A 45,474-nucleotide genomic window follows, 5' to 3' on the forward strand; every position below is an offset into this window, starting at 1 on the left:
CTCGGCCAGGCGCCGGACTCCAGCCGGCGGTAGGTCCCGGGGGTGCGGTGCAGCAGCTGGTCGACCTGATGCTGGGAAAGGCCGGGTGCGCTGCGGCCCTGGTGAGGGCCGGTGACGGCTCCTACTGGGGGGCCATCTTGTCCGCGATGCCCGGGTTCTTCTCCAGCCAGGCCTTCACGGCGTCCTCTTCGTGCCCTGTACCGCGCTTCTGGATCTGGTTCTCCAGGCCGGCGAGCTGCTCCTCGCTCAGCTTGAAGTCCTTGAACCACTTCGTCAGCTGCGGGTAGTTCTCCGGGAACTCCTTGGAGGCGATGGTGTGCAGCCGGTCGCCCTCGCCGAACGCCTTCTTCGGGTCCTGGAGCTTGGTCATCTTGTACTCGCTGTACGCCCAGTGCGGGGTCCACAGCAGCACGGCGATGGGCTCCTTCTTGGCGTACGCGCGCTTCAGCTCGGCGAGCATGCCGGGCGTCGAGGAGTCGACGACCTTGTACTCGTCGTCCAGGCCGTAGGCCGGGAGCACGTTCTTCTTCAGGTTCTCCATCGTGGCGGTGCCGGGCTCGATGCCCACGATGCGGCCCTTGAACTCCGAGCTCTTGCCCTTGAGGTCGGCCAGGGACTTCACGTCCTTGACGTAGTCGGGCACCGCGACCTCGATGGAGGTGGGGCCGTACCAGGAGCCGATGTCCGTCAGCTTGGAGCCGTACTTGTCCCAGTAGTTCTTCTGGGTGAAGGGGAGCCAGCCGTCGAACTGCACGTCGATCTGGCCCCGCGACATCGCGGTGTACATCGGACCGACCTCGAACTGCTTGAGGTTGATCTTGTAGCCGCGCTCCTCCAGGACGGCCTTCCACAGGTACGTGGCGGCGATGTCCTCCTCCCAGGGGAACCAGGCCATCTCGACCGGGCGGTCGCGCTCGTCCTTGCCGTTCGCACCCTTGGCCGGGGCGGACTTCTCGACCGGGGTCCACTTGTCGGCGACGTCCGGGTTGGCCTTCAGCCAGGTGCGGACGGCCTCCTGCTCCTTGCCGGAGCCGCTCTTCTGGATCTGGGCCTCAAGGCTGGTGAGCTGGTCCTCGCTCATCTTGAAGTCCTTGAGCCACTTGCCGACCTCGGGGTTGTCCCCGGTGAAGCCCTTGCGGGTCAGCGTGTGGATGCCGTCGCCCTTGCCCCAGAGGTTCTTGGGGTCCTTGAGCTTGGTCAGTTCGAACTGGTTGTACGCCCAGTGCGGCGACCACAGCGGGACGACGATCGGTTCCTTCTTGGCGTACGCGCGCTTCAGCTCGGCCAGCATGGACGGCGTGGAGCCGTCGACGACCTTGTACTCCTTGTCCAGGCCGTAGCCCGGCAGGATCTTGTCCTTGAGCAGGCCCATCTCACCGGCGCTGGGCTCGATGCCGACGATCCGGCCCTTGAAGTCGGACGCCTTGCCCTTGAGGTCGGTCAGGGACTTCACGTCCTTGACGTACGTGGGAACGGCCAGCTCCAGCGAGGTGGGGCCGTACCAGGAGCCCATGTCCTCCAGGCGGTCCTTGTACTTCTTCCAGTACGAGGCGTGGGTGACCGGCAGCCAGGAGTCGGTCTCGAAGTCGATCTGGCCGCTCGCCATGCCGGTGTACAGCGCGCCGGCCTCGTACTGCTTGACGTCGACCTCGAAGCCGCGCCGCTCCAGCAGCTCCTTCCACAGGAAGGTGGAGGCGATGCCCTCGTCCCACGGGATGTAGCCCATGCTGATCTTCTTGCCGGCGCCGATGTCCTTCGTGCCGGAGGCCGCGACGGCCTCGTCGTCGGAGGAGCCGAAGATCCCCATGCCGCCGGCGACGAGCGCCAGGGCGACGACGCCCGCGACGGCGACGACCGGCTGCGGGCGGTGGTGCCAGATCTTCAGGCCGCCGGCCATCGACTGGGCCTTGGCGAGCGCGCGGCGGGCGAGCGGGGAGACCTCGCGGCCCAGGGCGCTGGTCATCCGGTCCAGGTACATGGCCAGGATGACGATCGAGACACCGGCCTCGAAGCCCAGGCCGACGTCGACGTTGCCGATGGCCCGGTAGACGGAGCCGCCGAGGCCGCCGCCGCCGACCATGCCGGCGATGACCACCATGGACAGGCCCAGCATGATGACCTGGTTGATGCCCGCCATGATCGTGGGCAGCGCCAGCGGCAGCTGGACGCGCAGCAGGGTGTTGCGGGAGGTCGTGCCGAACGCCTCGGCCGCCTCGACCAGCTCGCCGTCGACCTGACGGATGCCGAGTTCGGTCATCCGGACGCCCGGGGGCAGCGCGAAGATGATGGTGGCGATGATGCCGGGAACGACACCGACGCCGAAGAAGATCACGCCGGGGATCAGGTAGACCATGGCGGGCATGGTCTGCATGAAGTCCAGGACCGGCCGGGTCACCGCGCTCACCGTCTTGGAGCGGGAGGCCCAGATGCCGAGCGGCACGGCCAGCACCAGCGTCACGATCGTCGCGACGAGCACCAGCGTGAGCGTGTCCATCGCCTCGTCCCACAGCTCGACCGAGTCGATGAGGGCGAAGCCGACGAACGCGAGCACGCCGGCCAGCAGGCCGCGCAGCCACCAGGCGATGACGGCGACGATGCCGGCGAAGAGCAGCGGGGCCGGGGCGGAGAGCACGGCGGCGATGCCGTCGAACATGCCGCTCACGACGGAGCTGATGAAGTCGAAGAGCCAGGAGAGGTGGTTCTGGAGCCAGTCGACCGCGGAGTCGACCCAGTCGCCGAGATGGAGCCTAAACACCGGCCACCTTCTTCAGCGAGGTCGTGGCGTCCTGGGGAGCCCGGGCGGGGGTCATCGGCTCGCCGAGCACGGCGAGCAGCCGCTCACGGGGCACGACGCCGAGGAGCTTGCCCTTGCCGTCGGTCACGGCGACCGCGACTCGGCTCTGCGAGCAGGGCGTGAACAGCTCGATGATCGGCGTGGACTCCGTGACGGTGGCCGGGGTGGCCCGGAGCACGTCCTCCGTGTTCCGGATCTCCTTGCCCTGGTCGCAGACGGTGCCGATGACCGTGTCGGTCTCGGCCATGATCGCGCCGGCGGTCAGCACCCGGGCACGGTCCACGTCCTGGGTGAAGGAGGCGACGTAGTCGTTGGCCGGGGTGACGAGGATGTCCTCGGCGGTGCCGAGCTGGACTATCTCGCCGTCGCGCATCACGGCGATGCGGTCGCCGAGGCGCATGGCCTCGTTGAGGTCGTGGGTGATGAAGACGATGGTCTTCTTCAGCCGCTTCTGGAGCTCCAGGAGCTGGTCCTGCATGTCCCGGCGGATCAGCGGGTCGAGCGCGCTGAAGGACTCGTCCATGAGGAGCAGGTCGGCGTCGGTGGCGAGCGCGCGGGCGAGGCCCACGCGCTGCTGCATGCCGCCGGACAGCTCGTCGGGCCAGGACTTCTCCCAGCCGGCCAGACCGGTCAGCTCCAGGGCCTCGGTGGCGCGGCGGTTGCGTTCGGCGCGCGGGACGCCCTGCACCTCCAGGCCGTACGCGGCGTTCTCCAGGACGCTCCGGTGGGGGAAGAGCGCGAAGTGCTGGAACACCATGCTGATCTTGGTGGAGCGGACGCGGCGGAGCTCGGCGGGGCTCAGGGCGGTCAGGTCCTGGCCGTCGAAGAGCACCTGGCCGGAGGTGGGCTCCAGCAGGCCGTTGAGCATCCGCAGCAGCGTGGACTTGCCCGAGCCGGACAGCCCCATCACGACGAAGATCTGGCCCGGTTCGACGGTGAACGAGGCGTCGATCACCGCTGCGGTGGTTCCGTCGGCGCGCAGCGCGTCGCGGCCTGTGCCGCTCCGCAGCTTCTGCACGGCTTGATCGGGTCGTCTGCCGAACACTTTGTACAAGTGCTCGGCTTGCAGCCTGGACACATACACCTCACGCGTTGAACCGAGAACGGTCTGCCTCCCCCGCCGGCAGACCGTGGAGCGGCGCGGATTCTGTCCGCATGGCACATGCACTAGTTGAAAATGCGACGTGGGCCGCTCCGATGGCGCGCCTGCCCCCGCTTACCCGGAGCAAACGCAAGAGTGACCTGGATCACATAAAACACCCTGGTTTTCCGGGAACCGCGTCCGCGGCGGCCCCTGTCGGTGCCGTGCGGCATCATCGGCGTGTGACGCGACGCCTGATGCTCCTCGACACCGCTTCCCTCTACTTCCGCGCCTACTTCGGCGTGCCCGACTCGGTGCGCGCGCCGGACGGCACCCCGGTCAACGCCGTGCGCGGCCTGCTGGACTTCATCGGCCGCCTCGTGCAGGACCACCGGCCGGACGACCTCGTCGCCTGCTGGGACGCGGACTGGCGGCCGCAGTGGCGGGTCGACCTCATCCCGACGTACAAGGCGCACCGGGTGGCCGTCGAGACCGGGGCGGGCGTGCCCGACGAGGAGGAGACGCCGGACACGCTGGCCCCGCAGGTCCCGGTCATCGCGGCCGTGCTGGACGCGCTGGGCATCGCCCGGGTCGGCGCCGAGGGGTACGAGGCGGACGACGTGATCGGCACACTGACCGGGCGGGCCGCCGGACCGGTCGACATCGTCACCGGCGACCGGGACCTGTACCAGCTGGTGGACGACGCCCGCGGGGTGCGGGTGCTCTACCCGCTGAAGGGGGTCGGCACCCTCCAGGTGACGGACGAGGCGTGGCTGCGCGAGAAGTACGGGGTGGACGGCCCCGGGTACGTGGACCTGGCGCTGCTGCGCGGCGACCCGAGCGACGGGCTGCCGGGCGTGCCCGGGATCGGCGAGAAGACCGCGGCGAAGCTGCTGGACGCCTTCGGCGATCTGGCCGGGATCATGGCCGCGGTCGACGATCCGTCGGCGAAGCTGACGCCCTCGCAGCGCAAGCGGCTCGACGAGGCCCGCGCCTACGTGGCCGTCGCGCCGAAGGTGGTGCGGGTCGCCGACGACGTACCGCTGCCCGGCTTCGACCCGGCGCTGCCCGCCGCGCCGCGCGATCCGGCGGCCCTCGACGCGCTCGCGACGCGGTGGGGGCTGGGCGGGGCCCTCCAGCGCCTCCACTCCGCTCTGCGATCCTGAGGTGTTAAGTTAGGTGACCCTAAGGCCGATGTCCGCATCGGGGGCATCGGTTGGCGGTTTTCCGATTCCGGCAGCAGGGAGCAGACCTCGTGGCAGATCGACCGGAGCGGCGGGCACCGAAGGCCCAGGGGGCGCAGGTCCTGCGCACCGAGCAGATCACCCCGCACATGATCCGGGTGGTGCTCGGCGGCGACGGTCTCGCCGGGTTCGCGCTCGCGGGCTTCACCGACCACTACGTCAAGCTGTGCTTCGCGCCGGAGGGCGCGGACTACACCCACCCCTTCGACATGGCCCGCATCCGCGAGGAGTACCCCCGCGAGCTGTGGCCCACCACCCGTACCTACACGGTGCGTTCCTGGGACCCGGCCGCCCGGGAGCTGGCGATCGACTTCGTGGTGCACGGCGACGAGGGCCTCGCCGGGCCCTGGGCGGCGCGCGCGAAGGCCGGTGACCAGGTGACCTTCCTGGGCCCGGGCGGAGGTTACGCCCCCGACGCCTCGGCGTACTGGCACCTGCTGGCGGGCGACGAGAGCGCGCTGCCCGCCGTCGCAGCCGCGCTGGAGCAGATGCCGGCGGGCGCGGTGGTGCACGCGTACGTGGAGGTGGCGGACGCGGCGGAGGAGCAGAAGATCGCCACGCCGGACGGCGTCGAGGTCACCTGGCTGCACCGGGGCGGCCGGCCGGTCGGCGAGGCGCTCACCGAGGCGGTGACGGGGCTGGAGTTCCCGTCCGGCCGGGTCCAGGCGTTCGTGCACGGCGAGGCGGGCTTCGTCAAGGAGATCCGCCGCCACCTGCGGCTCGAGCGCGAGATCCCCGCCTCGCAGCTGTCGATCTCCGGCTACTGGCGGCTCGGCCACGACGACGAGGCGTGGCGCTCCGTCAAGCGCGCCTGGAACGAACAGGTGGAGCGCGAGCAGGAGAACGCGGCCTGACCTTCGTACGCGGTGCTGTGCCCCGGTCCGGTGGACCGGGGCACAGCCGTTTCGTCAGACCGACTTCTGGTACGAGCGGAACGTGCGGGTCGACAAGGCCACGGCGGCCACGGCGAGCAGCAGCAGCCCGCCGCACCGGGTGACGACCAGCTGCCAGTCGGGATCGGCGCCCAGCGCGGAACGTCCGGCCACCATGGCCCAGTTGACCGGGTTGAAGGCCGCGATCTCCCGCATCCAGCCGGGCATCTGACTCGGGGCCATGAACGACGAGGACAGGAAGGTGAGCGGCATCATCAGGAAGGTGTTGATGCCGATGATCGACTCCCGCTGCCGCACGATCATGCCCACCGCGTTCGAGAGCGCCCCGAAGACGGTGCCGAGCAGCACCGAGGCGGCGACCAGGATCAGCAGCCCGGCGGCCCCGCCCGGATAGCCGGCCCCGGCCGCCCGGCCGAGCAGCAGGATGACGACGGACTGGGCGGTGTTGGCGATGCCGTTCTGTACGACATTGGCGTTCATCAGGGCGTTCCGGCTGACCGGCGTGGTCAGGAAGCGGTTGAGCGTGCCGCGCTCGATCTCCTCCAGGGTGCCCATCCCGGCCCACATGCTCGACCCGAGGGCGCTCATCACGACGATGCCGGGGACGAGGTAGTCCAGGTAGGAGGTGGTGCCGAAGCCGCCGAGCTCGACCACCTTCCGGAACAGGTTGCCGAAGAGGAAGAGCCAGATCACCGGCTGGATCAGGGCCATCGCGAGGAACACGGGCTGCCGGAGGATCGCCGCGAGCTGACGCTGCGTCATGTACCAGGTGTGGACGAGGACCTGACCGCTCATCGGGCACCTCCCGCGAGGGCGGGCTCGGGGGCGGTCGCCGCGACCTCGGACTCCGCGTCCTGGAAGCGGCGGCCGGCGTACCGCAGATAGACGTCGTCCAGCGAGGGGCGGGCGACGGTGGCCGCCGCGACGGTGGCCCCGGCCTGTTCGAGCGCGGCCAGCAGCACGGGCACGGCCGCTGCGCCGTCCTCGGCCCGGACGCTGACCCGGCGCCCCTCGGCCACCGCCTCGTGGACCCCGGGCAGCCCGGTGAGCGCGGTGACGGCCTCGGGACCGGCGGCCGCGCGCAGTTCCACATGGACGGCATCGCCGCGCAGCTCGCCCTTGAGCTCGTCGGGGGTGCCCTCGACCACGACCCGGCCGCGGTCGACTATCGCGATGCGTTCCGCGAGGCGGTCCGCCTCCTCCAGGTAGTGCGTGGTCAGGACGATGGTCAGGCCCTCGTCGCCGGCCAGCCGGGATATCTCGTCCCACATCGCCGTACGGGCCTCCGGGTCGAGCCCGGTCGTCGGCTCGTCCAGGAAAAGCACCTCGGGGCGGTGCATCAGCCCGAGTGCCACGTCCAGGCGGCGCAGCATGCCACCCGAGTACCCCTTGACCAGGCGCTTCCCCGCGTCCGCGAGGGTGAACCGCTCCAGCAGCTCATCGGCGCGGCGCTGCACGGCTGCGCCCCGCATCCCGTAGAGCCGACCCTGGAGGAGCAGGTTCTCGCGGCCGGTGGCGACCGGGTCGGCGCCGGACTTCTGGGCGACAACACCGATCGCGCGGCGCACCCGGTCCGGGTGGGCGAGGACGTCGTGCCCGGCGACGGCGGCGGTCCCGGAGTCGGGGCGTGCGAGGGTGGTGAGGATCTTGACGGTGGTGGACTTCCCGGCACCGTTGGGCCCGAGGAGCCCGAAGACGGTGCCGGCGGTGACGGTGAGGTCCATGCCGCGCAGAGCGGTGACCCCTCCCGGATAGGTCTTGACGATGTGTCGCGCCTCGACAGCGGGCGCACGGGTGCTCATGACGGAGCTCTCCTGTGGTCGGCCGGGCGTCCGGTTCTCCGGACGCCGTCGAGCCGGTCCGTGCAGGAGTGCCGGGCTATCCTGGGTGTGCCGCACCTCGATCGCCCGGGCCGCCTCCACGGTCGTCCGGCTTTGGGGTTCGAGACCCCGGCGCGGACCGCTGCAACGGCCCCGCCGGGGTCTTTTTCTGCTTACTCGCGGTCTTCGAGGTCCTGCCATTCCTGCGGGACCTCACCGGTCTCGTGGAACGACCTCCACTCCTCGATGCCGCTGATGGTGGCCTCGCCGATCTCCTTGCGGAAGGTACGGATCCACTCCAGCTGCGCCTCCAGCATGTGGAGCTGGTACTCCGTCTCCACGACGAAGACGCGGGGCACCGAGTCCCCGAGCTGGGCGAGCACCCCGCGCAGCGCCGCGGCCCGCACGATCTGCGCCTGCTCGCGGTCCACGAGGAGCTCGTCCACCTCCTCCGGGGGCAGCGCGGGAAGCAGGGCCAGGGCCGTGTCGAAGACCGGATACTCCTCGGCCGGCACCGCGATCAGGTCGGACAGCCAGTGCAGCATCTCGGCGCGCCCGGCCTCGGTGAGGCCGTACAGCGTGCGCTCCGGGCGGTTGCCCTGGCGTTGTACGCCCGCCACCTCGACGTATCCGTGCTTCTCCAGGTTCTGGACGACGGTGTAGAGCGAGCCGAAGTTGATCTTCACGCTGTGCTGCTTGCCGCGCCTGCGGAGGGTCTGGGCGATCTCGTACGGATGCATGCACCGCTCGGCGAGCAGCACCATCACCGTGAGCGCCAGCGGATTGCTGAGCTTGCGCCGCTTGGCCACCGCAGCCCCACCTCCGAACTTTCCCTCGCCCCCGAATACTCGTGGCCGAACATAGCTCGATTTCCGAAGACGCGTCAACCACGATGTATCGCGTTTCTTGGCCGGTCCTCCGCGGGGTCGTGGAAGGATCCCCGGATTCCGGCCAATCCGCCGGGGCACCGGCTCCGAATCACCCTGGAGAGCGATGACCACCGAAGGGAACCCCGCGTGAAAGAAGCCGTGTACATCAGCGGAACGGCCTCGGCGGGGCCGGACCTCCAGGAGCTGATGGGACGGGTCGCCCGGGGCGACCAGGACGCCTTCGCCCAGGTCTACGACGTGGTGAGCGGCCCCGTGCTCGGGCTCGTCCGCAGCGTGCTGCGCGACCCCGCCCAGTCGGAGGAGGTCGCCCAGGAGGTCCTGGTGGAGGTCTGGCGCACCGCGTCGCGCTTCCAGGCGGCCCGGGGCAGCGCCATGAACTGGGTGCTGACCCTCGCCCACCGCCGCGCCGTCGACCGGGTCCGCTCGGCGCAGGCGTCGGCAGCCCGGGAGCACAAGGCCGCCCTCCTCGACCGCACTCCCGCCTTCGACGAGGTCACCGAACAGGTCGAGACCCGGCTCGAACGCGAACAGGTGCGCCGCTGCATGCGGACGCTGTCCGAGCTGCAGCGGGAATCCGTCACCCTGGCGTACTACCGGGGGCTCACCTACCGCGAGGTGGCCGAACTGCTCGCGGTGCCGCTCGGCACGATCAAGACTCGACTGCGCGACGGGCTGATCCGGATGCGCGACTGCCTCGGGGTGGCCTCATGACCGACGCCGGACTCCACACGCTGACGGGCGCCTACGCCCTGCACGCCCTGCCGGACAACGAAAGCCGGGACTTCGAGCGCCACCTGGGCGACTGCGAAGCCTGCTCCACCGAGGTGCGCGAACTCTCCGAGACCGCGACCCGCCTCGGCCTCGCCGTCGCCGCCCCGGCCTCCCGCGAGCTGCGGGAGCGGGTGCTCCGGGAGATCACGACCGTACGCCAGGAGCCGCCCGCCCTCCCCCGCCGCGAGCGCTCCCCGGACCGACGGCGCGGCGCGGCGCGGTGGTCCCGCTTCGCCCTGGCCGCCTGCCTCGCGGCGGCGGCGGGCTTCGGCGGGATCGCCGTGTGGCAGCACCAGGAGGCGCGGGACGCCCAGCGGCAGGCGGACGCGGCCCGGCTCCGGGCCGAGCAGGTGGCCCGGGTCCTCGCCGCGCCCGACGCGAAGACCGCGTCCGGCACGCTGGACGACGGGGCGCAGGGCACGGTGGTGGTCTCCCGGAGCGAGGACCGGGCGGTGTTCCTCGCCTCCGGGCTGCCCGAGGCACCCAGCGGGAAGGTCTACCAGCTGTGGTTCGCCGACGGGGGCACGATGCGCCCGGCGGGCCTGATGCACGCCTCGGGCCCGTCCTCGACCACGTACACGGCGCTGCTCGAAGGCCCGGTCGACGGGGCCACGGGCATGGGCGTCACCGTGGAACCGGCGGGCGGTTCGGCGCGGCCGACCTCGGACCCGGTGGCGCTGATGGAGCTGCCCGCGTGAGCGGCGGCCGGTCCGGGGCTCACCGGACCGGCCCCCTTCGGCTCCGGCGCGGCGGGCGCGGAAAGAAGCCGCTGGTGCGCGCGGCGTACGCGGCGAAGCCGGGGCGGTCGGCCATGTGCCGTTCCAGGAGGGCCTTGCCGCTGCCGCCGATGAGCAGATACGTCATCAGGGCGGGCGCGACCAGTGTGGCGGCCGCGGCGGCCGGGGCCTGGCAGACGATCAGGAACAGGCCCCACCAGACGCAGAAGTCCCCGAAGTAGTTGGGATGGCGGGTCCAGGACCAGAGCCCTTGGTCCATGATCCTGCCCCGGTTGTCCGGGCCGGCCTTGAAACGGGCCAGCTGGTGGTCGCCCACGGCCTCGAAGAACATCCCGGCCGCCCAGAGCACCGCTCCGGCCCACGCCAGGGCGTTCACCGGGGCGGTGAGGTAGCCGGCCGCCTGCACCGGCAGCGAGACCAGCCAGACCAGCGCGCCCTGGAGGAGGTACACCTTGCGCAGGGCGTAGAGGTCCGGGTCGCCGGGCGCCTTCGCAAGCATCTTCGCGTAGCGCGGGTCCTCCCCGTGACCACGTCCGCGCCGGGCGATGTGCCACGCCAGGCGCAGCCCCCAGACCACGGTGAGCGCCGTGACGAGGAGCCTGCGCCCGGCGTCCCCCTCCCCCGCCGACAGACCGTACGAGACGAGGGCGACGGCGGCGAAGCCCAGCCCCCAGGCGACGTCCACGCCCCGGTGCAGGCCTTTGCGGACCCCGGCGGCGAACGCGACGAGCAGGACGATCAGCGCGGCGCCCGCGCAGGGCGCGAAACCCCGCGCGAACGCCTCCCAGGCGAAGCCGCTCACCCCGCGTCCCCGGCCCTTCGCAGCACCTCGCGGCCGGCCGGCATCCCGGACTCCCCGTCACCACCGGGCCGGACGGCGAGGATCTGGTCCACGCCCCTACGGTCGTCTTCCCGACGGGTCAGCAGCAGCTGCCGCACATCGAGGTAGCCGGAGCGGAAGCCCGCTTCGGAGTAGGCGAGGTAGAGGGTCCACATGCGGCGGAAGGTCGCGTCGAAGCCGAGGGCGTCGACGGCTTCCGCCTGTTCTGTGAAGCGTTCGCGCCACAGCCTGAGCGTTTCGGCGTAGTGCGTGCCGAAGCCGTCGGACCGTTCGACGCGCAGCCCGGTGTGGTCGGCGGTGGCCCGGTCGATGGCCTCGGTGGACGGGAGCTGACCACCCGGGAAGATGTACTTCTGGATCCAGGTGAAGGTGTCCCGCCCTGCCCGCATCCGGTCGTCGGGCATGGTGATGGCCTGCAGGGCGATCCGGCCGCCGGGGCCGAGCAGCCGGTCCAGGGTCCTGAAGTAGACGGGCCAGAACTCGGCGCCGACCGCCTCGATCATCTCGACGCTGACGATCGCGTCGTAGCTCTCCCCGATGTCCCGGTAGTCGCACAGCCGGACGTCGACCCGGTCCGCGTGGCCCGCCGCCGCGATCCGCCGGAGGGCCAGGTCGCGCTGTTCCCGGGAGAGGGTGACGGAGACGACCCGGGCGCCTCGGGCGGCGGCCCGGATCGCGAGTTCGCCCCAGCCGGTGCCGATCTCCAGGAGCCGGGTGCCGGGGCCGACGGCGGCGAGGTCGAGCAGCCGGTCGATCTTGCGGTGCTGGGCGGCGGGGAGCAGGGCCGGTTCGGCGGGGAAGCCGCGGAACACCGCGGAGGAATAGCTGAGCGTCTCGTCCAGGAAGAGCGCGAACAGCTCGTTGGACAGGTCGTAGTGATGGCTGATGTTCGTCCGGGCCCCCTCGCGGGTGCCGGTCTGGGCCTCGGGGTGGCGGCGCGCCCACAGTCCGCGCAGCCGTTGCAGGGGCCGCGGGACCAGGGTGGCGACCTCTCCCGCCAGGACCGTCAGCACGGCGACCGGATCGGGCGCCTCCCACTCGCGGGCCATGTAGGACTCGCCGAAGCCGATGAGCCCGCTCGCGCCGATCCTGCGGAAGAAGGCGTCGGGGTCGAGGACGTCCAGCAGCGGCCCGCCGAGCCCGATGTCCGCGCGCCCGCGGAGGCGCACGCGCAGCGGCAGCCGGGCCAGGGCGTGGCGGACGATCCGCTCGGCGGCGGCCGTCCGCAGCCGGGAGGCTCGGGGCAGGTTCACGACGTCCGGCCAGCGTGCCGGGTCGATGCCCGGGGCACGGGCGGGGGCGGGCACGGACGGGGTGCGGAACGTGGAGGCGGTCATCGCATGCCTTCCTGGGTGCGGTGGTGGGGGCGGGGGCGGACGGGCAGCCCGCGCAGGTAGAGGCGTATGCCGTGCAGCCGGATGGCGGCGGAGACGACGGCCGTGGACCAGGGGTGGCGCAGGGCGAGGGCGAGCAGGACGCGGGAGGTCGCCGGGCGCCGCTCACCCCGGACGGTCGCGGTGAACGGGCGGCTGCCCGAGCGCTCCAGGTGGACCGTCAGGCACAGTTCCGGCCCGGGTTCCGGCAGCCGCATCCAGTACTCGCCGTCGGTGCCGAAGAACGGCGATACGTAGAACTCCTTGCTGGTGACCGCCCGCCCCCGGTCGTCCGGGCGCAGCAGGTAGCAGTGGCGTTCGCCGTACGTGTTGTGGACCTCGGCGACCGTGCACAGCGGGGTGCCGTCGGCGCGCCGGCACCAGTAGACGGTCAGCGGGTTGAAGACGTAGCCGAATACGCGGGCCTGGCTCAGCATGAGGACGGTGCCGTCGGCGAGGTCGACGCCGCGCGCGGCCAGGAAGCGGGCGAGCCCGGCCCGGATGGTCGGGGAGGTCCCGCCGAAGTGGTCGCGGGCGTCGAAGCGTGCGAGGAAGCCCAGGGCGCGGGGCAGCGGCGGCGGCCCGTCGGGGTCGGTCAGCCACAGGTAGGTGCGGTGGCGGAAGCCGTAGCGGGTCGGCGCGGTCCGCAGGTGGGTGACCGTGCACGGGTAGAGGGCGTTCACCAGTCCACTCCCAGGGCCGCCGCGGCCTCGGCGCCCGAGCGGCAGCCGTCCTCGTGGAAGCCCCAGCCGTGGTAGGCCCCCGCGTAGGCGGTGACCGGCCCGGACAGGGCGGGGAGGCGGGCCTGGGCGGCCACGGACTCCGGGGTGTAGACGGGGTGTTCGTAGACCATGCGGGCGCGGACGAGGCCGGGGGCGACGCGGTCGGCGCCGTTGAGGGTGACGACGAAGGTCTCCGGGGCGTCGAGGCGCTGGAGCCGGTTCATGTCGTAGCTGACGGTGACGTGGGAGGCGTCGGCGGCGCAGTCCGGCATCAGGTAGTTCCAGGAGGCGCGGGCGCCGGGCGCCCCGGGCAGCAGCCGGGTGTCGGTGTGCAGCAGGGTCGCGTTGCGGGAGTAGCGGAAGGCGCCCAGGGTGCGGGTCTCGTCGTCGGTGGGGTCGGCGAGGAGGCGGAGCGCCTGGTCGGGGTGGGTGGCGAGGACGACGTGGTCGAAGGGCTCGGTGGTGCCGTCCTCGGTGGTGATCCCCACGCCGTCCGCGTGCCTCCGCACGGCGCGGACCGGGGTGGCGGTGCGGACGGCGGTGAGCTGCTTGGTCACGCGCTCCACATAGGCGCGGGAGCCGCCGGTGACGGTGCGCCAGGCCGGGGAGCCGCCGATCGTGAGCATGCCGTGGTGGTCGAGGAAGCGGAACAAGTAGCGCGCCGGGTAGCGCATCGCGGTCACCGGGTCGCAGGACCAGACCGCCGCCACCACGGGCGTCAGGAAGTGTGCGGTGAAGTACGGCGAGAAGCGGCCGCGTGCCGCGAACTCGCCCAGCGTCAGCGTGTCCGCGTCCGGTCCGCCGTCCCGCAGCAGCCGCCGGGCCAGCCGGTGGAAGCGGGGCACGGCGGCGAGCATCCGCGGATAGGCGGGATCGCGGAGGGAGGCCGGACGGGCGAGGAGACCGGCCGGGCCGCGGGCGCCCGCGTACTCCAGGCCGCATCCCTCGCACCGGACGGACATGCTCATCTCCGACTCCTGCGTGGGCACGCCGAGTTCCGCGAAGAGCCGCAGCAGGTGCGGGTAGGTGCGCCGGTTGTGCACGATGAAGCCGGAGTCCACGTGGTGCACGCGGCCGTCCGCCCCGGGCAGCTCGTGGGTGTGGGCGTGTCCGCCCACCCGGTCGTCCGCCTCGAACAGCGTCACGTCGTGCGTCCTGCGCAGGATGTGAGCGGCGGTCAGTCCCGCCACCCCGCTGCCCACCACGGCCGTGCGTCGCCGCCTGTCGCTCATCTCGCTCCCTCCGGCACCGGTCCCGGCGCGATGCCTCTCTGGAAGTGGTTCGTTGCGGGCGGCTCGGCGGATTGGCGTAATCCGGCGTTCACTCGATCAGGTGACAGACCAATCCGGCGGGCGCCCGGCACCGAATTCCCGGCGTGAGTGAAGAGCTGAACGATCCGGAGACCGGGGCCGCCGCGCCCCGGCGGTCCCGCGCGCTGCGGGCGGCCTGTGCCGCGCTCAGCGGCGTGATCGCCGGGTTCAGTGCGCTGGCCGTCGCCGAACTGGCGGCGGCGCCGGTGCGGCCCGAGGCGGGTCCGGTGACGGCGGTGGGCGGTGCGGTGATCGACCGCACTCCCCCGGCGCTGAAGGACTTCGCCGTACGGAACTTCGGGACCGACGACAAGCTGGTCCTGGAGCTCGGCATCCTGGCCGTCCTGGCGCTGTTCGCCGTGGCGGTCGGCCTGCTGGCGCTCCGTCACCGGCTCGCCGGGTCGGCGGCCGTGCTGGTCTTCGGCGCGGTCGGGGCGACGGCGGCGGTCGGGCGGCCGGAGGGCCGGGTCCCGGACGCGCTGCCGTCGGTGGTGGGCGCGCTGGCGGGTGCCGGGGTGCTGTATCTGCTGTCCGGGCGGCTGGCCCCGGCCCGCCCGGCCGGGGAGCGGGCCGCCGGGGGCTTCGACCGGCGCGGGTTCGTCGTCGCGGCGGGTGTCGCGACGGTGGCCTCCGCGGGGGCGGGGCTGCTGGGGCGGCGGCGCACCTCGGCCGTGCGGGCCGACGCCGAGGCGTCCCGCCGCAAGCTGAGGCTCCCCGCGCCCGACTCGCCCGCCCCCGCCCTGCCGTCCGGCGCGGAGCTGGGCGTCCGGGGGCTGAGCCCGTTCGTCACGCCCAACAAGGACTTCTACCGCGTCGACACGGCCCTGGTCGTGCCGAGGGTGGACGCCGGGGCGTGGCGGCTGCGGATCCACGGGAAGGGCGTGCCCCGGCCGGTGACGCTCACCTTCGACGACCTGCTGCGCCGGAAGGCCGTGGAGCGCGACATCACGCTCACCTGCGTCTCGAACGAGGTGGGCGGGCCGTACGTGGGCAACGCCCGGTGGCTCGGTGTGCGCCTGGCCGACCTGCTGCGGGAGGCGGGGGTGCGGGCCCCGTCCGAGGGCGGGCCGGCCGACCAGCTCGTGGCGCGTTCGGTGGACGGCATGACGCTCGGCACCCCGGTCGAGGACGTCATGGACGGTCGCGACGCCCTGCTCGCCTTCGGCATGAACGGGGAGCCGCTGCCCTTCGAGCACGGCTTCCCGGTCCGGATGGTCGTCCCCGGGCTGTACGGATACGTGTCGGCCTGCAAGTGGCTCAAGGACATCGAGCTGACCACCTTCGACGCGTACGACGCGTACTGGGTGAAGCGGTCCTGGTCCCGGCGGGCGCCCGTCAAGACCCAGGCCCGCATCGACACCCCGCGCCCCTTCGCCTCACCCGGGGCGGGCACGGTGCCGGTCGCCGGGGTGGCCTGGGCCCAGCACCGCGGGATCAGCCGGGTCGAGGTCCGGGTGGACGGCGGCCCGTGGCACCCGGCCCGGCTGGCGGCGCCGGGTGGCCGGGACATCTGGCGCCAGTGGGTGTGGGAGTGGCCGGCCACCCCGGGCAGCCACACCCTGGAGGTCCGCGCGACCGACGGGACCGGCGCCACCCAGACCGCCCGGCGCGCCGGCACCGTGCCGGACGGCGCCACCGGATGGCACTCGGTGGTGGTCGACGTGTCCTGAGCACGCGGTCCCGCCGCCCCCGACATGTGCGCCGCCGCCCGGGCCGCGCACACCCCATGCCAATTACCGTACGCAATCAATCGATTACCCCAACAGGAGAACACCATGAAGGTCATCCACGCCCGCCGCGCCGCGGTCGCGCTGTCCGCCGCGCTCGTCCTGCCGCTGGCCCTGACGGCCTGCTCCGACGACTCCAAGGACAGCGCCTCCGGGCCGAGCGCCGGCTCCGCGAAGGCGCCCGCCTCGCCGTCCGCCGAGAAGTCCATGGACACGGACAAGCCCTTCGGCCCCGCCTGCGCCTCGGTCCCGAAGAGCGGCGCCGGGTCGTTCACCGGCATGGCGAAGGACCCCGTGGCGACGGCGGCCTCGAACAACCCGGCGCTGTCCACCCTGGTCACCGCGGTCAAGAAGGCCGGACTGGTGGACACGCTCAACAACGCGCAGAACATCACCGTGTTCGCCCCGACCAACGACGCCTTCGCCAAGGTCCCGAAGGCCGACCTGGACAAGCTGCTGGCCGACAAGGACGCGCTCACCAAGGTCCTCACGTACCACGTGGTGGGCCAGAAGCTGACGCCGAAGCAGCTGGAGAAGGGCTCCTTCGAGACCCTGGAGAAGGGCGCGCTGACAACCTCGGGTTCGGACATGACATACACCGTGAACGACTCGTCAAAGGTCGTCTGCGGCAACGTCCCCACGGCCAACGCCACGGTCTACATCGTGGACACGGTCCTGATGCCGCCCGCGGCCTGATCAGTTCCTCGCGGTGGGCCGGGCGGCCCACCGCGAGGGCCGGTGCGGATCCCGCGGAATCCGGTCGCCCCGAACCCGCACATAAGCGTCGGATAAGAGCAGACTGGACAGTGCGGGCCACTTCCCGCGCGTGACGGTGACCGGGTCCGCATGATCCGAAGGGGACGAAACTCATGTCAAACGTCTCGCACGTCGGCCACGACATGGCCGGACACCCCGATGTATCGGAAATGAGTGACCGCTACGCCCGCGTGATGGGCGGCCGCGACGTGGCACTCGTGGACGCGCCGGTCTTCCTGGTCGGTCTGTACTGCGCCGTCTCTCCGTGGGTGCTGCACTTCACCACCTCGCAGTCCGCCCTGGTGACGCACAACCTGGTCATGGGCATCGCGATCGCCCTGCTCGGCCTCGGGTTCACCGCGATGCCGCAGCGGATGTACGGCCTGAGCTGGGCCATCTGCGCCATGGGTGCGTGGATGATCATCTCGCCCTGGGTGGTGGGCAGCAGCCCGGACACCGGCGTCATCCTCAACAACGTCATCATCGGCGGACTGACCGCCCTGCTCGGACTGGTCTGCGCGGGCGCGTCGATGAAAATGAGCCGAGGCGGCAGGTCCTAGAAAGGGAGCCGCACAGAAGCCGACCGGACCGCGCGCCCGGCCGGCTTCCGCGTGTCTCAGCCCAGCGAGCTGTACGCGACCACGCCCCGCAGCACCTCGTCGACCGCCTTCCGGGCGCTCCGCGCCACCGTGCTGTTCTCGCGCGGCGCGGCGGCGGCCACCTGGCCCAGCACGTCGATGACCTGCTTGCACCAGCGCACGAAGTCGCCCGCCGGCATGTCCGCCTCGCGCAGCACCTCGTCCAGCGAGCGGCCCGACGCCCACATGTACACCGCCCAGGCGAATCCGAGATCGGGCTCGCGCTGGCCGACCCCCTCCGCCTGGTTGATCTTGAAGTCCTCCTCCAGGGAGTCGAGCCGCCCCCAGATGCGGACCATCTCGCCGAGCGCGGTCCGCGCGGGCCCCGAGGGCAGCTTCGGCGCCACCGCGTCGTCGGCCTGCCGCGCCTCGTACACCAGGGCGGAGACGCACGCCGCGAGCTCCGCCGCGTTCAGCCCCTCCCAGACACCGGCGCGCAGGCACTCGCTCGCCAGCAGGTCGAGCTCGCCGTAGAGCCGGGCCAGCCGCTTCCCGTGCTCGGTGACCTCACTGCCGCGCAGGTAGTCCAGCTCGGTGAGCAGGGCGACGATCCGGTCGAAGGTGCGCGCGATGGTGTTGGTGCGCCCCTCGATGCGGCGCTCCAGCTGCCGGGTGTCGCGCTGGAGCCGGTAGTAGCGCTCGGCCCAGCGGGCGTGGTCCTCGCGCTCGTCGCAGCCGTGGCAGGGGTGGGCGCGCAGCTCGGCCCGCAACCGCGCGATCTCGCGGTCGTCGGCGGCGGGGGCGCGCCCGCGGCGGTGCCGGTCCGGGACGATGTGCCCGGCCTTGGTCCGCAGCGCGGAGGCCAGGTCCCGGCGCGACTGCGGCGAGCGCGCGTTGAACGACTTCGGCACCCGCATCCGCTCCACGGCCTCCACGGGCACCGGGAAGTCGATCGCGGCGAGCCGCTTCACCTGCCGCTCGGCGGTGAGCACGAGGGGGCGGGGCCCGTCGTGGTACTCCATGCCGCGGTGCCCGTGCCCGTTGGTGCGGCCGGCCGGAAGCCCCGGGTCGAGGACGAGCGCGAGTCCGGCGAACTTGCCGGTCGGCACGTGGATGACATCGCCGGGCTTCAGCTTCTCCAGGGAGGCCGCGGCGGCGGCCCGCCGCTGCGTCGCGCCCTGCTTGGCCAGCTCCGTCTCCCGATCCTTGAGGTCGCGGCGCAGCCGCGCGTACTCCTCGAAGTCGCCGAGATGGCAGGTCATGCCCTCGCGGTAGCCCTCCAGGCCCTCCTCGTTGCGCTGGACCTGGCGGGAGATCCCGACGACCGACCGGTCCGCCTGGAACTGCGCGAAGGAGGTCTCCAGGAGCTCGCGCGAGCGGTGCCGCCCGAACTGCTGGACCAGGTTCACGGCCATGTTGTACGAGGGGCGGAAGCTGGAGCGCAGCGGATACGTGCGGGTGCCGGCGAGTCCGGCGAGGGCGCCCGGGTCCATGCCGCGCTGCCAGAGCACCACGGCGTGGCCCTCGACGTCGATCCCGCGCCGTCCGGCCCGGCCGGTGAGCTGGGTGTACTCGCCGGGGGTGATGTCGGCATGCTGCTCGCCGTTCCACTTGACGAGCTTCTCCAGGACCACCGAGCGGGCGGGCATGTTGATGCCGAGCGCCAGGGTCTCCGTCGCGAAGACGGCCTTGACGAGGCCGCGGACGAACAGCTCCTCGACGATCTCCTTGAACCTCGGGAGCATCCCCGCGTGGTGCGCGGCGATGCCCCGCTCAAGGCCCTCCAGCCACTCGTAGTAGCCCAGGACGTGCAGGTCCTCGGACGGGATGGACGCCGTCCGCTCCTCCACGATCTCCCGGACGAGCCGGCGGTTGTCGTCGTCGTTGAGCCGGAGCCCGGCGTGCAGGCACTGCTGGACGGCCGCCTCGCAGGCGGCCCGGCTGAAGATGAACGTGATCGCGGGGAGCAGCCCCTCGGCGTCCAGCCGGTCGATGACCTCGGGACGGGAGGGCGTCCAGATCCGGCTGCGCTGGCGCCGCTCGCGCTCGCGGTCCGCCTCGCGGACCATCTTGCCGCGGCGGCGCTCGCGGGGGTTGTACCCGCGCTGGTTCTCCATGCGGGCGAGGCGGACGAGGTCGGGGTTGACCTCCCGGCGGCCGGTGCCGCGGCCGCCGTGGTCGGACTCCTCCTCGAAGAGGTCGTACATCCGTCGCCCGGCCAGCACGTGCTGCCAGAGCGGGACGGGCCGCTGCTCGGAGACGATCACCTCGGTGTCGCCGCGCACGGTGTCCAGCCAGTCGCCGAACTCCTCCGCGTTGGACACGGTCGCCGACAGGGAGACCAGGGTGACCGACTCGGGGAGGTGGATGATCACCTCTTCCCAGACGGCGCCCCGGAAGCGGTCGGAGAGGTAGTGCACCTCGTCCATGACCACGTGTCCGAGGCCGTTCAGCGCCTGGGAGCCCGCGTACAGCATGTTCCGCAGGACCTCGGTGGTCATGACGACGACCGGGGCGTCCGCGTTGACGCTGTTGTCACCGGTGAGCAGGCCGACCTTGTCGGAGCCGTAGCGCCGCACCAGGTCGGCGAACTTCTGGTTCGACAGGGCCTTGATCGGCGTGGTGTAGAAACACTTGCGGCCCTGCTCCAGGGCGAGGTGCACGGCGAATTCGCCGACGATCGTCTTGCCCGAGCCGGTGGGCGCGGCGACGAGCACGCCCTTCCCGGCCTCCAGCGCCTTGCACGCCTCGATCTGGTACGGGTCGAGATCGAAGTCGTACATCTCGCGGAACGGCCCGAGAGCGGTCGCCTGCTCGGCCGCCCGGAGCCGGGAAGCCTGGTAGCGCTCAGCTGGTGAGAGGTCCTCTGTCATCTTGTTGTCGAGCCTACCCGCCACCTCTGACAGTGACGCGATCTTTAATCGCCCATGGTCCGGGCTCCGAGAACCCGTACCGCCTTCGGCACGCAGGTGGCGGTCAGCGGGAGCGCGCCGAGCGGTTCGCCGTCCGCGTACGCGGTGACGCCGACGGCTTCGAGGGTGACCGAGGAGGCCCGGTGCACGGTGACGACGGGGTGGCTGAGGTGCGTCCCCCTGTACACCCGGGGGAAGACCTTGAGCAGGGTCGTGCGGCTGCACTCGCCGACCACCGTGATGTCGAAGAGCCCGTCGCCCATGTCCGCGTCCGCGCAGATGCGCATGCCGCCGCCGTACGAGGTGCCGTTGCCGACCGCGACGAGCGTGGCCCGTATCTCGCGTGCCGGTCCTCCGTCGAGCGTCATGCGGTACGTGACCGGCTTGAAGGCGGCCAGCTCGGCGAGGATCGCCAGGTCGTACTTGAAGCGGCCGCCCACCCAGCGCATCCGGTTGCCCCGGTCGTTCACCCGGGAGTCGAAGCCGGAGGCGAGCACGGAGCCGAACCAGCGCTCCCCGGCCCGCCCCAGGTCGGTCTCGCGCACCGGCGCCCGCCCCTTGAGCGCGTCGGCGGCGAGCCGGCCCGCCGCCTCCGGGTCGCGTATCGGCAGGCCCAGGGCACGGGCGAAGTCGTTGCCGGTCCCCACCGCCACCACGCCGAGCGGGGTGAGCGTCCCGGCGACCGCCTGGAGGGCCAGCGAGACGAGCCCGTCGCCGCCGACGGCCATGAGCGCGCCCGTTCCCCCGGCGACCGCCTCGCGCGCCCGGCGCAGCGCGTCACCGGCGTCCTCGCCGAGGATCGTGCGCACGGAGAAGCCGGCCTCCCGCAACGCGGAAGCGGCCGGCTGCGCGGCTCGCGCGCCCCGGCCGCGTCCCGCGGTGGGATTGACGAAGAGGGTGATCTCGCTGGTCACCCGGGGACCCTACAAGGTCAGGTGATGTCGTCGTAACCGTCGCGCAGCGAGGACCGGCCGCCGTCGGACTGGCCGGGCAGCGTGGGCGACGCCGACACGTGCTCCATCTCGCCGATGTCCTCGGGGGTGAGGTCGAGCTGCGACGCCTCGTCGTCGTCCAGATCGGCGTCGGGGTTGTTCCGCTTCCGGCGCCGGTCGTTGGCCAGGCAGATGCCGAGCGCGATGAAGTACAGCAGCACGATGGGCGCGGCCAGCGTGATCATCGTGAGCGGGTCGCCGGTGGGGGTCGCCACCGCGGCGAAGACCGTGATGCCCATGACCATGGCGCGCCACCAGGAGGCGAGCCGCTTGGCCGTGAGCACTCCGGTGAAGTTCAGCAGGATGAGCAGCAGGGGCAGCTCGAAGGCGAGACCGAACACGACCACCATGCGCGTCATGATGTTGAGGTAGTCGTCGACGGGCAGCAGGTTGGTCGTGTTGTCCGGGGTGAAGTCGAGCAGGACCTCGGCGGTCTTCGGCATCAGGACGTACGCGAGGGCGGCGCCCGCGAGGAACAGCGGCACGCCGCAGCCGACGAAGCCGAGCGCGTAGCGCTTCTCGTGCTTGTGCAGGCCGGGGGCGAGGAACGCCCAGAGCTGGTAGAGCCAGACCGGAGTGGAGAACACCACCCCTGCCATGAGGGAGACCTTGAGGGCGATGGAGAACGGGGCGACGAGGCCGTTCACCGTCATCTCGGCGCACGGGTGGCCGTTGGCTTGCGTCTTCTCGCCGTTGGCGCAGCCGACCGATTCCAGGATCGGCTTGATCAGGAAGTCGATCAGGTCCTTGTAGAAGAAGGCCGTGATCGACGTGATCACGATGATCGCCAGGACCGCGATCAACAGTCGGTTACGCAACTCTCGCAGGTGATCAGCGAGAGGCATCCGCCCCTCGCTGTCCTTCTCCTGCTTGCGGGCAGACTTGAGCAACCCACTTCCCTCGTCTCGTGCGGCGGCTGACGGAAGGGTCCGTCAGCGCGGTCAGCTCTGGGTGGTGGGCTTCGCTTCGCTCACCGGGCGGGAGCTCGTGACGTCACCGGGCGCGGCCTGGATCGTACGCGCCGCCTGCTGGGTGCCCTGGTCGGCGGGGGCGTCCGTGGTGGCGGTGGCCGTCGGCTCGTCGTCCTTCTTCATGGCCTTGGCCTCGCTCTTGAGGATGCGGGCCGACTTGCCCAGCGAACGGGCCATGTCGGGAAGCTTCTTGGCGCCGAACAACAGCAGGATGACAGCGATGATCAGTACGATCTCGAGAGGCTTCAGATTGCCCATGGTGTGCTTCCTTCTAGCTGAGGCGGCTGGAGGCGGGCTCGCTGCCCTTGAGTGGCGGATACACATCCGACCCTTCGCCGGCAGCGATCGTAACCCGCGGGAGTAAACGCGAGGCAATGCCCGTGCATACTTTCGAAGCGGCCCGCACCTCCCTGCCTGGGCCGTCCTGCAGCAGCGTACCTCCCGTGCCCCTGAAACAGGAGGCCGCGTCTACGGGCCCTCTAGGGCCTCAGGGCAGGGTGCTGCCCGTCGCGGCGAGCCGTTCGGCCGCTCGCTCCAGGTCGTCGGCTGCCCGGTTGATGCGCTCCGTGGTGCGGGTCACCTGGTGGCCGAGGCGCTGGGCCTCGATGAACACCCTGATGGCCAGCACGCCGAGTACGGCGATCCCGAGGAATCCCAGGGCGATGGCGAGCATGGGCCAGAACATGCGGGAAGTGCCTTTCAGGAGCCGGTGTGCAGACGCAGCGTGCGGACGCCGCCGCCGGTCAGGAGCTCCACTATCCGCTCCCCCGCCGGCTTGCGTACGCACGCGGCGCAGTCGGGGCAGGTGAAGGAGTAGAACGTGGTGCGGCTGGTCGCGCCGATCACCAGCCGGAACTCCGCCGCCGCCAGCTCGAACCGCGCGCGGCAGTCCGGGCACGCGGCCTTGAAGCGCGCCGACTCCGGCACCGCCACGGTGGGTACGGAGGCGCGGCCCGGCAGCGCGGACAGGTGGCCCATGGGTGCAGCCGTCCCTTCAGACCGTGCCGTCGTACGCGGCGAGCGCCGCCCGCGCCGCACTCCGCGCGCTTCCGGCCAGCTCCGGGGGCGAGACGATGCGCCCCTCCCGGCCGAGCCGCAGCGCGAGCCGGCGCAGCGAGGCCGGGTCCGGGGTGCGCAGGGTGATCCGCAGACCGCCATCGGGCCGTTCCTCCGCCCGGTCGTGCGGGTAGTACTCGGCGACCCAGCGGCCGCCCGGGCCGACCTCGATCACGACTTCCGGGTCCTCGGCGGCCGGCTGGACCAGGCCCTCGGACAGGTCCCGCAGCTCCAGCTCGGGCGGGGCGGCGGGCTCGTCCAGCAGCCGGATCTCGGCGACCCGGTCGAGCCGGAAGGTGCGCCGGTCCTCGGAGGAGCGGCACCACGCCTCCATATAGGTGTGCCCGACGGCGAACAGCCGGATCGGGTCCACCTCGCGTTCGGTGAGTTCGTCGCGGGCGGGCGAGTAGTAGCGCAGCCAGAGCCGTCGTCGCTCCGAGATCGCCCGGTCCACCTCGGCGAAGACGCCGCCCTCGGATTCGAAGGTGACCGAGAGCCGCGAGCTGGCCGCGCCCACCTCTCCGGCGGCGGTCTCCAGCTTGGCGGTGGCCCGCAGCAGCGCCTGCCGGTCGCTCTCGCGCAGTCCGGGCAGGGTCGCCACGGCGCGGGCGGCGACCAGCAGGGCCGTGGCCTCGTCGGCCGCGAGCCGCAGCGGTTCGGCGACGTCGTCCGCGTTGTGCCACCAGATGCGGTCGCCGTCGGTGTCGATGTCGAGCAGGTCGCCGCCCCGGAAGCTGGTGCCGCACATGGGCAGCACGTCCAGGTCGGAGATCAGCTCGTCCTCGGTGATCCCGAAGGCCCGGGCGACGTCCTGGACGTGGGCGCCGGGGCGCTCGCGCAGGTACGTCACCAGGGAGAGCATCCGGCGCGTCTGGTCGATGGCGTTCGTGGCCATGGAATACGGTCCCCTCAGTCCTTGGCCACGGCGCGCAGCCGGTCCACCACGTCGGCCCGCAGGTCCTCGGGTCCGGTGACGACGACGTCGGGCCCGAACTCCACGAGCCAGGCGTCCAGGCCGTGTCCGTACGGGATCTCCAACTCGTCCCACCCGTTCCCGAGTTCCCGGACCGACAGGGCGCGGGCGCGCAGCGGGTAGCCGGAGTCGGTGCGGAGCCTGATCAGGGCGGTCCGGGTGGCCGTCTCCCCGGCCCAGCTCTCCACGGTCTCGCGGACGGTGACCACGTCGGGGACCTCGGCGGTGAAGGCGCCGGCCCGGGAGCGCACCTTGCCGGTGATCCGGGAGAGCCGGAAGACGCGCTCGGCGCCGCGCTCCCGGTCCCAGCCGGCGAGATACCAGTGGCCGCGCCAGCACTCCAGGGTCCACGGCTCGACCTGGCGCTGCTCGGGCTGGGCGGCGTTGGCCTTGCGGTAGTCGAAGGTCACCGGGCGGCGGTCGCGGCAGGCCAGCATCAGGGGTTCGAAGGCGGCCTCGTGGACGGGGATGCGCGGTTCGAGGGCGCTGTGCACCTCATAGGCGTCCTCGGTCTCGGGCATCCCGGCGGCCCGCAGCTTCTGCAGGGCCCCGCTGGCCGCCCCGGCGAGGCGGGCCTGCTGCCAGACCTTGGCGGCCAGGCCGAGCGCGGCGGCCTCCTCGGCGTCCAGCGTGATCGGGGGCAGCCGGTTGCTGTCCCGGCGGGCGAGGTAGCCGGTGTCGCCGTCCAGGTTCTCCACGGTCTCGATGACCAGGCCGAGCTCGCGCAGATCGTCCTTGTCGCGCTCGAACATCCGGTTGAAGGCGTCGTCGGAAGCCGCTTCGAGGTAGGCCTCGATGGAGCCGCGGAGCTCGCGCTTGCTGAGCGGGCGCCGGGTCCCCAGCAGACACAGCGCCAGGTTCATCAGCCGCTCGGCCTTGGCAATCGCCATCGACGCCCTTTCCCTCGTGCTCTACGACGCTCGACCGTACCGCCCCGGGGTGTCCGGACAAAAGCGAGGGCCCGCACCTCGGGGTGCGGGCCCTGCTCGTACCTGCGCGGGATCAGACGGCGACCAGGTCGCAGACGAAGATCAGCGTCTCGCCCGGGGCGATCGCGTCGCCCGCGCCGCGGTCACCGTAGCCGAGGTGCGCGGGGATGGTCAGCTGGCGGCGGCCGCCGACCTTCATGCCCTGCACGCCCTTGTCCCAGCCCTTGATGACCTGGCCGGCACCGAGTTGGAACTGCAGCGGCTTGCCGCGGTTCCACGAGGCGTCGAACTCCTCGCCGGTGGAGAAGGCGACACCCACGTAGTGGACGGAGACGTACTGGCCGGGCTTGGCCTCCTCGCCCTCGCCCTCCCAGATGTCCTTGATCTCCAGATCGGCCGGCGGCTCGCCACCCGGGAAGTCGACCTCGGGCTTGTCGATGCTCACTGACTTTCTCCTCTTACAGATGAACTGGGCAACCGGGACAGTCTTACATCTTCGCCAGGAGGTCCACGGCGAAGACCAGAGTGGAGTTGGCCGGCACGCCCGACTGCTCCTTGTCACCGAGGCCCTGGTCCGGCGGCACGACCAGCAGCACCCGGCTGCCGATCTTCTTGCCGACCAGGCCGTCCTTCAGGCCCTTGAGGGTGACCTGCGCCAGCGGGAAGGTCTGCGTCTTGCCCGTGGTGTACGTGTTGTCGAACTCCTTGCCGTCCTTCCAGAGCTTGGCCACGTAGTTCACGACGACCGAGTCGGTCTCCTTGACCACGTCGCCCTTGGACTCCAGCACGTAGTTGGAGACCAGCTTCTTCGGCGGGTCGACCTTGCTCGGGATGGTCAGGCTCGGCGCCTTGCCGTCGGTGTTGGTGCCCACCTTCGGCAGGTCCTTGTTGTCCTGGGCGACGGCGGTGCCCTTGGCCGAGGCCGGGATCTGCTTCGCCTTCAGGATGTCCACGACGAAGACCAGGGTCGCGTTCGGCTTGATGTCGCCCTGGCCCTGGGCCCCGTAACCGAGGTCCGGCGGGATGACGAGCTGGACCCTGCTGCCGACCTTCTGGCCGACCAGGCCCTTGTCCCAGCCCTGGATGACCATGCCCGCGCCGAGCGTCAGATCGAACGGCTGCTTGCGGTCGAAGCTGTTGTCGAACGGCTTGGTGGAGTCGTAGGACTGGCCGAGGTAGTTGACCTGGGTCACGTCGCCGTTCTTCAGCTTCGCGCCGTCACCCTCGCTGATGACCTTGGTCTTCAGCTCCTTGGGCGGCGTACCCGTGCCCTTGGCCAGGGTGGGCTTCTCGCCGAACTTCGCACCCGCGGTGATGGCGGGGAAGCCGCCCTTGGAAGGGGCGGACGCGGAGGCGGAAGCGGAGTCGGAGCCCTTGTCGTCGCTGCCGCAGGCGGCTGACGACAACAGCAGCAGGGGGACGACGAGAAGGCCGGCAAGTCGGCGCACTGGTTCCTCAGATCTCAGACGGCATATGTGGGGGACACGCCCCGGGGGGTTCCGGGACCCCGCCACTCTAGGCCGTGCGAAGGGCCCCGTACGAGGAACGTACGGGGCCCGAGTCGCACCGGCGCCGGAGCGTGTCCTGCGCCTCACATACCCGCGATCAGCTTCTCCACCCTGTCGTCCACCGACCGGAACGGGTCCTTGCACAGCACCGTGCGCTGCGCCTGGTCGTTGAGCTTGAGGTGGACCCAGTCGACGGTGAAGTCCCGCCGCTGCTCCTGGGCCCGGCGGATGAAGTCCCCGCGCAGCCGCGCCCTGGTCGTCTGCGGGGGCACCGACTTGCCCTCGAAGATCTTCAGGTCGTTGCAGATGCGGGCGGCCTGCCCCTTGCGCTCCAGCAGGTAGTAGAGCCCCCGCCGGCGGTGGATGTCGTGGTAGGCGAGGTCTATCTGCGCGACCCGCGGATTCGACATGGTCATGTTGTGCTTGGCGCGGTACCGCTCGATGAGCTTGTACTTCATGACCCAGTCGATCTCGGTGTCGATCCGGTCGAGGTCCTCGGCCTCGATCGCGTCGAGCGTGCGGCCCCACAGTTCGAGGACGCGCTCGACGTTGCCCGTGCGGATGCCGCGGCGGTCCACGAAGTCCACGGCCTTCTCGTAGTACTCGCGCTGCACCTCTATGGCCGACGCCTCCCGGCCACTGGCGAGGCGGACCTTGCGCTGGCCGGTGGTGTCGTGGCTGACCTCGCGGATGGCCCGGATCGGGTTCTCCAGGGTCAGGTCGCGCATCACCGTGCCCGCCTCGATCATGCGGAGCACCAGGTCGGTCGCGCCGACCTTGAGCAGCATGGTCGTCTCGGACATGTTGGAGTCCCCGACGATGACGTGGAGGCGGCGGTAGCGCTCCGCGTCCGCGTGCGGCTCGTCACGGGTGTTGATGATCGGGCGGGAGCGCGTCGTCGCGGAGCTGACGCCCTCCCAGATGTGCTCGGCACGCTGGCTGACGCAGTAGACCGCGCCCCGGGGGGTCTGGAGCACCTTGCCGGCGCCGCAGATCAACTGCCTGGTGACGAGGAAGGGAATGAGGATGTCCGCGAGGCGGGAGAATTCCCCGTGCCGGGCCACCAGGTAGTTCTCGTGGCAGCCGTAGGAGTTTCCCGCGGAGTCGGTGTTGTTCTTGAAGAGATAGACGTCGCCGGCGATTCCCTCCTCGTGCAGGCGGCGTTCGGCGTCGACGAGCAGGCCCTCGAGAATGCGCTCGCCGGACTTGTCGTGGGTGACCAGCTCGGTCAGGTTGTCGCATTCGGGGGTTGCATATTCCGGATGCGATCCCACGTCGAGGTAGAGGCGGGCGCCGTTCCGCAGAAAGACATTGCTGCTGCGGCCCCATGACACAACACGGCGGAAGAGGTAGCGCGCCACTTCATCAGGAGACAGTCGGCGCTGTCCCCTGAACGTGCACGTGACGCCGTACTCGTTCTCCAGCCCGAAAATGCGGCGGTCCATGACTGAACATTACGCCTGATGGCCCGAGCTGAAACCGGGTTCGACAGCACCGTTTCGATCATTTTCCGATCCCCGCGCCGCTACGGCGGTACGGGCGGGAACCGTGAGCACCGGTCCGGTGGCCAGCAGAACGAGCAGCGCCGCCACTCCACCGGCCCCCGCGACCCCGAAGCTCCACGCCGTCCCGCCCAGCTCGACGGCCGGGCCGGCCACCGCGGTGCCCACGGCCGCGCCCACCCCGAAGGTCGTCACGAGCCACGAGAACGCCTCCGTCACCGTCCCGCGCGGCGCGTGCCGGTCGACCACGATGAACGAGCACGCGACGGCCGGCGCGAGGAACACCCCGGAGACGGCCGCCAGCACGGTCATCGCGACCGGTCCCGGCGTCAGCACCAGCGGCAGATAGCCGAGCGCGAGCAGTCCCACGATGACCCGCAGCCGCCGCTCCGGCGCCCCCGCCCACTGCCGCGCCCCGTACACCGCCCCGCCGATCAGCGCGCCGAGCCCGAGCGCCGCCATCAGCCAGCCGTACACCGACTCCCGCCCCTGGTCGTCGGCGTACGCCATCGCGGCCACGGTGATCGAGCCCAGCGCCAGGCCCACGAAGAAGAACGAGCCGAGCAGCGCCAGCAGCCCGGGCGAGCGCAGCGCGCCCAGCCAGTGCGCCTCGCGCGGGGCGGAGCGCCAGGCCCGCGAGGGCTCCGAGAGCACCACGGACAGCGCGCCGAGCACGCCGATCGCGTTGATGACCAGCAGCGCCGTGGCGGGCGACCAGAGGGCGACCAGGAGCGTCACGAGCAGCGGTCCCGCGGTGAACATGACCTCCTGCGCGACGGCGTCCATGGCGTAGGCCCGGTGCACCCGGTCCTCACCGCCCAGCACGCTCGGCCACAGCGCCCGCAGGCCGCCCTCCAGCGGGGGCGTGAAGAGACCGGCCACGGCGACCGCCGCGTAGGCGAGCGCCGGCGAGCCGGTCCCGGCCACGGCGAGGAGGGCCATGCCGAGTGCGGAGACGACGGCGGCGGGCAGTTGGACGCGCGGCTGTCCGTACAGGTCCACCGCCCGGCCGAGCAGCGGCTGCCCGACCGCCGTGGCCAGCCCGTACACCGCCGCGAGTGCGCCCGCGACGCTGTAGCTGCCGCCCTCGGCCCGGACGAACAGCACGATCGCGATGCTCGCCGTGCCGTTCGGCAGCCGCCCCACCAGAGTGCCCGTCAGCAGCCTGGCGGCGTGCCGCGCCCGGAGGATGTCCAGATATCCCGCGGCCATGTCCCGCCCCTCTCCCTCGGGTGCCTGTGCGGGCCTGCGAGGTTTTACGTATAACTTCCGGGTTCATACGTACCATGAGCCCGTCCGCAGGTCCACCTCACGGGCCTGAACCGACCGGCCCGGAGGCCCGCGTGACCAGCCCCGCACCACCCGGCCCGCCCCGGCCCACCAGCCGTGACGTGGCCCGCGCCGCCGGCGTCTCGCAGGCCACGGTCTCGTTGGTGCTCGGCGACAAATGGCGGGGCCGGGTCTCCGAGTCCACGGCGGGCCGGGTCCGCGACGCCGCCCGCGGTCTGGGCTACCGGCCGAATCTCGCCGCCCGCAATCTGCGCCTGGGCCACACCCGGACGGCGCTCCTGGTCGTCCCCGCCCTGACCAACGAGTTCTTCGCCCGGGTCTACACCGGGGCCGCCGCGGTCGCCGCCGAGCACGGCTTCGGGGTCGTCCTCTACCCCTCCCCCGACGGCGCCGGACCGGCCCGCGACCCTTTTCCGTCGGCCCGGGCCGCGCTGGACGGGGTCATCGCCTCCTCCATGGCCGCCGACGCGCTCGACGCCCTGCACGGCGCGGACGTCCCCCTCGTGATGCTGGACAGCGACCCCTCGGCGCCCGGGCCCGCCGCCCGGGTCAATCTGGACATCGCCGACGGGATGCGCCAGGTGGCCCGCCATCTGCTGGCCCTCGGCCACCGACGCTTCCTCCACCTCGCCTCGGCCGTCGACACCTGGACCTTCGCCTGCCGGGCGAACGCCCTGCAGGCGGAGCTGCGCCGGACCCCCGGCACCGAGGTCCGCACGGCGACCGCCGCGCTGGACGTGCGCGCGGGGCGGGACGCGGCCGAACGCGCGCTCGGGCTGCCCGGGTCCCGGCCCACCGCGATCGTCTGCGACGACGACATCCTGGCGGCGGGCGCGTGCAAGGCGGCCCGGCGGTTCGGGCTGCGGGTGCCGGACGACGTCTCGGTCACCGGCTTCGACGACCTGGCCCTGGCCACCGCGGTGGAGCCGGAGCTGACCACGGTCCGGCTGCCCGCCGTGCAGGTCGGCGAGCGCGGGATGGCCGCCCTGCTGGCGGTCCTGGACGGGCGGGCCGCCGAGCCGGGCAGCCTGCCGGTGCGGCTGGTGGTCCGGGGCTCCACCGCCCCGCCGCCCGCATGACGGAGCCCCGGTCCGCCTGGGGCGGGCCGGGGCTCGGCGGGCCGGAAGCCTTTACTCCACGTCGCCGCCGGAATCCGTCGTGCCGGTGTTCTTCGGGTCCGTCGTGGCCGTCGGGCCGTCCGTGGAGTCGCCGTCCTCCGCGTCGGACGGGGCGTCGGTCGGGGTCGACGCGGCGGCCTCCGCTTCGAGGAGCCGGGCCAGCTGGCGGCCGACGATCCGCTTGAACTTGCGCTGCTGCGGCCGCGTGCGGTCCAGGACCGCGACCTCCAGCCGGTCGGCGGGGATCTCCCGCTCGCTGCCGTTGGGGTCGCGGGACAGCGCCTGCACCGCCAGCTTCAGCGCCTCGGCGAGGGACATCCCGTCGCGGTGGCGCTGGTCCAGGAAGGTGCTGATCTGCTCCGCGTTGCCGCCGACCGCGACCGAGCCGTGCTCGTCCACGATCGAGCCGTCGTGCGGCAGCCGGTAGATCTGGTCGCCCTCGGGCTCGGCGCCCACCTCGGCGACCACGAGCTCCACCTCGTACGGCTTCTCGGCCGCGCTGGAGAAAATGGTGCCGAGCGTCTGCGCGTAGACGTTCGCCAGCCCACGGGCCGTCACATCGTCGCGGTCATAGGTGTAACCGCGCAGATCGGCATAACGGACTCCGCCGATGCGGAGGTTCTCGTACTCGTTGTACTTGCCGGCGGCGGCGAAACCGATCCGGTCATAGATCTCGCTGAACTTGTGCAGCGCACGGGACGGGTTCTCGCCGACGAACACAATTCCGTCGGCGTACTGCAGCACAACCAGGCTGCGACCGCGGGCGATGCCCTTCCGGGCGTATTCCGCCCGGTCGGCCATGGCCTGCTGAGGTGAGACATAGAACGGCGTCGACACCGGCTATCCGTCCCTTTCTGTCAGTGGCGGGAGCATCGAAGAAGGCTGGATACGAACGCGTGCTCAGAGCAGCGCGGCGCGCGGGCCGTCGGGCTGTTCCAGGCGGCGTTCCAGAATCGAGCGGGCGATCCCGGCGGATTCCGCGTCGGTCAGCTTCCGGAAGCCCTCGTCCGTGATGACGGTGACGATCGGATAGATGCGGCGGCCCACGTCCGGGCCACCCGTCGCCGAGTCGTCGTCCGCCGCGTCGTACAGCGCCTGCACGACCAGCGTGAGCGTCTCCTCCTCCGTGAGGTCCTCGCGGTAGAGCTTCTTCATCGAGCCCCGGGCGAAGATCGAGCCGGAGCCGGTGGACGCGTAGCCGACGTGCTCCTCGGAGCGTCCGCCGGTGACGTCGTAGCTGAAGATGCGACCGCGCTCGCGGTCGATGTCGTAGCCGGCGAAGAGCGGGACGACGGCGAGGCCCTGCATGGCCATCGCCAGATTGCTCCGGATCATCGTGGAGAGCCGGTTGGCCTTGCCCTCCAGGGAGAGCTGGGCCCCCTCCACCTTCTCGAAGTGCTCCAGCTCAAGCTGGAAGAGCTTGACCATCTCCACGGCGAGACCCGCCGTACCGGCGATGCCCACCGCCGAGTACTCGTCGGCCGGAAAGACCTTCTCGATGTCGCGCTGCGCGATCATGTTGCCCATGGTCGCCCGCCGGTCACCGGCGAGGACGACGCCGCCGGGGAAGGTCGCGGCCACGATCGTCGTGCCGTGCGGCGCCTCGACGGCGCCCTTCAGGGGCGGCGTCTGACGGTTGCCCGGCAGCATCTCCGGAGCCTGTTCGGACAGGAAGTCCATGAAGGACGACGATCCCGGCGTCAGGAAGGCAGCTGGTAGACGCCCGGTGCTACGAGTGTTGGCTTCCACGCGTTTCCCTCCAGGTATGCGATGGCCCTGCGCCGTATTGCAGTTGAAGCATTACGCCCCGGACCCTACCCGCCCGGTGGCGATGATCCACATAGAAGGTGCGGGCAATCGGACGGGGAGCGCGGTCCGTGCCCGCGGTGTGCGGCACGGGCGGTCCGCCCGTGCCGCACAGCCGCCGCCGGCCTCCGGCGCGGGGCCGGTTACTCGCCGCCCTTTTGTACGAATGACCTGACGAAGTCCTCGGCATTCGACTCGAGGACGTCGTCGATCTCGTCGAGGACGTCGTCCACGTCGTCGCTCAGCTTCTCCTGGCGTTCCTTGAGGTCCTCGGAGGCCTGCGCGTCCTGCGCCTGCTCCTCGACCTCCTCCGTGGAACGCGTCGCCTTCTGCTGTCCGCCGCCGGTGTCCTTGGTCGCCATCTAGCTCACCCCGCTCGGTTCGAAGCACTTGATCAGACCCTACCCATGGGGTCCGACATTGGCCCGGTACTTGTCTCAACGTCCGGAGGTCATCGGAATGATTCCCAGCCGGGAGCCCTTTCAGGCGCTTTCAGCCGCCCGAGAGGACCTGGACCAGCTCCTGCGCCGTGCGGCACCGGTCCAGGAGGGATTTCACGTGCTCCCGGGTGCCCCGCAGCGGCTCCATCGTGGGCACCCGCTGAAGGGAGTCCTGGCCCGGCAGGTCGAAGATCACCGAGTCCCAGGAGGCCGCGGCCACGTCCTCCGCGTACTGTTCGAGGCAGCGGCCGCGGAAGTACGCCCTGGTGTCCTCGGGCGGCGCCGTACGCGCGCGCTCGACGTCCCGCTCGTCCAGGAGGCGCTTCATCCGGCCGCGGGCCACCAGGCGGTTGTACAGCCCCTTGTCCTGGCGTACGTCCGCGTACTGGAGGTCCACCAGATGCAGCCGGGCGGCGTCCCAGTCCAGGCCGTCGCGGCGCCGGTAGCCCTCCATGAGCTGCCGCTTCGCGACCCAGTCCAGCTCCCCGGCCAGACTCATCGGGTCGTTCTCCAGCCGGTTGAGGGTGTCCTCCCACCGGCTCAGGACGTCCTTGGTCTGCTCGTCGGCGTCCGCCCCGTACCGTTCCTCGACGTATTTGCGGCCCAGCTCGTAGTACTCCATCTGGAGCTGCACCGCGGTGAGTGTCCGGCCGCTGCGCAGCGTGATCAGCTGCCGGAGTCCGGGGTCGTGGGAGACCTGGTGCAGGGTGCGCACCGGCTGGTCGACGGCCAGGTCCACGTTGATGAAGCCGTCCTCGATCATGGACAGGACGAGCGAGGTGGTCCCCAGCTTCAGATAGGTCGAGATCTCGGAGAGGTTCGCGTCGCCGATGATCACATGGAGCCTGCGGTACTTCTCGGCGTCCGAGTGCGGTTCGTCGCGGGTGTTGATGATGGGCCGCTTGAGCGTGGTCTCCAGGCCGACCTCGACCTCGAAGTAGTCGGCGCGCTGGCTGATCTGGAAGCCGTGCTCGCCGCCGTCCTGGCCGATCCCGACCCGTCCGGCGCCGGTGACCACCTGCCGCGAGACGAAGAACGGGGTCAGGTGGCGCACGATGTCCGAGAACGGGGTCTCCCGCTTCATCAGGTAGTTCTCGTGCGTCCCGTAGGAGGCGCCCTTGTTGTCGGTGTTGTTCTTGTAGAGGTGGATCGGCTGGGCGCCCGGGAGCTGCGCCGCGCGCTCGGCCGCCTCGGCCATGATCCGCTCGCCGGCCTTGTCCCACAGGACGGCGTCCCGGGGATTGGTGATCTCCGGGGAGCTGTACTCGGGGTGCGCGTGGTCGACGTAGAGCCGGGCCCCGTTGGTGAGGATGACATTGGCCAGGCCGATGTCCTCGTCCGTGAGCTGGCTGGAGTCGGCGGTCTCGCGGGCGAGGTCGAAGCCTCGCGCGTCCCGCAGCGGATTCTCCTCCTCGAAGTCCCAGCGGGCGCGGCGCGCCCGGTGCATCGCCGCCGCGTAGGCGTTGACGATCTGGGACGAGGTGAGCATGGCATTGGCGTTGGGGTGTCCGGGGACGGAGATCCCGTACTCCGTCTCGATGCCCATTACTCGCCGTACGGTCATGCGGCCCTCCTTGCCCGGCGGCGCTCCCTTCCGGGGGCGGCGCTCAAGTACCGCTGCTGGTCGGTGCGTGCGCGGTCGGCCCGTCCCGCGCTGCGTGACGGGCGGTACGCCCGAGCCTAGAACGCCCGCGTGCCGGTGGGGAGATCAATTACGTCGTCATTGCCGCGGTGTCGCCGCGACTGGCCGGAAAGCAACCGGCTGCGGATGCCCGGCGGGGCATCCGCAGCCGGTACGGCCTTTTACAGGTACTGACCGGTGTTGGCCACCGTGTCGATGGAGCGGCCGGTGTCCGCGCCCTGCTTTCCGGTGACGAGCGTGCGGATGAAGACGATCCGCTCGCCCTTCTTGCCGGAGATACGGGCCCAGTCGTCCGGGTTGGTGGTGTTCGGCAGGTCCTCGTTCTCCTTGAACTCGTCCACGCATGCCTGGAGGAGGTGGGAGACGCGAAGGCCCTTCTGGCCGTGGTCGAGGAAGGCCTTGATGGCCATCTTCTTGGCCCGGTCCACGATGTTCTGGATCATCGCGCCGGAGTTGAAGTCCTTGAAGTACAGGACTTCCTTGTCGCCGTTGGCGTACGTCACCTCGAGGAAGCGGTTCTCCTCGGACTCGGTGTACATCCGCTCGACGACCGACTGGATCATGGCGTGCGCCGCGGCTTCCTTGGAGCCGGTGTGCTCGGCCAGGTCGTCCGCGTGCAGCGGCAGCGAAGGCGTGAGGTACTTCGCGAAGATGTCCTTCGCGGCCTCCGCGTCGGGGCGCTCGATCTTGATCTTGACGTCGAGCCGGCCCGGGCGCAGGATCGCCGGGTCGATCATGTCCTCGCGGTTGGAGGCGCCGATGACGATGACGTTCTCCAGGCCCTCCACGCCGTCGATCTCGGCGAGCAGCTGCGGGACGATGGTGTTCTCCACGTCCGAGCTGACGCCCGATCCACGGGTGCGGAAGAGCGACTCCATCTCGTCGAAGAAGACGATGACGGGGGTGCCCTCGCTCGCCTTCTCGCGGGCACGCTGGAAGACGAGGCGGATGTGGCGCTCGGTCTCACCGACGTACTTGTTGAGGAGTTCGGGGCCCTTGATGTTGAGGAAGTAGCTCTTGCCGGCGGGCTGTCCGGTGACTTCGGCGACCTTCTTCGCCAGCGAGTTGGCGACGGCCTTGGCGATGAGCGTCTTGCCGCAGCCGGGCGGGCCGTAGAGCAGGATGCCCTTCGGCGGGCGGAGCTCGTGCTCCTTGAAGAGGTCGGGGTGGAGATAGGGGAGCTCGACCGCGTCGCGGATCAGCTCGATCTGGTCGCCCAGACCGCCGATCTTGTCGTAGTCGATGTCCGGCACTTCTTCGAGGACGAGTTCTTCGACCTCGCTCTTGGGCACGACCTCGTAGACGTACCCGGACCGGGGTTCGAGCAGCAGGGCGTCGCCGGGGCGGATGGTGATGTCCAGCAGCGGCTCGGCGAGCCTCACCACCCTTTCCTCGTCGGTGTGCCCGATGACCAGGGCGCGCTCGCCGTCCTCAAGGATCTCCTTGAGGGTGACGATGTCCCCGGCACGCTCGAATTCCATGGCGTCGACCACGTTGAGCGCTTCGTTGAGCATGACCTCCTGGCCGCGCCTGAGGTCTTCGAGTTCGACGCTGGGGCTGACGTTCACCCGGAGCTTGCGGCCCCCGGTGAAGATGTCGCACGTGCCGTCCTCGTTCGCCTGCAGGAACACCCCGAAGCCGGCCGGCGGCTGCGCGAGCCGGTCGACCTCCTCCTTGAGGGCCACGATCTGGTCGCGGGCCTCGCGGAGTGTGCTGGCGAGCCGCTCGTTCTGGGCGGACACGCCTGCGAGGTTGGTCTGCAATTCGACGATCCGCTCTTCGAGAATCCTCGTATGACGCGGAGAGTCGGCGAGCTTACGTCGCAGGACGGCGATTTCCTGCTCGAGATAGGCGACCTGGCCGGCTGGGTCTTCGGACCCCCGCCCGGGCCGGATGCCGCGGTTGATGTCGTCGTCGTGGGCTGCCACGGTCCTCACCTCCTCCAAGGGGAGCTGGACGCTTCCTGACCCTACCTGCGTGGGTGGTGATTGAAACCCCTAGATCACAAAGACTGTGAGGTGTGTCCGATCTTCACCCTTGCGCTCTCCCCGTCCCAGGGGGATACCCGCCGTTCACCATCCGAAAGCGGCCGGTTGTATCGTCAAAGCGTTCAACACCCGTCAGGGCTGGCTCTTTCCCGGTCCGGCTACGCAGGAAACGGCAGGCGACATGACCGTGCGGCAGGACTCCCCCACCGGTGGCGAGGCGCAGGACCTGGAGGTGTGGATCGACCAGGACCTGTGCACGGGGGACGGGATCTGCGTGCAGTACGCGCCCGAGGTGTTCGAGCTGGACATCGACGGTCTGGCGTACGTGAAGAGCGAGGACGACGAACTGCTGCAGGACAAGGGCGCGACCACACCGGTGCCGCTGCCGCTGCTCCAGGACGTCGTGGACTCGGCCAAGGAGTGCCCTGGCGACTGCATTCACGTGCGTCGCGTTTCGGACAGGGTCGAGGTCTACGGGCCCGAGGCGGCCTGACCCTCAGGCTCCGGAGCGGGAGGTGCCGGCCGCTTCGCTGTCACGGAGAAACGCCCCGTTCTTCCACTGCCACGTGACCTTCTCCTGCTCGTCGGGGCAGCACGACGGCACCGACGACGAGGAGTAGCCGAGGAGCGTGGCGGAGATGACGCCGTCGCGGACCGTGAAGTCGCCGATGGTCAGCTGCTGGGCGGGGTCCACCAGGGTCGCGACGATCCGGGGTGCGGCGCCGCCCGCCTGTGTGAGGACGTAGACCCCGCTGGGCGGGGTGCCCGATCCGGCCGCGCAGTGGACCACCGCGACGGTCTCCGGCCTGCCGTCGCCGTCGAGGTCGCCGGGGGCCTGCTTGGCGACGGTGTTGCCGACGTTGCCGCACTCCAGGGGGAAGTCCGCCTTGGCCGGGTCGGGGGCGACGGCCGCTTCCTCGTGCTGCTGCTGGGCCGTCGTGCGGTGCCGGGTGGAGGCCGAGGCGCTGCTGTCGGGCTGGAGCAGGCCGGCCGCGGCGACGACGGCGGCCATGGCCGCCGCGGTGGCGAGCCAGTGCATGGGCCTGGTGTCGGTGTGCGCGAGGTCCGGGAGTGCGGAGGTCTGCACGCGGGCTGTCTCCTGTGGTTCCTGTGGTGCGACCGTCGGCGTCGGCGGTACGGGGGTGGCCAGCATCGTGCCACACCTCACACCGCAGCGGAACGGTGGGGTGGGCAACGATGACGCGCCGCATACGGAGAGGGCGCCGCCGCCGGGTTCCCGGGTCGGTCCGGGAACTCGGCGGCGACGCCGGTGCGTTGCCGCGGGGTCAGTCGCGGGAGGAACCGCTCCGGCCGCCCGGGCCGTCGTAGTCCTCGCCGTAGGCGCCCTTGGAGGGGCGGCGGCGACGGGCCGGGGCCTCGACGCCGTCGGCGAGCCGGCGGGCGGTGACGAGGAAGCCGGTGTGCCCGATCATGCGGTGGTCCGGGCGCACGGCCAGACCCTCCACGTGCCAGTTGCGGATCATCGACTCCCAGGGCTGCGGCTCGGCGAAGCAGCCGATCTCGCGGATGGACTCGACCGTCCGGGAGAGCTGGGTGGTGGTGGCGACGTACGCGCAGAGGATGCCGCCGGGGACGAGCGCCTTGGAGACGACGTCCAGGCACTCCCAGGGGGCCAGCATGTCCAGCACGACGCGGTCCACGTCGGTGTCCGTGAGGTTGTCCTGGAGGTCGCCGACCGTGAGCTGCCAGGCGGGGTGCGGGCTGCCGAAGTAGCGCTCGACGTTCTGCTGGGCGATCTCGGCGAAGTCCTCGCGGCGCTCGTACGAGTGCAGCATGCCCTGTTCGCCGATGGCGCGGAGCAGGAAGGTGGAGAGCGCGCCCGAGCCGACGCCCGCCTCCACGACGCGTGCGCCGGGGAAGATGTCGCCGAAGGCGAGGATCTGGCCCGCGTCCTTCGGGTAGACCACGGCGGCGCCGCGGGGCATGGACAGGACGTAGTCGGGGAGCAGGGGGCGCAGCGCGAGGTAGGCGACGTTTCCCGTGGTACGGACCACACTGCCCTCGGGGGCACCGATCAGCTCGTCGTGCGGGAAAGAACCCTTGTGGGTGTGGAAGTTCTTTCCGGCTTCGAGCGTGAAGGTGTGGTGGCGTCCCTTGGGATCGGTGAGCTGGACCTGGTCCCCGACCTTGAAGGGCCCGCGTCGGCGGGCGGCACCGGTCGGTTCAGACATGTGACCAGCGTACCGGTGTTTCGGGGGCCGCCGACCGCCGCCCGTACGCATGTGCGGGATGCGGGCGGGGGTCAGGCAGCGGGGCGGGCCATGGCGGCGACGAAGGCGCGCTCGACGTCGGCGGTGGAGAGGACGCCGTAGATCTCGCCGGTCTCCTCCACCACGAGGTATTCGGTGGCCGGGGTGGCCTTGAGGCGGTCCAGGAGGGCTTCGCCGGCGAGTTCGGCGGGAACCCTCATGCCGTCGGTGAGGTCCTGGGCGAGTCCGCTGACGGCGACCCAGGGGCGGCGGTGCTCGGGGACGGCGACGATGGCCGTCTCCCGGACGAGGGCCTTGGGCTCCCCGGTGGCGTCCACGACGACGAGGGCGCGGGCACCGGCCTCGTTGGCCCGGCGCAGCGCCTCGGAGAGCGGGGTCGCGGGCTCGACGGGGACGGCTCGGCGGGTGAGGCTGCGGGCGCGCAGTCCCGGCAGGTGCTCGCGGAGGCGGGCCATGCGCAGGCTGTTTCCGGCGCCGGTCCAGATGATGGCGGCGAGGATCGCGGCGAGCAGGGCGTCGGTGAGGGTGTCCATGCCGCTGATCTCGCCCGCGTCGTTGCCCAGGGAGCCGCTGCGGGTGAGGAGGGGCAGGCCGACGAGGGTGCCGACTGCGAGGGCGCGGCCGACCCAGGCGGCGGCGACGGTGCCGCTCATCGGCTTGCCGGTGATCTTCCAGACGACGGCCCTGAGCATGCGGCCGCCGTCGAGCGGGAGGCCGGGCAGCAGGTTGAAGGCGGCGACGATGAGATTGGAGATCATCAGCCCGCCGAGCAGGACGGCGGGGACGGTGCCGCGTTCCACGAAGCGCAGGGGCACGTAGAAGAGCCCGCCCAGGACGAGGGAGAGCAGCGGCCCGACGAAGGCCAGGACGAATTCGCGGCCGGGGGTCTCGGACTCCTTCTCGATCTCCGAGACGCCGCCGAAGAACTGGAGCTGGATGCGCCGGACGGGGAGCTTGTAGCGCAGGGCGGCGATCGTGTGGGCGAGCTCGTGGACGAGGACGGAGGCGTAGAAGGCGATCGCGAAGAAGAGCGCGACGAGGTAGCGGGCGGCGCCGAGGTCGGGCAGCACCCGGTCGAGCTGGCCGCCGAAGACCCAGGTGATCAGGGCCGCCACCAGGAACCAGCTGGGGGCGACGTAGACGGGCACGCCGAAGGGGCGGCCCATGAGGATGCCGCCTCCGGGCTCGTCCCGGCGCGGGGGCGCGCCCTTGCCGGGGCCGTCGCCGGGGCCGGTGCCCGGCGGGCCGGGCTGCGGCCGCCGGCCGTCGCCGCTCTCGTCCACGAGGTCCCTTCGGTTCGGTGCCTTTCGGCACGATGATGCAGTGTTCGAGGGTCTGTGGTCGATGGTATGCCGGTTGGTGTCAGTGGCGGGTCGTAGGGTCTTCGCATGACCTCCGTTCCGCCGCCGTCCCAGCCGGTGCCGCAGCCGCCTTCCTCGCTCTCCCCTTCGCGGGCGAGCGATTTCATGCAGTGCCCCCTGCTGTACCGCTTCCGCGTCATCGACAAGCTGCCGCAGAAGCCCAGTGAGGCGGCTACCCGGGGGACGCTCGTCCATGCGGTGCTCGAGCGACTGTTCGACAACCCGGCGGCGGAGCGCACGCCCGGCAGGGCGACGGCGCTGATCCCGGGCCAGTGGGACCGGCTGCTGGAGTCGAAGCCGGAGCTGGGGGAGCTGTTCGCGGAGGATCCGGGGGGCGAGCGGCTGGCTCGGTGGCTGGGTCAGGCGGAGCAGTTGGTGGAGCGCTGGTTCTCGCTGGAGGACCCGACGCGGCTGGAGCCGGCGGAGCGCGAGCTGTTCGTGGAGACGGAGCTGGAGTCGGGGCTGCGGCTGCGCGGGGTGATCGACCGGATCGACGTGGCGCCGACGGGCGAGGTCCGGATCGTCGACTACAAGACGGGGAAGGCGCCGCGTCCGGAGTACGCGGAGGGGGCGCTCTTCCAGATGAAGTTCTACGCCCTGGTGATCTGGCGGCTGAAGGGGGTCGTGCCGCGCCGGCTCCAGCTGGTCTATCTGGGCAGCGGTGACGTGCTGACGTACGACCCGGTGGTGGCGGACCTGGAGCGGGTGGAGCGCAAGCTGCTGGCGCTGTGGGAGGCGATCTCGCTGGCGACGCGGACGGGCGAGTGGCGGCCGCGTCCGACGAAGCTGTGCGGCTGGTGCGACCACCAGGCGCTCTGTCCGGAATTCGGTGGGACTCCCCCGGTGTATCCGCTGACGGTCCGCCCGGCCGGTCCGGCGGAGGATGACCAGGGCAGAATGGAGCCGGTCCGGGCCGAGGCCGGCCGGCCTGTGGCCCTCGACGGGCATTGAGGAGATCTGGTGGCTATCCGCGTCCTTCTGGTCGATGACCAACCGCTGCTCCGCACGGGCTTCCGGATGATTCTGGAGGCCGAGGGCGATCTCGCGGTGGTGGGTGAGGCCGGTGACGGTCTCCAGGCTCTCGACCAGGTGCGCGCGCTCCAGCCCGACGTGGTGCTGATGGACATCCGGATGCCGCGGATGGACGGGGTCGAGGCGACCCGGCAGATCACCGGTCCTGGCCGGGACGGTCCGGCGAAGGTGCTGGTGCTGACCACGTTCGACCTGGACGAGTACGTGGTGGAGGCGCTGCGCGCCGGGGCGAGCGGCTTCCTGCTGAAGGACGCGCCGGCCGACGAGCTGGTCCAGGCGATCCGGGTGGTGGCGGGCGGTGAGGCGATGCTCGCCCCGAGCGTGACGCGCCGGCTGCTCGACAAGTACGCGGATCATCTGCCGTCGGGCGAGGAGCCCGTGCCGGACACGCTGCACACGCTGACCGACCGGGAGGTCGAGGTCCTGAAGCTGGTGGCGCGCGGCCTGTCGAACGCGGAGATCGCCGCCGACCTGTTCGTCAGCGAGACGACGGTGAAGACCCACGTGGGCCATGTGCTGACGAAGCTGGGCCTGCGCGACCGGGTCCAGGCCGCGGTCTACGCGTACGAGAGCGGCCTGGTGCGCCCCGGCGCGCAGTGACCCCGGGGCGCGGCGGGCGTTAGTCGGTGCCCCGTCCGAGTTCCCACAGGTGGAGGTCGGCGGCCGAGCCGACCGCCCATTCGACGCCGCTCAGGGCCTCGCGGGAGGCGACGTACTGCTTGCCCTGCCAGAGCGGGAGGACGGGCACGTCCCGGGCGACGATGTCCTGGAGCCGCTCGAAGGTGGGCGCGGCGGCGCCCCGGTCGGCCTGTCGGCGGGAGCGCGCGATGAGGTTCCGGGCCTCGGTGGACGTGTAGGGCGAGCCGAGGAAGTTGTCCGGGCCGAGGAAGGGCGCCGTGTAGTTGTCGGGGTCCGGGAAGTCGGGGAACCAGCCCATGCCGTAGGCGGCGTAGTCGCCGCGGAGTTCGGCGGGGCGGTAGCGGCTCCAGGGGGTGCCCTCGACGGTGACGTCGAAGAGCCCGGTGTCGTCGAGCTGCTTCTTCAGCGCCCGGAACTCGGTGGCGGTGTCCCGGCCGTAGTGGTCGTCGGTGTAGTGCAGCGTGAACCGCACCGGGGTGCGGACCTTCGCCTTCTTGAGGAGGGCGGCGGCCTTGGTGGCGCTGGGTTCGCCGTAGGTGCTGTAGAACGCGTTGTCGTGGCCGGTGATCCCGCTCGGGATGAGTGAGTACAGCGGTTCGACGGTGGCGCCGTAGACCTCGCTCGCGATCCTGCCCCGGTCGACGACCTGGGCGATGGCCTGACGGACGGCCTTGTTCCGGAGGACGGGTTCCTCGGTGTCGAAGCCGAGGTAGCTGATGGCGAGTCCGGGCATCTCGGTGAGCCGGACCCCGGTCTCGGGCTTGGCCGACATCCGCTGGGCCTGCTCGGTGGAGAGGGTGCGGGCCATCATGTCGATCTTCTCGCCGTCGAACGCCTTGCCCATGGCGGTGGCGTCGGGAAAGAGATCGAGTTCGACGGACCCGCTCCGCACCTCGTAGCTCCCCCGGTAATGGGGATTCCTGGTGAAGGAGACTTTCACGAGCCGCCCGGATTTCACTTCCGGTTTCATGGTGTACGGCCCAGAACCATCGACCTGGAATCCGTTGCGGACGGAATTCGCGGGGTACTGATCGCGCGGGACGATTCCGGCGGGTGGGGTGGCGAGCTTGTACGGGAAGGTGGCGTCGGGGGTCTTGAGGTGGAAGACGACCTCACGCGCGCCGGAGGTCTCGACGGTGTCGATGTTGTCGAGGAGGGCGGCGGGCCCGTTCGCGGACTTGATCCGCCGCACCCGGTCGAGGGAGTACTTGACGTCGTCGGCGGTGACCGAGGTGCCGTCGGCGAAGGTGAGCCCGGCGCGCAGCCGACAGCGGTAGCTCTCGCTCTCGCGGTCCGTGAAGCCGCAGCTCTCCGCCGCTTCGGGGACCGGGAGCCCGCCGCCGCGCGGGGTGGCCATGAGGGTCTGCACGGTCTGCCGCAGGACGTTCCAGACGCCCGCCTCGTAGCCGACGGCCGGGTCGAGCGGGGCGGGGGCCGCGGAGGACGCGACGATCCGGTCCGTGGTGCCGACGACGACGGCGCCGGTGCCGCTCCCGGTGGTGCCGCCGCCCGCCGTGCCGCAGCCGGCGAGCACGGGGGCCAGGACGGCCGCCACGGCCGGCAGCACCAGGGTCTTGCGTTTCATGGTTGGCCGTTCTCCCTCATCGGTTCAGGGAGAAATACATTAACGGGCGCGTTCCGGAATGCCGGACGCGGGGCGTGCGCAGAATTCTTTCGCACGGCCACCGCGAGAGCTTTTCCCTTTATCCACAGAAATACTCTCGGTGCCCGCCCCTGCGCATTCAGTTGATGAGGCTCCGGAGGAATGTGAGATTCACTTCTTCGAGGGATGCCACGACCACCCGGCCCTCGGCGGGTGCGATCGGGGCGACCGAGGGCACGGCGACCACCCGGCAGCCGGCGGCCTCGGCGGCGGCCACCCCGGTCGCGGTGTCCTCGATGACGGCGCACAGCCGGGGGTCGGCCCCGAAGCCGCGCGCGGCGGTGAGATAGGGCTCGGGGTGCGGCTTGGTGCGGGTGACCTCGTCACCGGCGACGGTGAGCGCGAAGTGGTGGTGGCCCACCGACTCCAGGACCCGGTCGATGATGCGGCGGTGCGAGGCGGAGACGAGGGCGGTGGGGATCTCGTGCCGGCGCAGTTCGGCGAGGAGCCGGGCCGCGCCGGGCATCAGCGGCACCCCGTTGCCGATGCGCTTCTCGAACCGGTCGTTTAGCAGTACGGCGGCCTCTTCGAGGGTGATGTCGGCGCCGGTCGCCTCGATGAGATAGCCGGTGCTGCGGGACATCGGCCCGCCGACGACCACGTCCCGCCACGCCTCGTCCAGCCGGTGGCCGAGGCCGGCGAAGACCTCGACCTCGACGTCCCACCAGAAGCCCTCGGTGTCGACCAGGGTGCCGTCCATGTCGAGAAAGACGGCCTGGAGGGCAGCGCCCTCCGCCGTGCGGGTCAGGGACGCGGGAACCGTACTGGTCATCCGGCACACCTTCCATGAGGGACGAGAAGGCCGGCCACCCGTCCCGGAGGATGGGCGACCGGCCTGCGCTGGACCGACCAGTGTACGACGTGATCCGCTACGACGCGTCGAACGGAGTCTTACCGCGCGTTGAAGTACTTCGCCTCCGGGTGGTGGATGACGATCGCGTCGGTCGACTGCTCGGGGTGGAGCTGGAACTCCTCGGAGAGGTGGACGCCGATCCGCTCCGGCTGCAGCAGGTCCGCGATCTTGGCGCGGTCCTCCAGGTCCGGACAGGCGCCGTAGCCGAGCGAGAAGCGCGCGCCCCGGTACTTCAGGGCGAACATGTCCTCGACGTCCGCCGGGTCCTCCCCCGCGAAGCCGAGCTCCGAGCGGACCCGGGCGTGCCAGTACTCGGCCAGGGCCTCGGCGAGCTGGACGGAGAGGCCGTGCAGCTCCAGGTAGTCGCGGTAGGCGTTGGCCTCGAAGAGCTTGGCGGTCTCGCCGCCGATCTTCGAGCCGACGGTGACGACCTGGAGGCCGACGACGTCCGTCTCGCCGGATTCCTCGGGCCGGAAGAAGTCCGCCAGGCAGAGGCGGCGGCCGCGGCGCTGGCGCGGGAAGGTGAAGCGGGTGCGCTCGGAGCCGTCCTCGTGGAGCAGGATCAGGTCGTCGCCCTTGGAGACGCAGGGGTAGTAGCCGTAGACGACGGCCGCTTCGAGCAGGTTGTCCGTCTGGAGCCGGTCGAGCAGGCCGCGCAGCCGCGGGCGTCCCTCGCTCTCGGCCAGCTCCTCGTACGTCGGTCCGTCACCGGCCCTGGCCTGCTTGAGGCCCCACTGCCCCTTGAACAGGGCGCCCTCGTCCAGCCAGGAGGCGTACTCCTTGAGCTGGATGCCCTTGACGACCCGGCTGCCCCAGAACGGCGGGGTGGGGACCGGGTTGGTGACGGAGACGTCGGAGCGGACGCCCTCCTCCGGCTCGTTCACCTCCAGGACGGCGGTGTCGCGCTTGGGGACGCGGCGCTGCTTCAGCTCGGGGAGCGTGGCGCCGGGGACGCCGCGCTTGACGGCGATCAGCGCGTCCATCAGGCGCAGGCCCTCGAAGGCGTCGCGCGCGTAGCGCACCTCGCCCTC

The 45,474-nt window shown here is 71.2% G+C and carries 42 protein-coding genes and 2 pseudogenes; 11 read left to right on the forward strand and 33 right to left on the reverse strand.

The features are described 5' to 3' along the window. Positions 1–121: 121 nt before the first annotated feature. Positions 122–2,755 carry an ABC transporter permease/substrate binding protein gene (locus AB0L33_RS33085; protein ID WP_365687290.1) on the reverse strand — a complete coding sequence of 878 codons (2,634 nt, stop codon included), beginning with the start codon at positions 2,753–2,755 and terminating at the stop codon, positions 122–124. Continuing rightward, complete coding sequence (locus tag AB0L33_RS33090) at positions 2,748–3,812, reverse strand: betaine/proline/choline family ABC transporter ATP-binding protein (RefSeq protein WP_365687291.1); 1,065 nt, start codon at positions 3,810–3,812, stop codon at positions 2,748–2,750. The genes AB0L33_RS33085 and AB0L33_RS33090 overlap by 8 nt, the downstream gene beginning before the upstream one ends. Positions 3,813–4,132: 320 nt before the next feature. Between AB0L33_RS33090 and AB0L33_RS33095 the strand changes: the two genes are divergently transcribed. Next, positions 4,133–5,041 carry a 5'-3' exonuclease gene (locus tag AB0L33_RS33095; RefSeq protein ID WP_365687325.1) on the forward strand — a complete coding sequence of 303 codons (909 nt, stop codon included), beginning with the start codon at positions 4,133–4,135 and terminating at the stop codon, positions 5,039–5,041. An 89-nt stretch (positions 5,042–5,130) separates the two neighbouring features. Then, positions 5,131–5,973, forward strand: a complete 843-nt coding sequence (locus AB0L33_RS33100; RefSeq protein ID WP_365687292.1) for a siderophore-interacting protein — start codon at positions 5,131–5,133, stop codon at positions 5,971–5,973. Positions 5,974–6,027: 54 nt separating this feature from the next. Here the strand turns inward: AB0L33_RS33100 and AB0L33_RS33105 are convergent, their stop codons facing one another. From AB0L33_RS33105 to AB0L33_RS33115, 3 genes are all read right to left on the reverse strand, one after another. Further along, positions 6,028–6,807: an ABC transporter permease gene (locus tag AB0L33_RS33105; RefSeq protein ID WP_365687293.1), complete on the reverse strand. Its 780-nt coding sequence runs from the start codon at positions 6,805–6,807 to the stop codon at positions 6,028–6,030. Beyond that, a complete protein-coding gene (locus AB0L33_RS33110) occupies positions 6,804–7,814 on the reverse strand; it encodes an ATP-binding cassette domain-containing protein (protein WP_365687294.1) in 1,011 nt (336 codons plus the stop codon). Before AB0L33_RS33110 ends, AB0L33_RS33105 begins: the two co-directional genes overlap by 4 nt. A 191-nt stretch (positions 7,815–8,005) precedes the next feature. Beyond that, the gene (locus AB0L33_RS33115) at positions 8,006–8,641 is read right to left on the reverse strand and encodes a PadR family transcriptional regulator (RefSeq protein WP_365687295.1); all 636 of its coding nucleotides are present in this window, start codon (positions 8,639–8,641) and stop codon (positions 8,006–8,008) included. 207 nt (positions 8,642–8,848) lie between these two features. Here AB0L33_RS33115 and AB0L33_RS33120 point away from each other — a divergent pair, with 207 nt between their 5' ends. Together AB0L33_RS33120 and AB0L33_RS33125 are read left to right on the forward strand one after the other, a co-directional pair. Then, positions 8,849–9,433, forward strand: a complete 585-nt coding sequence (locus tag AB0L33_RS33120; RefSeq protein WP_365687296.1) for a sigma-70 family RNA polymerase sigma factor — start codon at positions 8,849–8,851, stop codon at positions 9,431–9,433. Then, complete coding sequence (locus tag AB0L33_RS33125; protein ID WP_365687297.1) at positions 9,430–10,191, forward strand: anti-sigma factor; 762 nt, start codon at positions 9,430–9,432, stop codon at positions 10,189–10,191. Before AB0L33_RS33120 ends, AB0L33_RS33125 begins: the two co-directional genes overlap by 4 nt. A gap of 19 nt (positions 10,192–10,210) precedes the next feature. On the opposite strand, the gene AB0L33_RS33130 is transcribed toward AB0L33_RS33125, so the two are convergent. From AB0L33_RS33130 to AB0L33_RS33145, 4 genes and pseudogenes are all read right to left on the reverse strand, one after another. Next, entirely contained in the window at positions 10,211–11,032 is an 822-nt protein-coding gene (locus AB0L33_RS33130; protein WP_365687298.1) for a DUF1295 domain-containing protein, read from the reverse strand. Positions 11,033–11,145: 113 nt separating this feature from the next. Beyond that, positions 11,146–12,408: pseudogene (locus AB0L33_RS33135) on the reverse strand (class I SAM-dependent methyltransferase); the annotation flags it as partial. Further along, positions 12,405–13,127, reverse strand: coding sequence for a DUF1365 domain-containing protein (locus AB0L33_RS33140; RefSeq protein WP_365687299.1), 723 nt, complete (start codon positions 13,125–13,127; stop codon positions 12,405–12,407). The pseudogene AB0L33_RS33135 and the gene AB0L33_RS33140, both read right to left, overlap by 4 nt. Further along, the gene (locus AB0L33_RS33145; protein WP_365687300.1) at positions 13,124–14,398 is read right to left on the reverse strand and encodes an FAD-dependent oxidoreductase; all 1,275 of its coding nucleotides are present in this window, start codon (positions 14,396–14,398) and stop codon (positions 13,124–13,126) included. Before AB0L33_RS33145 ends, AB0L33_RS33140 begins: the two co-directional genes overlap by 4 nt. 203 nt (positions 14,399–14,601) lie before the next feature. Between AB0L33_RS33145 and AB0L33_RS33150 the strand changes: the two genes are divergently transcribed. The 3 genes from AB0L33_RS33150 to AB0L33_RS33160 all read left to right on the forward strand — a co-directional run bounded on the left by AB0L33_RS33150 (position 14,602) and on the right by AB0L33_RS33160 (position 17,519). Continuing rightward, positions 14,602–16,146: a molybdopterin-dependent oxidoreductase gene (locus tag AB0L33_RS33150; RefSeq protein ID WP_365687326.1), complete on the forward strand. Its 1,545-nt coding sequence runs from the start codon at positions 14,602–14,604 to the stop codon at positions 16,144–16,146. 105 nt (positions 16,147–16,251) lie between these two features. Continuing rightward, on the forward strand, positions 16,252–16,899 hold the full coding sequence (locus AB0L33_RS33155; protein WP_365687301.1) for a fasciclin domain-containing protein: 648 nt from the start codon (positions 16,252–16,254) through the stop codon (positions 16,897–16,899). 230 nt (positions 16,900–17,129) lie between these two features. Beyond that, entirely contained in the window at positions 17,130–17,519 is a 390-nt protein-coding gene (locus AB0L33_RS33160) for an SPW repeat protein (RefSeq protein ID WP_365687302.1), read from the forward strand. Positions 17,520–17,575: 56 nt separating this feature from the next. Here AB0L33_RS33160 and AB0L33_RS33165 read toward each other — a convergent pair whose 3' ends face one another. The 12 genes from AB0L33_RS33165 to AB0L33_RS33220 all read right to left on the reverse strand — a co-directional run bounded on the left by AB0L33_RS33165 (position 17,576) and on the right by AB0L33_RS33220 (position 29,592). After that, positions 17,576–20,410: a DEAD/DEAH box helicase gene (locus AB0L33_RS33165; RefSeq protein WP_365687303.1), complete on the reverse strand. Its 2,835-nt coding sequence runs from the start codon at positions 20,408–20,410 to the stop codon at positions 17,576–17,578. Between the two features lie 44 nt (positions 20,411–20,454). Continuing rightward, positions 20,455–21,363, reverse strand: a complete 909-nt coding sequence (locus AB0L33_RS33170; RefSeq protein WP_365687304.1) for a diacylglycerol kinase — start codon at positions 21,361–21,363, stop codon at positions 20,455–20,457. Positions 21,364–21,380: 17 nt separating this feature from the next. After that, complete coding sequence (tatC, locus tag AB0L33_RS33175; RefSeq protein ID WP_365687305.1) at positions 21,381–22,331, reverse strand: twin-arginine translocase subunit TatC; 951 nt, start codon at positions 22,329–22,331, stop codon at positions 21,381–21,383. 51 nt (positions 22,332–22,382) lie between these two features. Further along, the gene (gene tatA / locus AB0L33_RS33180; RefSeq protein ID WP_365687306.1) at positions 22,383–22,670 is read right to left on the reverse strand and encodes a Sec-independent protein translocase subunit TatA; all 288 of its coding nucleotides are present in this window, start codon (positions 22,668–22,670) and stop codon (positions 22,383–22,385) included. 229 nt (positions 22,671–22,899) lie between these two features. Next, positions 22,900–23,097, reverse strand: coding sequence for a hypothetical protein (locus AB0L33_RS33185; protein WP_365687307.1), 198 nt, complete (start codon positions 23,095–23,097; stop codon positions 22,900–22,902). Positions 23,098–23,111: 14 nt separating this feature from the next. Next, a complete protein-coding gene (locus tag AB0L33_RS33190) occupies positions 23,112–23,390 on the reverse strand; it encodes a hypothetical protein (RefSeq protein WP_365687308.1) in 279 nt (92 codons plus the stop codon). Positions 23,391–23,406: 16 nt separating this feature from the next. Continuing rightward, the gene (locus AB0L33_RS33195) at positions 23,407–24,363 is read right to left on the reverse strand and encodes a WYL domain-containing protein (RefSeq protein ID WP_365687309.1); all 957 of its coding nucleotides are present in this window, start codon (positions 24,361–24,363) and stop codon (positions 23,407–23,409) included. Positions 24,364–24,377: 14 nt separating this feature from the next. Then, positions 24,378–25,331 carry a WYL domain-containing protein gene (locus tag AB0L33_RS33200; protein WP_018103750.1) on the reverse strand — a complete coding sequence of 318 codons (954 nt, stop codon included), beginning with the start codon at positions 25,329–25,331 and terminating at the stop codon, positions 24,378–24,380. Positions 25,332–25,443: 112 nt separating this feature from the next. Next, positions 25,444–25,815: an FKBP-type peptidyl-prolyl cis-trans isomerase gene (locus AB0L33_RS33205; RefSeq protein WP_365687310.1), complete on the reverse strand. Its 372-nt coding sequence runs from the start codon at positions 25,813–25,815 to the stop codon at positions 25,444–25,446. A 43-nt stretch (positions 25,816–25,858) separates the two neighbouring features. Next, entirely contained in the window at positions 25,859–26,818 is a 960-nt protein-coding gene (locus tag AB0L33_RS33210; protein ID WP_365687311.1) for an FKBP-type peptidyl-prolyl cis-trans isomerase, read from the reverse strand. A gap of 143 nt (positions 26,819–26,961) precedes the next feature. Further along, the gene (gene pafA / locus AB0L33_RS33215; RefSeq protein ID WP_073967929.1) at positions 26,962–28,323 is read right to left on the reverse strand and encodes a Pup--protein ligase; all 1,362 of its coding nucleotides are present in this window, start codon (positions 28,321–28,323) and stop codon (positions 26,962–26,964) included. A gap of 9 nt (positions 28,324–28,332) precedes the next feature. Beyond that, positions 28,333–29,592, reverse strand: coding sequence for an MFS transporter (locus AB0L33_RS33220; RefSeq protein ID WP_365687312.1), 1,260 nt, complete (start codon positions 29,590–29,592; stop codon positions 28,333–28,335). A gap of 131 nt (positions 29,593–29,723) precedes the next feature. Here AB0L33_RS33220 and AB0L33_RS33225 point away from each other — a divergent pair, with 131 nt between their 5' ends. Then, positions 29,724–30,749 (forward strand): LacI family DNA-binding transcriptional regulator, encoded by a 1,026-nt coding sequence (locus AB0L33_RS33225; protein WP_365687313.1) that lies wholly within the window; start codon positions 29,724–29,726, stop codon positions 30,747–30,749. A 51-nt stretch (positions 30,750–30,800) separates the two neighbouring features. On the opposite strand, the gene prcA is transcribed toward AB0L33_RS33225, so the two are convergent. From prcA to arc, 6 genes and pseudogenes are all read right to left on the reverse strand, one after another. Next, a complete protein-coding gene (gene prcA / locus AB0L33_RS33230; RefSeq protein ID WP_365687314.1) occupies positions 30,801–31,625 on the reverse strand; it encodes a proteasome subunit alpha in 825 nt (274 codons plus the stop codon). 63 nt (positions 31,626–31,688) lie between these two features. Next, positions 31,689–32,537, reverse strand: coding sequence for a proteasome subunit beta (gene prcB, locus AB0L33_RS33235; RefSeq protein WP_365687315.1), 849 nt, complete (start codon positions 32,535–32,537; stop codon positions 31,689–31,691). Continuing rightward, a pseudogene (locus tag AB0L33_RS33240) lies at positions 32,489–32,631 on the reverse strand (endonuclease domain-containing protein); the annotation flags it as partial. The gene prcB and the pseudogene AB0L33_RS33240, both read right to left, overlap by 49 nt. A 106-nt stretch (positions 32,632–32,737) precedes the next feature. After that, complete coding sequence (locus tag AB0L33_RS33245; protein WP_018103742.1) at positions 32,738–32,956, reverse strand: ubiquitin-like protein Pup; 219 nt, start codon at positions 32,954–32,956, stop codon at positions 32,738–32,740. Between the two features lie 130 nt (positions 32,957–33,086). After that, the gene (gene dop, locus AB0L33_RS33250; RefSeq protein WP_365687316.1) at positions 33,087–34,598 is read right to left on the reverse strand and encodes a depupylase/deamidase Dop; all 1,512 of its coding nucleotides are present in this window, start codon (positions 34,596–34,598) and stop codon (positions 33,087–33,089) included. A gap of 239 nt (positions 34,599–34,837) precedes the next feature. Further along, the gene (arc, locus tag AB0L33_RS33255; protein ID WP_365687317.1) at positions 34,838–36,604 is read right to left on the reverse strand and encodes a proteasome ATPase; all 1,767 of its coding nucleotides are present in this window, start codon (positions 36,602–36,604) and stop codon (positions 34,838–34,840) included. A gap of 241 nt (positions 36,605–36,845) precedes the next feature. Between arc and AB0L33_RS33260 the strand changes: the two genes are divergently transcribed. Continuing rightward, on the forward strand, positions 36,846–37,157 hold the full coding sequence (locus tag AB0L33_RS33260) for a ferredoxin (protein ID WP_365687318.1): 312 nt from the start codon (positions 36,846–36,848) through the stop codon (positions 37,155–37,157). A 3-nt stretch (positions 37,158–37,160) separates the two neighbouring features. Here AB0L33_RS33260 and AB0L33_RS33265 read toward each other — a convergent pair whose 3' ends face one another. The 3 genes from AB0L33_RS33265 to AB0L33_RS33275 form a co-directional block, all read right to left on the reverse strand. After that, entirely contained in the window at positions 37,161–37,751 is a 591-nt protein-coding gene (locus AB0L33_RS33265) for a hypothetical protein (protein WP_365687319.1), read from the reverse strand. A gap of 199 nt (positions 37,752–37,950) precedes the next feature. Next, positions 37,951–38,856 carry a tRNA (adenine-N1)-methyltransferase gene (locus tag AB0L33_RS33270; RefSeq protein ID WP_365687320.1) on the reverse strand — a complete coding sequence of 302 codons (906 nt, stop codon included), beginning with the start codon at positions 38,854–38,856 and terminating at the stop codon, positions 37,951–37,953. 71 nt (positions 38,857–38,927) lie between these two features. Continuing rightward, positions 38,928–40,178, reverse strand: a complete 1,251-nt coding sequence (locus AB0L33_RS33275; RefSeq protein WP_365687321.1) for a site-2 protease family protein — start codon at positions 40,176–40,178, stop codon at positions 38,928–38,930. A gap of 183 nt (positions 40,179–40,361) precedes the next feature. Between AB0L33_RS33275 and AB0L33_RS33280 the strand changes: the two genes are divergently transcribed. Both AB0L33_RS33280 and AB0L33_RS33285 read left to right on the forward strand, forming a co-directional pair. Further along, positions 40,362–41,207: a PD-(D/E)XK nuclease family protein gene (locus AB0L33_RS33280; protein ID WP_365687327.1), complete on the forward strand. Its 846-nt coding sequence runs from the start codon at positions 40,362–40,364 to the stop codon at positions 41,205–41,207. A 9-nt stretch (positions 41,208–41,216) separates the two neighbouring features. Then, complete coding sequence (locus tag AB0L33_RS33285; protein WP_018103734.1) at positions 41,217–41,888, forward strand: response regulator transcription factor; 672 nt, start codon at positions 41,217–41,219, stop codon at positions 41,886–41,888. A 19-nt stretch (positions 41,889–41,907) separates the two neighbouring features. On the opposite strand, the gene AB0L33_RS33290 is transcribed toward AB0L33_RS33285, so the two are convergent. From AB0L33_RS33290 to AB0L33_RS33300, 3 genes are all read right to left on the reverse strand, one after another. After that, positions 41,908–43,512 (reverse strand): ABC transporter substrate-binding protein, encoded by a 1,605-nt coding sequence (locus tag AB0L33_RS33290; RefSeq protein WP_365687322.1) that lies wholly within the window; start codon positions 43,510–43,512, stop codon positions 41,908–41,910. Between the two features lie 157 nt (positions 43,513–43,669). Beyond that, positions 43,670–44,362 (reverse strand): HAD family phosphatase, encoded by a 693-nt coding sequence (locus AB0L33_RS33295; protein ID WP_365687323.1) that lies wholly within the window; start codon positions 44,360–44,362, stop codon positions 43,670–43,672. 119 nt (positions 44,363–44,481) lie between these two features. Continuing rightward, the coding region (locus tag AB0L33_RS33300; protein ID WP_365687324.1) for a vitamin B12 dependent-methionine synthase activation domain-containing protein at positions 44,482–45,474 on the reverse strand (993 nt) is incomplete at its 5' end.

The organism is Streptomyces sp. NPDC052299, assembly GCF_040679335.1.
Lineage (GTDB): Bacteria > Actinomycetota > Actinomycetes > Streptomycetales > Streptomycetaceae > Streptomyces.

Bases quoted from the DNA above. Each gene is read 5' to 3' on its own strand.
- AB0L33_RS33165 (WP_365687303.1), bottom strand. From the start codon at position 20,410: ATGACAGAGGACCTCTCACCAGCTGAGCGCTACCAGGCTTCCCGGCTC.
- AB0L33_RS33200 (WP_018103750.1), bottom strand. From the start codon at position 25,331: ATGGCGATTGCCAAGGCCGAGCGGCTGATGAACCTGGCGCTGTGTCTG.
- AB0L33_RS33185 (WP_365687307.1), bottom strand. From the start codon at position 23,097: ATGTTCTGGCCCATGCTCGCCATCGCCCTGGGATTCCTCGGGATCGCC.
- AB0L33_RS33145 (WP_365687300.1), bottom strand. From the start codon at position 14,398: ATGAGCGACAGGCGGCGACGCACGGCCGTGGTGGGCAGCGGGGTGGCG.
- AB0L33_RS33105 (WP_365687293.1), bottom strand. From the start codon at position 6,807: ATGAGCGGTCAGGTCCTCGTCCACACCTGGTACATGACGCAGCGTCAG.
- tatA (WP_365687306.1), bottom strand. From the start codon at position 22,670: ATGGGCAATCTGAAGCCTCTCGAGATCGTACTGATCATCGCTGTCATC.
- dop (WP_365687316.1), bottom strand. From the start codon at position 34,598: ATGACCGTACGGCGAGTAATGGGCATCGAGACGGAGTACGGGATCTCC.
- AB0L33_RS33110 (WP_365687294.1), bottom strand. From the start codon at position 7,814: ATGAGCACCCGTGCGCCCGCTGTCGAGGCGCGACACATCGTCAAGACC.
- AB0L33_RS33295 (WP_365687323.1), bottom strand. From the start codon at position 44,362: ATGACCAGTACGGTTCCCGCGTCCCTGACCCGCACGGCGGAGGGCGCT.
- AB0L33_RS33245 (WP_018103742.1), bottom strand. From the start codon at position 32,956: ATGGCGACCAAGGACACCGGCGGCGGACAGCAGAAGGCGACGCGTTCC.
- pafA (WP_073967929.1), bottom strand. From the start codon at position 28,323: ATGGACCGCCGCATTTTCGGGCTGGAGAACGAGTACGGCGTCACGTGC.
- AB0L33_RS33160 (WP_365687302.1), top strand. From the start codon at position 17,130: ATGAGTGACCGCTACGCCCGCGTGATGGGCGGCCGCGACGTGGCACTC.
- AB0L33_RS33195 (WP_365687309.1), bottom strand. From the start codon at position 24,363: ATGGCCACGAACGCCATCGACCAGACGCGCCGGATGCTCTCCCTGGTG.
- AB0L33_RS33270 (WP_365687320.1), bottom strand. From the start codon at position 38,856: ATGTCTGAACCGACCGGTGCCGCCCGCCGACGCGGGCCCTTCAAGGTC.
- AB0L33_RS33220 (WP_365687312.1), bottom strand. From the start codon at position 29,592: ATGGCCGCGGGATATCTGGACATCCTCCGGGCGCGGCACGCCGCCAGG.
- AB0L33_RS33290 (WP_365687322.1), bottom strand. From the start codon at position 43,512: ATGAAACGCAAGACCCTGGTGCTGCCGGCCGTGGCGGCCGTCCTGGCC.
- AB0L33_RS33190 (WP_365687308.1), bottom strand. From the start codon at position 23,390: ATGGGCCACCTGTCCGCGCTGCCGGGCCGCGCCTCCGTACCCACCGTG.
- AB0L33_RS33280 (WP_365687327.1), top strand. From the start codon at position 40,362: ATGCAGTGCCCCCTGCTGTACCGCTTCCGCGTCATCGACAAGCTGCCG.
- AB0L33_RS33260 (WP_365687318.1), top strand. From the start codon at position 36,846: ATGACCGTGCGGCAGGACTCCCCCACCGGTGGCGAGGCGCAGGACCTG.
- AB0L33_RS33095 (WP_365687325.1), top strand. From the start codon at position 4,133: ATGCTCCTCGACACCGCTTCCCTCTACTTCCGCGCCTACTTCGGCGTG.
- AB0L33_RS33125 (WP_365687297.1), top strand. From the start codon at position 9,430: ATGACCGACGCCGGACTCCACACGCTGACGGGCGCCTACGCCCTGCAC.
- AB0L33_RS33155 (WP_365687301.1), top strand. From the start codon at position 16,252: ATGAAGGTCATCCACGCCCGCCGCGCCGCGGTCGCGCTGTCCGCCGCG.